Annotated in this window: 53 protein-coding genes and 1 tRNA gene; 37 read left to right on the plus strand and 17 right to left on the minus strand. The window is 62.2% G+C overall.

The genetic code is table 11. The annotated features are described in order from the left end of the window. Positions 1-288: integrase core domain-containing protein (locus PAN31117_RS12665; protein WP_150738517.1), on the plus strand; the 288-nt coding region annotated here is incomplete at its 5' end. A 53-nt stretch (positions 289-341) separates the two neighbouring features. On the opposite strand, the gene PAN31117_RS12670 is transcribed toward PAN31117_RS12665, so the two are convergent. The 3 genes from PAN31117_RS12670 to PAN31117_RS12680 all read right to left on the minus strand — a co-directional run bounded on the left by PAN31117_RS12670 (position 342) and on the right by PAN31117_RS12680 (position 2,662). Then, a complete protein-coding gene (locus PAN31117_RS12670) occupies positions 342-710 on the minus strand; it encodes a hypothetical protein (protein WP_150738518.1) in 369 nt (122 codons plus the stop codon). A gap of 224 nt (positions 711-934) precedes the next feature. Next, on the minus strand, positions 935-1,870 hold the full coding sequence (gene hslO, locus PAN31117_RS12675; RefSeq protein ID WP_150738519.1) for an Hsp33 family molecular chaperone HslO: 936 nt from the start codon (positions 1,868-1,870) through the stop codon (positions 935-937). A 267-nt stretch (positions 1,871-2,137) separates the two neighbouring features. Next, positions 2,138-2,662: a gamma carbonic anhydrase family protein gene (locus PAN31117_RS12680; protein ID WP_150738520.1), complete on the minus strand. Its 525-nt coding sequence runs from the start codon at positions 2,660-2,662 to the stop codon at positions 2,138-2,140. 49 nt (positions 2,663-2,711) lie between these two features. Between PAN31117_RS12680 and PAN31117_RS12685 the strand changes: the two genes are divergently transcribed. The 10 genes from PAN31117_RS12685 to PAN31117_RS12730 all read left to right on the plus strand — a co-directional run bounded on the left by PAN31117_RS12685 (position 2,712) and on the right by PAN31117_RS12730 (position 11,886). Then, positions 2,712-3,644: a ferritin-like domain-containing protein gene (locus PAN31117_RS12685; RefSeq protein WP_150738521.1), complete on the plus strand. Its 933-nt coding sequence runs from the start codon at positions 2,712-2,714 to the stop codon at positions 3,642-3,644. Between the two features lie 116 nt (positions 3,645-3,760). Then, positions 3,761-4,660, plus strand: coding sequence for an alpha/beta fold hydrolase (locus tag PAN31117_RS12690; protein ID WP_370855754.1), 900 nt, complete (start codon positions 3,761-3,763; stop codon positions 4,658-4,660). Between the two features lie 197 nt (positions 4,661-4,857). Then, positions 4,858-5,691: a 3',5'-nucleoside bisphosphate phosphatase gene (locus tag PAN31117_RS12695; protein WP_150738523.1), complete on the plus strand. Its 834-nt coding sequence runs from the start codon at positions 4,858-4,860 to the stop codon at positions 5,689-5,691. A gap of 12 nt (positions 5,692-5,703) precedes the next feature. Beyond that, positions 5,704-6,330, plus strand: coding sequence for an L-threonylcarbamoyladenylate synthase (locus tag PAN31117_RS12700; protein ID WP_150660574.1), 627 nt, complete (start codon positions 5,704-5,706; stop codon positions 6,328-6,330). A gap of 96 nt (positions 6,331-6,426) precedes the next feature. After that, entirely contained in the window at positions 6,427-7,092 is a 666-nt protein-coding gene (locus PAN31117_RS12705; RefSeq protein WP_150738524.1) for a site-2 protease family protein, read from the plus strand. Positions 7,093-7,118: 26 nt separating this feature from the next. Continuing rightward, positions 7,119-8,321 (plus strand): tryptophan--tRNA ligase, encoded by a 1,203-nt coding sequence (locus tag PAN31117_RS12710; RefSeq protein WP_150738525.1) that lies wholly within the window; start codon positions 7,119-7,121, stop codon positions 8,319-8,321. Beyond that, positions 8,318-8,932, plus strand: coding sequence for a class I SAM-dependent methyltransferase (locus PAN31117_RS12715; RefSeq protein ID WP_150738526.1), 615 nt, complete (start codon positions 8,318-8,320; stop codon positions 8,930-8,932). Before PAN31117_RS12710 ends, PAN31117_RS12715 begins: the two co-directional genes overlap by 4 nt. 42 nt (positions 8,933-8,974) lie before the next feature. Then, positions 8,975-9,892, plus strand: coding sequence for a 4-hydroxy-tetrahydrodipicolinate synthase (gene dapA, locus PAN31117_RS12720; RefSeq protein ID WP_150576746.1), 918 nt, complete (start codon positions 8,975-8,977; stop codon positions 9,890-9,892). Between the two features lie 51 nt (positions 9,893-9,943). Then, a complete protein-coding gene (bamC, locus tag PAN31117_RS12725) occupies positions 9,944-11,086 on the plus strand; it encodes an NlpB/DapX family lipoprotein (RefSeq protein WP_150738527.1) in 1,143 nt (380 codons plus the stop codon). Positions 11,087-11,094: 8 nt separating this feature from the next. Continuing rightward, positions 11,095-11,886, plus strand: a complete 792-nt coding sequence (locus PAN31117_RS12730; protein WP_150738528.1) for an MBL fold metallo-hydrolase — start codon at positions 11,095-11,097, stop codon at positions 11,884-11,886. 125 nt (positions 11,887-12,011) lie between these two features. On the opposite strand, the gene PAN31117_RS27135 is transcribed toward PAN31117_RS12730, so the two are convergent. Together PAN31117_RS27135 and PAN31117_RS12740 are read right to left on the minus strand one after the other, a co-directional pair. Beyond that, a complete protein-coding gene (locus PAN31117_RS27135; protein ID WP_174971251.1) occupies positions 12,012-12,269 on the minus strand; it encodes a hypothetical protein in 258 nt (85 codons plus the stop codon). 179 nt (positions 12,270-12,448) lie between these two features. After that, positions 12,449-13,669, minus strand: a complete 1,221-nt coding sequence (locus PAN31117_RS12740) for a ribosomal protein uL16 3-hydroxylase (RefSeq protein WP_246189058.1) — start codon at positions 13,667-13,669, stop codon at positions 12,449-12,451. A 65-nt stretch (positions 13,670-13,734) separates the two neighbouring features. Between PAN31117_RS12740 and PAN31117_RS12745 the strand changes: the two genes are divergently transcribed. Continuing rightward, complete coding sequence (locus tag PAN31117_RS12745) at positions 13,735-14,262, plus strand: FKBP-type peptidyl-prolyl cis-trans isomerase (RefSeq protein WP_150738530.1); 528 nt, start codon at positions 13,735-13,737, stop codon at positions 14,260-14,262. 194 nt (positions 14,263-14,456) lie between these two features. Here the strand turns inward: PAN31117_RS12745 and PAN31117_RS12750 are convergent, their stop codons facing one another. Together PAN31117_RS12750 and mutS are read right to left on the minus strand one after the other, a co-directional pair. Further along, entirely contained in the window at positions 14,457-15,899 is a 1,443-nt protein-coding gene (locus PAN31117_RS12750) for a hypothetical protein (RefSeq protein WP_150738531.1), read from the minus strand. A 49-nt stretch (positions 15,900-15,948) separates the two neighbouring features. Further along, complete coding sequence (gene mutS, locus PAN31117_RS12755) at positions 15,949-18,663, minus strand: DNA mismatch repair protein MutS (protein ID WP_246189059.1); 2,715 nt, start codon at positions 18,661-18,663, stop codon at positions 15,949-15,951. 333 nt (positions 18,664-18,996) lie between these two features. Between mutS and PAN31117_RS12760 the strand changes: the two genes are divergently transcribed. From PAN31117_RS12760 to PAN31117_RS12870, 23 genes are all read left to right on the plus strand, one after another. Further along, entirely contained in the window at positions 18,997-20,970 is a 1,974-nt protein-coding gene (locus PAN31117_RS12760) for a sensor domain-containing diguanylate cyclase (protein WP_150738532.1), read from the plus strand. Positions 20,971-21,220: 250 nt separating this feature from the next. Next, positions 21,221-21,619, plus strand: a complete 399-nt coding sequence (locus PAN31117_RS12765; protein WP_150738533.1) for a response regulator transcription factor — start codon at positions 21,221-21,223, stop codon at positions 21,617-21,619. Between the two features lie 470 nt (positions 21,620-22,089). After that, the gene (locus PAN31117_RS12770; RefSeq protein ID WP_150738534.1) at positions 22,090-23,103 is read left to right on the plus strand and encodes an NAD(P)H-quinone oxidoreductase; all 1,014 of its coding nucleotides are present in this window, start codon (positions 22,090-22,092) and stop codon (positions 23,101-23,103) included. Between the two features lie 191 nt (positions 23,104-23,294). Then, on the plus strand, positions 23,295-24,062 hold the full coding sequence (tpiA, locus tag PAN31117_RS12775) for a triose-phosphate isomerase (RefSeq protein WP_150738690.1): 768 nt from the start codon (positions 23,295-23,297) through the stop codon (positions 24,060-24,062). Between the two features lie 100 nt (positions 24,063-24,162). Beyond that, positions 24,163-24,531 (plus strand): preprotein translocase subunit SecG, encoded by a 369-nt coding sequence (gene secG, locus PAN31117_RS12780; RefSeq protein WP_150738535.1) that lies wholly within the window; start codon positions 24,163-24,165, stop codon positions 24,529-24,531. A 142-nt stretch (positions 24,532-24,673) separates the two neighbouring features. After that, positions 24,674-24,758, plus strand: a tRNA-Leu gene (locus PAN31117_RS12785). Positions 24,759-24,888: 130 nt separating this feature from the next. Then, positions 24,889-25,248, plus strand: a complete 360-nt coding sequence (locus PAN31117_RS12790; RefSeq protein WP_039368621.1) for an NADH-quinone oxidoreductase subunit A — start codon at positions 24,889-24,891, stop codon at positions 25,246-25,248. Positions 25,249-25,296: 48 nt separating this feature from the next. Then, positions 25,297-25,776 carry a NuoB/complex I 20 kDa subunit family protein gene (locus tag PAN31117_RS12795; protein ID WP_010807413.1) on the plus strand — a complete coding sequence of 160 codons (480 nt, stop codon included), beginning with the start codon at positions 25,297-25,299 and terminating at the stop codon, positions 25,774-25,776. Between the two features lie 12 nt (positions 25,777-25,788). Continuing rightward, positions 25,789-26,388 carry an NADH-quinone oxidoreductase subunit C gene (locus PAN31117_RS12800; protein ID WP_150576757.1) on the plus strand — a complete coding sequence of 200 codons (600 nt, stop codon included), beginning with the start codon at positions 25,789-25,791 and terminating at the stop codon, positions 26,386-26,388. 9 nt (positions 26,389-26,397) lie between these two features. Further along, the gene (locus PAN31117_RS12805) at positions 26,398-27,651 is read left to right on the plus strand and encodes an NADH-quinone oxidoreductase subunit D (RefSeq protein WP_039399245.1); all 1,254 of its coding nucleotides are present in this window, start codon (positions 26,398-26,400) and stop codon (positions 27,649-27,651) included. 169 nt (positions 27,652-27,820) lie between these two features. After that, positions 27,821-28,321 (plus strand): NADH-quinone oxidoreductase subunit NuoE, encoded by a 501-nt coding sequence (nuoE, locus tag PAN31117_RS12810; protein ID WP_046291523.1) that lies wholly within the window; start codon positions 27,821-27,823, stop codon positions 28,319-28,321. Next, the gene (gene nuoF, locus PAN31117_RS12815) at positions 28,318-29,610 is read left to right on the plus strand and encodes an NADH-quinone oxidoreductase subunit NuoF (protein WP_150738536.1); all 1,293 of its coding nucleotides are present in this window, start codon (positions 28,318-28,320) and stop codon (positions 29,608-29,610) included. The genes nuoE and nuoF overlap by 4 nt, the downstream gene beginning before the upstream one ends. Positions 29,611-29,639: 29 nt before the next feature. Then, positions 29,640-31,952 (plus strand): NADH-quinone oxidoreductase subunit NuoG, encoded by a 2,313-nt coding sequence (gene nuoG, locus PAN31117_RS12820; RefSeq protein WP_150738537.1) that lies wholly within the window; start codon positions 29,640-29,642, stop codon positions 31,950-31,952. Beyond that, complete coding sequence (nuoH, locus tag PAN31117_RS12825; RefSeq protein WP_039399237.1) at positions 31,953-33,017, plus strand: NADH-quinone oxidoreductase subunit NuoH; 1,065 nt, start codon at positions 31,953-31,955, stop codon at positions 33,015-33,017. It abuts the gene before it with no gap. A gap of 23 nt (positions 33,018-33,040) precedes the next feature. Beyond that, entirely contained in the window at positions 33,041-33,532 is a 492-nt protein-coding gene (nuoI, locus tag PAN31117_RS12830) for an NADH-quinone oxidoreductase subunit NuoI (protein WP_046291526.1), read from the plus strand. Positions 33,533-33,612: 80 nt separating this feature from the next. After that, positions 33,613-34,248: an NADH-quinone oxidoreductase subunit J gene (locus tag PAN31117_RS12835; RefSeq protein ID WP_039399233.1), complete on the plus strand. Its 636-nt coding sequence runs from the start codon at positions 33,613-33,615 to the stop codon at positions 34,246-34,248. A 9-nt stretch (positions 34,249-34,257) separates the two neighbouring features. Beyond that, the gene (gene nuoK, locus PAN31117_RS12840; protein WP_023596640.1) at positions 34,258-34,569 is read left to right on the plus strand and encodes an NADH-quinone oxidoreductase subunit NuoK; all 312 of its coding nucleotides are present in this window, start codon (positions 34,258-34,260) and stop codon (positions 34,567-34,569) included. A gap of 13 nt (positions 34,570-34,582) precedes the next feature. Continuing rightward, the gene (gene nuoL / locus PAN31117_RS12845; protein WP_150738538.1) at positions 34,583-36,634 is read left to right on the plus strand and encodes an NADH-quinone oxidoreductase subunit L; all 2,052 of its coding nucleotides are present in this window, start codon (positions 34,583-34,585) and stop codon (positions 36,632-36,634) included. Positions 36,635-36,652: 18 nt separating this feature from the next. Next, entirely contained in the window at positions 36,653-38,134 is a 1,482-nt protein-coding gene (locus PAN31117_RS12850; RefSeq protein WP_150738539.1) for an NADH-quinone oxidoreductase subunit M, read from the plus strand. Between the two features lie 20 nt (positions 38,135-38,154). Further along, positions 38,155-39,624: an NADH-quinone oxidoreductase subunit NuoN gene (gene nuoN / locus PAN31117_RS12855; RefSeq protein ID WP_150576763.1), complete on the plus strand. Its 1,470-nt coding sequence runs from the start codon at positions 38,155-38,157 to the stop codon at positions 39,622-39,624. 115 nt (positions 39,625-39,739) lie between these two features. Beyond that, positions 39,740-40,051 (plus strand): DUF2818 family protein, encoded by a 312-nt coding sequence (locus PAN31117_RS12860; RefSeq protein WP_150738691.1) that lies wholly within the window; start codon positions 39,740-39,742, stop codon positions 40,049-40,051. Between the two features lie 79 nt (positions 40,052-40,130). Continuing rightward, on the plus strand, positions 40,131-40,721 hold the full coding sequence (locus PAN31117_RS12865; RefSeq protein ID WP_150576764.1) for an NUDIX domain-containing protein: 591 nt from the start codon (positions 40,131-40,133) through the stop codon (positions 40,719-40,721). 80 nt (positions 40,722-40,801) lie between these two features. Further along, entirely contained in the window at positions 40,802-41,287 is a 486-nt protein-coding gene (locus PAN31117_RS12870; protein WP_150738540.1) for a DUF1178 family protein, read from the plus strand. Between the two features lie 44 nt (positions 41,288-41,331). On the opposite strand, the gene PAN31117_RS12875 is transcribed toward PAN31117_RS12870, so the two are convergent. Then, positions 41,332-45,015 carry an Mcf1 protease effector domain-containing protein gene (locus PAN31117_RS12875; RefSeq protein ID WP_150738541.1) on the minus strand — a complete coding sequence of 1,228 codons (3,684 nt, stop codon included), beginning with the start codon at positions 45,013-45,015 and terminating at the stop codon, positions 41,332-41,334. A gap of 1,306 nt (positions 45,016-46,321) precedes the next feature. Between PAN31117_RS12875 and PAN31117_RS12880 the strand changes: the two genes are divergently transcribed. After that, the gene (locus PAN31117_RS12880; protein WP_150738542.1) at positions 46,322-46,777 is read left to right on the plus strand and encodes a MaoC family dehydratase; all 456 of its coding nucleotides are present in this window, start codon (positions 46,322-46,324) and stop codon (positions 46,775-46,777) included. A 41-nt stretch (positions 46,778-46,818) separates the two neighbouring features. On the opposite strand, the gene PAN31117_RS12885 is transcribed toward PAN31117_RS12880, so the two are convergent. The 7 genes from PAN31117_RS12885 to PAN31117_RS12915 all read right to left on the minus strand — a co-directional run bounded on the left by PAN31117_RS12885 (position 46,819) and on the right by PAN31117_RS12915 (position 54,070). Further along, positions 46,819-47,154 (minus strand): YegP family protein, encoded by a 336-nt coding sequence (locus PAN31117_RS12885; protein WP_039399211.1) that lies wholly within the window; start codon positions 47,152-47,154, stop codon positions 46,819-46,821. Between the two features lie 206 nt (positions 47,155-47,360). After that, entirely contained in the window at positions 47,361-48,053 is a 693-nt protein-coding gene (locus tag PAN31117_RS12890; protein WP_150738543.1) for a glutathione binding-like protein, read from the minus strand. Positions 48,054-48,284: 231 nt separating this feature from the next. Then, positions 48,285-49,514 carry an acyl-CoA dehydrogenase family protein gene (locus PAN31117_RS12895; protein ID WP_150738544.1) on the minus strand — a complete coding sequence of 410 codons (1,230 nt, stop codon included), beginning with the start codon at positions 49,512-49,514 and terminating at the stop codon, positions 48,285-48,287. A 51-nt stretch (positions 49,515-49,565) separates the two neighbouring features. Then, a complete protein-coding gene (locus tag PAN31117_RS12900) occupies positions 49,566-50,684 on the minus strand; it encodes a phosphotransferase (RefSeq protein ID WP_150738545.1) in 1,119 nt (372 codons plus the stop codon). A 137-nt stretch (positions 50,685-50,821) separates the two neighbouring features. After that, positions 50,822-51,538 (minus strand): histidine phosphatase family protein, encoded by a 717-nt coding sequence (locus PAN31117_RS12905; RefSeq protein WP_370855757.1) that lies wholly within the window; start codon positions 51,536-51,538, stop codon positions 50,822-50,824. Positions 51,539-51,709: 171 nt separating this feature from the next. Further along, on the minus strand, positions 51,710-52,489 hold the full coding sequence (locus PAN31117_RS12910) for an oxepin-CoA hydrolase, alternative type (RefSeq protein ID WP_150738547.1): 780 nt from the start codon (positions 52,487-52,489) through the stop codon (positions 51,710-51,712). 15 nt (positions 52,490-52,504) lie between these two features. Continuing rightward, positions 52,505-54,070 carry a 3-hydroxyacyl-CoA dehydrogenase gene (locus PAN31117_RS12915; protein WP_150738548.1) on the minus strand — a complete coding sequence of 522 codons (1,566 nt, stop codon included), beginning with the start codon at positions 54,068-54,070 and terminating at the stop codon, positions 52,505-52,507. 438 nt (positions 54,071-54,508) lie between these two features. On the opposite strand from PAN31117_RS12915, the gene PAN31117_RS12920 reads away from it, so the two are divergent. Then, on the plus strand, positions 54,509-55,156 hold the full coding sequence (locus PAN31117_RS12920; RefSeq protein WP_150738549.1) for a glutathione S-transferase family protein: 648 nt from the start codon (positions 54,509-54,511) through the stop codon (positions 55,154-55,156). A gap of 86 nt (positions 55,157-55,242) precedes the next feature. Here the strand turns inward: PAN31117_RS12920 and PAN31117_RS12925 are convergent, their stop codons facing one another. Further along, on the minus strand, positions 55,243-56,430 hold the full coding sequence (locus PAN31117_RS12925; protein WP_150738550.1) for a pyridoxal phosphate-dependent aminotransferase: 1,188 nt from the start codon (positions 56,428-56,430) through the stop codon (positions 55,243-55,245). Between the two features lie 84 nt (positions 56,431-56,514). Continuing rightward, on the minus strand, positions 56,515-57,027 hold the full coding sequence (locus PAN31117_RS12930) for a putative toxin-antitoxin system toxin component, PIN family (RefSeq protein WP_150738551.1): 513 nt from the start codon (positions 57,025-57,027) through the stop codon (positions 56,515-56,517). Between the last annotated feature and the right edge of the window lie 57 nt (positions 57,028-57,084).

The following is a 57,084-nucleotide window of genomic DNA, read 5'->3' on the forward strand; positions in this document are numbered from 1 at the left end:
CTGATACATCATTCTGATCGGGGTATCCAATACTGCTCGACCTACTATCAGGAGATCCACCGACGTCATGGCTTGCGTTGCTCGATGACTGACGGCTACGACTGTTATCAGAACGCGCTGGCCGAACGGGTCAACGGCATCCTTAAAGACGAGTTCCTCTTACATCGTCCCGTTGATCTTGAGCACGCCATCAAGATGGTTGAGCAGTCAGTTCGCATCTACAACCATGAGCGACCGCATGCTGCCCTGAAATACAAAACGCCCGATGCGGTGCATCGAGCGTTTTAACCTGAAATAACTGTCAACCTATTTCAGGACTTGACATCTTTGGAAACCTGCGTTCAGAAGCCGACGCTCACGCCGACCGAGGATCGCGGGCCATACCCGCCGGGACCGTACCACCCTGGCCCGTACCAGCCAGGGCTACTCCAGCCGCCCCAGCCCGGGCCGCCCCAGCCGCCATAGAAGTAGGCGTTGCTGTTGTAGCTGCGGATGGCATCGTTCAGCGCGCGTTGGGCGCGCTCACGCTCGATCGTGGATTCCTGCTCGTCGTAGATATGCTTGTTCAGCCGCGTCAGGTCCTGCTTTTGCGCATCCGTTATGGCTGGCGCCCCTTCCTGCGATTCCGGCAGCCGCGCCGAAGGGGCGTCGGGCGGCGGCAGTTGCAGTTGAGCACAGCCGGTGGCAAGCGTCAGCGCGAGCAGCGCCATTGCCCAAGCTGGGGCTCGCCATGCGCGAGCGGCGTGTGCGGCGAAATCGGCGGAGGCTTCGGAGGTGGCTCGGGGCATGATGGTGCGATAACCCGGTGTGGTTCCGTCCTATCTGCGGGCGGAGGGCCATGGCATCTGATGCGGGGCGGCCCCGCATCTTGCCGAATGTGAACTCGGATTCCCCGGCGCGCGGGACGTTCCGCGCGCCACAGAAAATCTGCGCTTCAGTGCTGCCCGGCCGGGGCGGAGTGAGACTGCGCGGTGAAGAGTTGGGCCGCGTCGACCTTGTCGAAATGATAGGTCTGACGGCAGAACTCGCAAGCGACTTCGAGGCTAGGCCGTTCATCGAACACACTCATGACTTCGGCTTCGCCCAACGTGCGCAGCATGTTCGAAACACGCTCGCGCGAGCACGTGCAGCGAAACACCGTAGGCAGCGGGTCGAACACACGCACCGTTTCTTCCCAGAACAAGCGATGCAGCATCGTCTCGCGGTCCGTGCTCAGCATTTCGTCGCGCTTGAGCGTGTTGCCCAGCTGGCAGACGCGATTCCACGTGTCTTCGTCTTCCTCGGGTGCACGTTCGGCGCCACTGCCGGCCGTGCCGCCGTGGCCCGGTAGCTTTTGCAGCAGAATGCCGACCGCGTGATCTTCGTCTGCGGCCAGCCAAAGGCGCGTGTCGAGCTGTTCCGAATGGTGCATGTAATGCTCAAGCACCGACGCCATGTCGGGCAGTGGGCCGTGTTCGTCCGACAGCGGCACCACGCCCTGATACGGCTGCTGGCCGGGCTGCTTCACGCGCGGATCGAGCGTGATGGCGAAGCTGGCGCGGCCGTTCACGTTGAGCATCGACTTGAGCGTCGCGTCTTCGGGGATCTCGCCGCTGTACTTCGCCGTGGCGCGCATCGTGAGGTCGGCATTGCATTCCACGACCACCATGCTGACCGGGCCGTCACCGTGCAGTTGCAGTATCAGCGCGCCGTCGAATTTGACGTTCGCGGTCAGCAGCGCAGCCGCGGCCATCATTTCGCCGAGCAGGTTGCGTACGGGGGCGGGGTAGTCGTGACGCGCCAGCACAGCGCGCCAGGTGGCGTCGAGGCTGACGTATTCGCCGCGCACGGGGGCGGCGTCGAACATGAATTTCTGAAGTTGGTCGGACACGGTCGAATTCCTGAAAAATGCGGCAACGACGGTCGGTGCTGTGGGTCGGCGGGCGCGATATGCCTTGCGGGCATCGGGAGCCATCTAGTGCATTAATCGCACAAGTGCTCATGCATTCGCTCGTTCCGGAGGACCCATCAGCGCGCAATCGCCGACAATTGGCGCGTCAATGTTGCGATATCTGGGGGCGCGCGCCGCATTTTCAACACGTCGGCAGCGAACGCTCGCGCTTCCGACTGGCTGCGCGCGCCACTGCCGGACGTGCCTTCAGCCGATGCGCACCAGCTGTTCCTTGAAAACCTGCCGACGCGTTGCATAGACGTCGGCATTGCGCTTGAGATTGGCGACTTCTTCATCGGTCAGTTCGCGCACGACTTTGGCGGGCACGCCGAGAATCAGTGAACGGTCCGGAAATGTCTTGCGCTCGGTGACCAGCGCGCCAGCGCCCACGAGGCTGTCGCGGCCGATGACGGCGCCGTTGAGCAACACGGCCTGAATGCCGATCAGCGAATTCTCGCCGACGGTGCAGCCGTGCAGCATGGCTTGATGGCCGACACTGACGCCATCGGCCAGCGTGAGCGGATAGCCCGGATCGGCATGCAGCACAGCGCCTTCCTGCACGTTGGTGCCGACGCCGACCTTGATCGGCTCGTTGTCGCCGCGAATCGCCACGCCCGGCCACACGCTGCTGTTCTCCGCAAGAACCACCTCACCGATGATGGTGGCGGTGTCGGCCACGAAAGCACTCTCGTGGATCTGTGGGGTCTTGTCTCCAAGTTTGTAGATCGGCATGGCGGCTTCGGTTCGCGGTTAAAATCGACGAAACCGCTATTGTAACGTCATGGCCGATTTCACTCCTGCACCCGGTGCCGATGCCGCGCGCCACGCCGTTTCCGGCAAATCCGTCGAAATTTCCTCTGCTTTCGCTGCCGTATCGTCGTCGGCCGATGTGTCTGACTGCGCTCGCGAGCGCGCACTCGAACTGCTGCGCATCTGCGATCCGTTCGAGAAGGCCACCGGCGTCACGGCGCTGCGCGATGCCGTTCGCGATGGGGTGGCGCATTGGCATCCGGCGCGTCAATTCTTGTCTGCCGACGGTGGGCATGAGGCCGGGATTCCGGGGCGTCCGGCAACGCCGCAACTGGTGTCGCCCAGGGAGTTGAAGCAGCGGGCAGTGACATCTGTGGACGGGCGCGCCGCGTTGTTGCACGCGCTTGTGCACATCGAATTCAACGCCATCAATCTCGCACTGGACGCCCTGTGGCGCTTCGACGGCCTGCCGAGTGCCTACTACGACGACTGGCTCCTGGTCGCGGCGGAGGAGGCGTATCACTTCTCGTTGCTCGTCTCGCATCTGCGAACGTTGGGTGATCGGTACGACTACGGGTGCTTCCCGGCGCACGACGGGCTCTGGGACATGGCGCGACGCACGTCCGGCGACTGGCTGGCGCGTCTGGCGCTCGTGCCGCGAACGCTGGAAGCGCGCGGCCTGGACGCCAGTCCGCCCATCAAGGCCAAACTCTCCAGCGCGGGCGACAAGGCCGGTGCGGCGATTCTCGACATCATCCTGCGCGACGAGATCGGGCACGTCGCCATCGGCAATCGCTGGTATCGCTGGGGCTGCGAGCGCGCGGGCTGCGAACCGGTCGAGACGTACGCGCGGCTGGCCGCACAGTACGGCGCGCCACGTTTGCGCGGACCGTTCAATCTCGAAGCGCGCAGGGCTGCCGGATTCGACGATGCCGAACTCGCGGCGCTTCAGGCCGGTGAGTGAGGACGGCGCCCGCGTGAAAGCGCGTTCCGCTTTTTGACGCCGCTTCCGAGGTGGCGAAGTCCGTCGATATACTCGACGTTCCTCATTCGTTCAGATATTCACTTTCTGCCGGTGTCATGACTGATATGACCGATTCCCGATCCGAGTTTCTGACGGTGCGCGGCCTGCGCCACCACGTTCGCCAGTGGGGCACGCCCGGTGCGCCGAAACTGTTTGCGCTGCATGGCTGGATGGACGTGTCGGCGTCGTTCCAGTTTGTTGCGCAGACGCTCGCGCAGCGTTGGCACGTGCTCGCGCCCGACTGGCGCGGCTTCGGCCTCACCGACTGGCCCGTCGCCGACGGACGCGCTGGCAGCTATTGGTTCCCTGACTACATCGCCGATCTCGACGCGCTCGTCGACGTCTACACGGAGCCGGGCGAAGCCATCAATCTGATCGGCCACAGCATGGGTGGCAACGTGGCCTGTCTGTACGCCGGTGTGCGTCCGGCACGGGTGCGGCGTCTCGTGAATCTCGAAGGCTTTGGCCTGCCGCCGTCGCCACCGGCTGCCGCGATCCGTCAACTCAGTCGCTGGCTGGACGATGTGCAGACGCCGCCGACGCTGCGCCCGTATGCGTCGCTCGACGACGTGGCGGCACGCCTGCGCAAGACGAACCCGCGTCTCACGCCCGAACGGGCGGCGTGGCTTGCGCCGCGCTGGGCACGTCAGGCGAGCGACGGTCAGTGGCATTTGCTTGCCGATGCAGCCCACAAGATGGCCAACCCATATCCGTACCGGCTGGATGAAGCCATGGCGGTGTGGAGCAACGTGAGTGCGCCCGTCCTGCACGTCGAGGCGACGGATTCGGACGTGCTGCAACATTTCTCCGGGGCGCAGGGTAAGGAGGTCTTTCGCGAACGTTTCGAGGTTTTTCCGAATTTGACGGAGGCGTTCGTCGACGATGCGGGACATATGCTGCATCACGACCAGCCGGAAGTCGTCGCGCGCCTGATCGAGGATTTCTGCCACAACTAGGGGGGCGGCACAGTGGGACAGGTTCGGGCAGCGCGCGGCAACTCGCGTCGCGTGAACTTGAGCGGTAGAATGAGGGCGTCATTACCACGTCATACGCCGGTGTCAGATGGGCAATCACGGGGCGAGGAGGCTGAAGGGGCAGCAGGGCTGCCGAAGTCTCTGGAATCCGGTGTCTCGCCATCGCCCGGCGGCTCATCATGCTCAACGCGGATCTTCACTGTCATTCCAAGGTGTCGGACGGCACGCTGACGCCGTCCGAAGTGGCGCAGGTCGCTTTCGAGGCCGGTGTCGACCTGTGGGCGCTGACGGACCACGATGAAATCGGCGGCCAGCGCGAAGCGCGGGCGGCGGCTGAAGCGTTGGGCATGCGATACGTGAGCGGCGTCGAAATCTCGATTACGTGGGCGAACCGCACGGTGCATATCGTCGGACTGAACATCGACCCTGACAATCCCGCGCTGATCGACGGCCTCGCGGCGACGCGCGGCGGTCGTGCCGCACGGGCGCAACTAATGAGCGAGCAACTGGCGGCCGCTGGTATTCCCGACGCTTACGAAGGCGCGCTGCGCTTCGTCGGCAACCCCGATCTGATCTCCCGCACGCACTTCGCGCGCTTTTTGGTGGAAATCGGCAAATGTGCGTCGGTCTCCGACGTTTTTGCGAAGTATCTTTCGGAGGGACGTCCGGGCTACGTGCCGCATCGATGGGCGACGCTTGAGGAGTCCGTCAAGTGGATTTGCGGTGCGGGGGGCATTGCCGTCGTTGCACACCCCGGGCGCTATAAGTTCACGCAGCTGGAATTCGGCGCACTGTTCGATCAGTTCCGCGAACTGGGTGGCGAAGCGATTGAAGTGGTGACCGGCAGCCATACGCCGGATCAGTACCGCGAGTATGCCGATGTCGCGCGTCAGTACGGTTTTCTGGCGTCGCGCGGCTCGGATTTCCATGGACCGACCGAGAGCCGCGCGCTGCTCGGCAAGCTGCCACCGTTGCCCGACGATCTCACCCCGGTCTGGAGCCGCTGGCAGTAACTTACCGCCAACATGTCGCAATTCTTCCAGATTCACCCGGAAAATCCTCAGCCACGTCTCATCAAGCAAGCGGCACAGATCATCGACAAAGGCGGCATCGTGGCGTTGCCGACCGATTCTAGCTACGCGATTGCCTGTCACATCGACGACAAGCAGGCCGTCGACCGTCTGCGGCGTATTCGCGGGCTTGACGAGAAGCAGATGCTCTCGCTGCTTGTGCGCGATCTGTCGGAGCTGGCCGAATTCGCCATCGTCGACAATCGTCAGTACCGGCTGATCAAGGCGACGACGCCGGGGCCGTACGTCTTCATTCTGGAAGCGACCAAAGAAGTGCCGCGACGCCTCTCGCACCCGTCGCGAAAGACGATCGGCCTGCGTGTGCCGGAACATGCCATTACGCTGGCGCTGCTCGAAGAACTCGGCCAGCCGCTGCTTGCCACGACGCTGATTCTGCCCGATGAAACCGAGCCGCTGAACGACCCGGAGGAAATCCGGGAGCGGCTCGAGAAGCAACTGGACCTTGTGATCGACGGCGGGGCGTGCCCCAAGGAGCCGTCGACGGTGGTCGATCTGACGGTGACGCCGCCGGAAGTATTACGCCGCGGACGCGGATCGCTGACACCGTTCGGCCTGTCGTGATGGCGTGGATGTGCCGTGCCTGCCCGCTGCGGCCCCAAAATCTTTGTAAGGGTGGGTAATACTGGCGTGCAGGTCCGCTTGTTACAATAGTCGGCTATGAATGCAGACCTGATCCAGACCATCGCTGTCTACGCGCTCCCCGTCCTCTTCGCGATTACGTTGCACGAGGCTGCGCACGGCTATGTCGCCAAGCATTTCGGCGACCCCACGGCATTTCTGATGGGGCGCGTCACACTCAATCCCCTCAAGCACATCGACCCGATCGGCACGATCCTCGTGCCGCTGGCGCTTTATTTCATGACGAACGGGGCTTTCCTGTTCGGTTACGCGAAGCCGGTACCGGTCGCATTCGGCAGCTTGCGCAACCCGCGCGTCGATACGATCTGGGTGGCGCTGGCCGGTCCGCTGTGCAACTTTGCGCAGGCGATTCTCTGGGCCTTGGTCACCGTCGGGCTTCAAATTGCGGAGGTCCGCGAACCGTTCTTCATGATGATGGCGCAGGCCGGTGTCGTGGTGAACCTCGTGATGTGCATGTTCAACCTGTTTCCGGTGCCGCCGCTCGACGGCGGACGTGTGCTGGTATCGCTGCTGCCTGCACGTGCGGCCTATACGCTCTCACGCATCGAGCCTTACGGCTTTTTCATTGTGATGGCGCTGGTTGTCAGCGGTGTGCTCGGCCGTGTCTGGCTGTGGCCGTTGATTCAGTGGGGGCGTGACGTGATCGTGTGGATGCTCACGCCGTTGCTGTCGCTGGCTTCCTGAAGTTTTTGCAGACTTATAACTAGACCATGTACCCCGAACGCGTTTTCTCCGGCATGCGACCGACCGGTCGTTTGCACCTCGGCCACTATCACGGCGTACTCAAGAACTGGATTCAGCTCCAGTCGGAGTATCCGTGCTACTTCTGCGTGGTCGACTGGCATGCGCTCACCACGCACTACGAGACGCCAGACGTCATCGAACAGAACGTATGGGACGTACTGATCGACTGGCTGGCCGCCGGGATCGATCCGAATCAGGCCACGCTCTTCATCCAGAGCAAGGTGCCCGAGCATGCCGAACTGGCGCTGCTCATCGGCATGAGCACGCCGCTGGGCTGGCTCGAACGCGTGCCGACGTACAAGGAGCAGATCGAGAAGCTCAAGGAGAAAGACCTGTCGACGTACGGCTTCCTTGGCTATCCGGTGCTCATGGCGGCGGACATTCTCCTGTATCGCGCGCTGCATGTGCCGGTGGGCGAAGATCAGGTGCCGCACGTGGAAATGACCCGCGAGATCGCACGGCGCTTCAACTATCTGTACGGTCGCGAAGCGGGCTTCGAAGAGAAGGCGCTGGCGGCCTCACGCAAGCTCGGGGGCAAGCGCTCGAAGCTCTATCTCGAATTGCGCAATGCGTATCAGGAGAAGGGTGACGACGAGGCGCTCGAACAGGCGCGCGCCATGCTGTCCGAATCGCAGTCGTTGTCGATGGGCGACCGCGAGCGTCTTTTCGGTTACCTCGAAGGTGCGCGCAAGCTGATTCTGGTGGAGCCGCAAGCGCTGTTGACGCCTGCGTCGCGTATGCCGGGGCTCGACGGTCAGAAGATGTCGAAGTCCTATAACAACACTATCGGCTTGCGCGAAGACGCGGAATCGATCACCAAGAAAGTGCGCACGATGCCGACGGATCCTGCGCGCGTGCGTCGCACCGATCCGGGCGATCCCGACAAATGCCCGGTGTGGCAGTTGCATCAGGTCTACAGCGACGACGACACGCGCGAGTGGGTCCAGAAAGGTTGCCGCAGTGCGGGCATCGGTTGCATCGAATGCAAGCAGCCGGTCATCGAAGGCATCCTGCGTGAACAACAGCCGATGCTCGAGCGCGCGCAAAAGTATATGGACGATCCGTCGCTGCTGCGCGCCATCGTAGCCGATGGCTGCGAGAAGGCCCGCAAGTCGGCGCAGGAAATCATGCGCGACGTGCGTGAAGCCATGGGACTCCAGTATTCATGACGGCTGACGTCGTGACTGGTGCCATCTCAACCGGTGCCGCGCATGGTGTCGGTGCGCCGTCTGCGTGGCTGGTGCGCTGGGCGCATCTCATCGCGTCGGGCGCGCGCGTGCTCGATCTCGCGTGCGGGCATGGACGTCATGCCCGCTGGCTTGCCGGGCGGGGCGTACACGTGACGGCTGTCGATCGCGACGAAGCAGCGCTTGCCACGATGGCAACGCTCGCGAACGTGACGACGCTCAACGCCGATCTGGAGGGGGCGCCTTGGCCGCTGGCGGCAGACGCGACGTTCGACGCCGTCATCGTCACAAACTATCTGCATCGTCCGCTGTTTCCGCAGATCGCCGCGAGCGTGGCGCCAGGCGGCGTGCTGATTTACGAAACCTTTGCTCAAGGAAACGAAAGGTACGGGAAACCGTCCAATCCGCTGTTTCTGCTGGCGCCGGGCGAGCTGCTTGACGTCGCGCATGCTGCGGGCCTGCGTGTCACGGCTTACGAGGATGTCACGTTGCCTGCGCCACGCGCGGCGTGTGTGCAGCGTCTGTGCGCGACACGTGCCACCGTCCCCGGGGAAAACCCCGGCATCGCCGCCCTGTACGAGGCGACAGCGTAATCCGCTACAATCCACCCTTATCGCTGAATTGTTCGATCAACCATGACTACCCAAACTCCGATTCAAGGCAGTATCGTCGCGATTGTCACCCCGATGGCAGAGGACGGCAGCCTTGACCGTGAAGCACTGCGTAACCTGATCAACTGGCACGTCGACGAAGGCACGGACGGTATCGTGATCGTCGGCACGTCGGGCGAGTCCCCGACGGTAAACGTGGAAGAGCACTGCGAGCTCATCGAGATCGCCGTCCAGCAAACCGCGGAAGCCGGCCAGTCGCGTGGGCGCAAGGTGCCCGTGATCGCCGGCACCGGCGGCAATTCGACGGCCGAAGCTATCGAACTGACCCGACATGCAAAGAAGGTCGGTGCGGATGCGTCGCTGCAAGTCGTGCCGTACTACAACAAGCCCACGCAGGAAGGCCAGTACCAGCACTTCCGCGCCATTGCCGAAGCCGTTGAGCTTCCGGTCATCCTCTATAATGTGCCCGGCCGTACCGTGGCAGACGCCAGCAACGATACGTTGCTGCGTCTGGCGCAAGTGCCTGGCATCGTTGGCGTGAAAGACGCCACGGGCAACCTGGATCGCGGCATCGACCTGATCCGGCGCGCTCCGAAGAGCTTCGCCGTGTACAGCGGCGACGACCTGACGGCTGTTGCGCTCATGCTCATGGGCGGTCAGGGTAATATCTCGGTCACCGCCAACGTGGCACCGCGTGCGATGCACGATCTGTGCGTCGCGGCGCTGGCCGGCGACGTGACCAAGGCACGTGAACTGCAATTCAAGCTGTTCGAACTGCATCGTGCCATGTTCGTCGAAGCCAATCCGATCCCCGTGAAGTGGGCGCTGCAAAAGATGGGCATGATCGCGTCGGGCATCCGCCTGCCGCTCACGCCGCTTGCGCAGCCGTATCAGGACACGGTGCTCGAAGCCCTCAAGTCGGCCAACATCGCCGTTGTCTAAGCTGTCGTTCAGGCACCCGGGTTCGATTGCCCACCCATTTTTTTGCGACTCATGAAACGAATCGTCAGTAATTCCGTAGCTCGTCCCGTGCTGGCATGGGCCGCTATTGCCTCGTTGGCCCTCGTCGCCGGATGCAGCTCGCTGTCGAGCGCCTTGTCTTCGGACAAGGTCGACTACAAGAGCTCGAAGACCGGCCCCTCGCTCGACGTCCCGCCGGATCTGACGAACGTTCAGGCCGCTGACCGCAAGTATGTGACGCCGGGCGGCACCGCCACGCTGTCGACCTACGAGACGCAGCAGAAGGTCGTTGCCGCCAATCCGACGGATACGGTGCTGCCGGAGGTGCCGGGCATGAAGGTCGTGCGCGACGGCAACGAGCGTTGGCTCGTGATTCAGAAGCCGGCCGGTGAATTGTGGCCGACGCTGCGCGAGTTCTGGCAGGAAAACGGCTTCGTGTTGACGATTGACTCGTCCGATACCGGTGTGATGGAAACCGACTGGGCAGAGAACCGCGCCAAGCTGAATCAGGACATCATCCGCGATCTGCTGGGCAAGGTGCTCGACGGTCTTTATTCGACCGGCGAACGCGATCGTTTCCGTACGCGTGTCGAACGTGATCCGAACGGCGGCACGGACATCTACATCACGCATCGTCGCATGGTGGAAGTGTTCACGAACTCACAGAAAGACACGACCAAGTGGGAGCCGGCACCGAACGATCCGGGTCTCGAAGCCATCATGCTCACGAAGCTGATGCAGCGCTTCGGTGCGCAGGCCGATCAGGCCAAGGCGCAAGTCGAAAGCGCGAAGGCCGGCGGACCGACCAGCCAAGTCGTGAAGACGGCCGATGCTTCTTACCTCGACATCAATGAGCCGTTCGATCGCGCATGGCGTCGTGTGGGCGTGGCGCTCGACCGCGGTAACTTCACCGTGGACGACCGTGACCGCGCGAAGGGCCTGTACTTCGTGAGCTATGTCGATCCGGCATCGCTGGCGAAGGACAACGGTTTCTTCTACAGCCTGTTCCATGCGAAGGAAGTGCAGGATCAGAAGAAGGCCAAGAAGTACAGCGTGAACGTGCAGGGGCGCGGCGATAGTCAGACTCGCGTGCAGGTGCTCGACGACAAGGGTAACGTCGACAACTCGCAGATCGCTCAGACGATCATCAGCGTGATCGGCAACCAGCTCCGTTAAGGCGGGGCGTGCGGTTCGCCAGTCTAGGCAGCGGCAGCGAAGGCAATGCCCTGCTGGTGGAGGCGTCGGAAGGCGCCTCCACGACACGCATTCTCCTCGATTGCGGTTTCTCGATGCGAGAGGTCGAGCGTCGCCTCACGGCACGCTCGATCGACGTGGCCTCGCTCGACGCCATCGTCATCACGCATGAACACGCCGATCACATCGGCAGTGCACTTTCCCTCACTCGCAAGTATCGAATCCCGCTCATCATGAGCTGGGGAACGGGGCAGGCCGTCAAGGTCGCCACGACGCTCTCTGTCGAGGACAGTCATGCGCTCGTGCGGTGGTGTCGTTCCGATGAGCGGCTGACGGTGGGCGGCCTTGAGCTGCACCCCTATACCGTGCCCCACGACGCGCGCGAACCTCTCCAATTCGTGTTTTCCGATGGTGCTCGCCGCTTGGGTGTGCTGACCGATGCCGGGTGTCCGACGGCGCACGTCATCGCTACACTGGGCGGTTGCGACGCGTTGGTGCTTGAATGCAATCACGATCGCGAGATGCTGGCCAACAGCAAGTATCCGCCGTCGCTCAAGGCGCGCATTGGTGGCACCTATGGCCATCTGGCGAACGACGCTGCTGCGGAGATTCTCGGGGCGATCGACCGGGCAAAACTTCAGCGTGTGGTCTGTGCGCATTTGAGCGAGCAGAACAACACGCCTGAGCTGGCGATGGCGGCGATGACGGCTGTCATCGGCACAGAGGCGACCGAGATCCTGGTGGCTACGCAGGCGGGCGGATTCGACTGGCTGACGTGCTAGCGAAGCGTCTCGCGGTGCGCGCCGTTCATCGGTGTGGCGTGTGGATGCGTACGAGGTGTACAGACGCAAAAAAGCCGGTCAGAAGACCGGCTTTTTTTGCTCAACTGCCTTGCGGCAGCGAGAGCTTACTTGCTGGCAGCAGCGTCAGCAGCCGAAGCAACGGCGTCAGCAGCAGCACCAGCAGCCGAAGCGGCCGTGTCAGCAGCAGCACCAGCAGCCGAAGCAGCCGAATCAGCAGCAGCGCCAGCAGCCGAAGCGGCGTCCGAAGCAGCCGCAGCAGCCGAAGCGGCAGCGTCAGCAGCCGGAGCAGCGGCTTCTTCCTTCTTGCCGCAGGCGGTCAGGGCGATAGCCAACAACGAAGCGACGAGGAGAGACTTCTTCATGATCACGTCCTTTTATGGTAGAAGACAAGCGAATTGAATATTAATTACGGTAATACGCTCTTGCCAGCGCAAAGCCGATTGCGAGACATTGGCAATTGAGGATTACCCTTGGTCATGCAAGCTGCTTGGCGAGAAATTATATTGGGTTTTCCCCAACGCGTCACGTCAATCTCGCGGATTTACCCCGCTTTTTTCCTTACGGCGCGCAACTTTCGCACGCCTTTCGCGTCTGGTCCAAGCAGCAGCCATCCCGAAGCATACCAATCGTACAGAATTTCAACGATTTCTTGGTCTTTTTGCTCGAAATTCGCACATTCTGCTGCATTCAGCTCGCGCTGGTCTGCAAGAGTTCGTAACGTAGAGCGCGCAGCGACAGGCACTTCAAGTGGTTCGCCGTTGACGAAGTACCGGTTGCGTCGATACAACAATTGCGTCTTCGGCGAGAGCGTCAGGCCTCGTGTAGATACTTCGTGCACGAAACGTGACGTCGAAAGGGGCTTCTCAGGGGGATCGAAAAAAACGTGCGACTTCGGCTCGCTCAGCCAGCGTCCCAGGAAGTCTTCGACTTCTTTTTGTCCCCAGCGCACACGTTCGAGCTGCGTGATGAGTGTGTCGATCATCGCTTCGGGTAGTGCGGCCGGATGTTTGACGGCGGGTTGCTTCGGATCCGCGTATCGCCCAGCGAAATGACGCGCAAACGGCAGGTCGGCTGCATTTTCCGCGAGGTAATACAGGAAGTTCTGAAGCATCTCCTGTTCGAGCGGTGCGCGGAATCCGATGGAATACGTCATGCACTCGCCCTCGGCTACGCCATCGTGTGCGTAGCCCGGCGGCAGATACAGCATGTCGCCCGGTTCCAGTATCCATTCCTCTTCGGCTTCGAAGTTTTTCAGGATGCGCAGCGGCACGTCTTCCAGCCATGTCGTGTCGCGTTGCGGTCCGATACGCCAGCGTCGCTTGCCGTGCGCTTGCAGCAGGAACACGTCGTACGAATCGAGGTGTGGGCCAACGCCGCCGCCATCGGTCGCGTAGCTGATCATCACGTCGTCGAGACGCGCGTCGGGAATGAAGCGAAACTGTTGCATGAGGGCGTCGACCGCCGGCGCGTGAAGATTCACGCCCTGCACGAGAAGCGTCCATTGCTTACGCGTGAGTGGCGGCAGATCGTCGATGTCGAACGGGCCGTGATCGAGTTGCCAGCGTTTGCGCGTTTGGGTGATGAGGCGGGATTCGACATCGTCCTGGGCGGCAAGGGCGAACAGCGCCTCACGCGAGAGCGGTGCGGAAAAGCCCGGGATCGCCTGGCGGATGAGCAACGGGCGCTTATGCCAGTAGCGCTTCATGAAAGCGTCGGGAGCGAGGTCGCCGAGCAACGGCAATGGGGAGCGAGATGTCGTCATGCGTAGGAGCCGGGCCGCTGTCATACGGCTGCGCGTATAATGCGGGCTGTTTTTCGGAGAGTTTGATGAAGATCGAAAAGAATACCGTCGTCTCGGTGACTTACAAGTTGTCGGACGCTCAGGGCAACCTGATCGAAGAAAGCGGCGCCGAGCCGATGGTCTATCTGCACGGCGGCTATGATGGCACGTTCCCCAAGATCGAGGAAGCGCTCGATGGCCAGGACGTCGGCTTTGAAACCCAACTGCAACTGGAACCGACGGACGCCTTCGGCGACTACGATTCCGAGCTGATCAAGATCGAAGAGCGAGGCCGTTTCCCGGAACCGCTCGAAGTCGGCATGCAGTTCGAAGGCACGCCGGAAGACGGTGACGAAGAGGCCGACACGTTGATCTACACGGTGACCGACGTTGCCGACGACAAGGTTGTGCTCGACGGCAACCACCCGCTCGCGGGCATGGCACTGCGCTTCGATCTGAAGGTGACGGACGTGCGTCAGGCCACCGAAGAGGAAATCGAGCACCAGCACGCGCATGGCGCGTCGGGTCTCGAGATCGTCGATGAGGACGAAGACGACGCGCCCACGCTGCATTAATCGCGGTACCAGCCAAGCGTCACTCGTGACGCGAAGCCCGCGAGCAGTATGAGCAAAAGCGCCGGACAGGTGCATCGTGAAATGCGATGCGCCTGTCCGGCGTTTGCATTTTGCGCACGTGTACTTGCGTGATGCGTGGTCGGGTAACGCGGGTGGAAACGCGGGCCTGATCCGAATCGGCGACGCAAACCGGCTCAGTTGCCGTGAGCAGTACTGCGAGAAGTGGCTTTCGGGAGCATCGCCGGGCCGATCGGCATGACGCCCTCGTTCGGGTTCAGGCTGATGGCGGTATTGGTCGTCAGTCCCGAGGCCGGGTAGAGCACCGCATAGGGCACGGAGGCGGGTGTTGTGGTGGACGCGGTGGACGCGGTGGACGTTGAGGCAGGTGTAGCCGACGGCGTCACATGGCCTGCGGGCGCAGTCCCGGGCGCCGCAGCCGATGCAATCACACCACTCCCTGTCGTCGCCCGTGCCGCTTCCGCCCCCGAGGAGGCACCTTGTGTGGTTGCCGCACCGCCGCTTCGCTGAGCGCTGGCCGTTGGCACGGACGTGCTATTGGGCGGCAGGAGTGCGCTTTCGAAGCGGAATAGCTGAGACGTTCGGGGGTCGACGTGTACGCGCACCCATCGATTGCTCGTGGGGGACCCGAAGGTGCTTAGCTGCGTGAACGTCTTCACCGGTGCGCCATGAGCGTCGCGTAAGGGTTGCGAGTGATGCATGGTCTTGCCGCTGTCGATCAGCAGAATCGGCCCTTTGAAGCGCGCTGCCAGTCGTTGCAACTGCATGCGGAAGTCCTTATAGCCATCGACGCCGCGACGTCCCGCACGATCCGAGAAGATGCCGCCCAGCCCGCCGCCGCGCGCGGGCTCGAACTCCGGGTCGGCCTGCGCGATGACGACCATGCCGAGCGCGTCCTTCTGTTGCGCGTAGACGAGCGCGTGTTGCAGCCAGACGCGCGTCGCGATCACCCGATCTTCATACTCGCCGTTCCGTCCACCGGCCGAGCGATAGTTATTGTTGTTGCCCGGAAGATTCACGCCGACGAAAACCACGCCGCGATAAAACCATCGCACGTTTTCGTGATACTGCCGAAAGCGCGCCATGTCGCTCTGACGCGTGAGGTCGAACTGCGCGTAGCCGACAGGGCCGGGGCCCAGTAGCGCATCGTCGTCGAAGGCGTGATCGCGCAGGAAGTCGAGCCGCTCCACCGGGTTATAGCTGCCGTCTGTCGCGCGTTCGCAATCGGCCCAGTCGTTCGCGCCGGGCACGTAGATCATCGGTTTGGGCGAACTGGCCAGAAGACTCAGGCGCTGCGTGACGAGGTCGTCGCGGCACGATTCCGAAACGCTTTTGAGATTGCCTGCGTGTACGACGAACGCCGCCGGGGTGTCGCCGATGCTCGCCAGCACACTGCGCGTGACGGGCGCCTCGGTGCTGTTGAACGGGGTATTGCCGAGCACCGCGAACTCGAAAGGCGGCGGCTTGGCCGGCGCCTTGGGTTGTGTCTTCGCCGCGGATCGGGTCGACGCCTTCGCGCCACCCGAAGTCGCCATCGCCGCAATCGAAGATATCGGGCCGATCGCCAGCGCCAACGTCACGAGACACGCGGCCAGCAGGCCGGTGCGGGTGTCATGCATGACGTGTGGGCGACGAAGGCTCGACATATGGGCGCGTGCGGGCGTGACGTCAGTCGTGCGTACGGCCGCGCATCAGGCCTCGCAGTTCATAAAGCAGATCGAGTGCTTCGCGCGGACGCAGATCGTCTGGATCGATTTCCGCCAGACGTGCGAGCGCTGCTTCCGACGCAGGGTCGAGGGCAGGGTTGCTGTGCGCTCCCGCGCCGTTTGCGCGCGGTGCGATGGCGTCGTCGTCCGCATCCTCTTCGACAAGCTCAACAGCCGCGCGCGGCGCAAACAGATCGAGTTGCGGCGCGGCGGGGTCGAGTGCCTGCTGTTCGAGCAGCGCGAGATGCTTGCGTGCCGCGCGAATGACCGGCATCGGCACGCCCGCGAGTTGCGCCACCTGCAAGCCGTAGCTCTGGCTCGCGGGCCCGTCCTGCACGGCGTGCAGGAACACGATCCCTTCGCCGTGTTCTACCGCCGACAGGTGCACGTTCGCGCATTGCGGGAACTCGTCGGGCAATTGCGTCAGTTCGAAATAGTGCGTGGCAAAGAGGGTGTAGCAACGGTTGTGGCCGAGCAGGTGACGGGCGATGGCCCATGCGAGCGCGAGACCGTCGAAGGTCGACGTGCCGCGTCCGATTTCATCCATCAGCACAAGGCTCTGATCCGTGGCCGTGTGCAGAATTGCCGCCGATTCGGTCATCTCGACCATGAACGTCGAGCGACCGCCCGCAAGGTCGTCCGACGCGCCGATACGCGTGAAGATCGCGTCGAGCGGCCCGAGTCGCACGGCTTCGGCAGGCACGTAGCAGCCGACATACGCCAGCAGTGCGATCAGTGCGGTCTGACGCATGAACGTCGACTTACCGCCCATGTTCGGGCCAGTGATCAGCAGCAACCGACGCGGATCGCCCAGCGAGCAATCGTTCGCGATGAAACGCTCGACCTGTTGTTCGACGACGGGGTGGCGGCCCTGACGAATGTCGACCACACGGTCCTGTACCAGTTCGGGCTTCACCCAGCCGAGCGTTTCGGCGCGCTCGGCGAGCGATGCCAGCACGTCGAGTTGTGCGAGCGCCTGCGCAATGCGCTTGAACTCGGTGATGTGCGGCAGCAGCGATTGCAGCAGCGCGTCGTAGAGCATCTTCTCGCGCGCGAGCGAGCGCTCCTGCGCCGACAGCGCCTTGTCCTCGAACGTCTTCAGTTCCGGCGTGATGTAACGCTCGGCGTTCTTGAGCGTCTGGCGGCGGCGGTAGTCGTCGGGCACTTTGTCCGTCTGACCGCGCGTGACTTCGATATAGAAGCCGTGCACCTTATTGAACTCGACACGCAGATTGTTGATGCCGGTGCGCGCGCGTTCGCGCGTTTCAAGATCGACAAGGAACTGGCCGCAGTTCTCGGAAATGTCGCGCAGCTCATCGAGATCGGCGTCGTGGCCGCGTGCGATGACACCGCCGTCGCGCAGCATGGCCGCGGGCTCTTCGGCGACAGCGCTCGTCAGCAGTGCGAGCGCATCGTCCGGAATCGCGAGGTCTTCGTGCAGGATCGCCAGCAGCGGCGAGCGTGCTTCGACCGCGCGCAAGGTGGTGTGCAACTCGGGCAGCCTGCGCAGTGCATCGCGCAGGCTCGACAGATCGCGTGGACGCGCCGTCAGCAACGCCAGACGCGCGGTAATCCGCTCGACGTCGGCGACGTGTCGCAGTTCGCTATTGAGCGCGCGCCACGTACCGGGGCCTTCGAGTAGCGTCGCGATCGCCAACTGACGCGACTGCGGCACTTGCTGATCGCGCATCGGATGGTGCAGCCAGTGACGCATCAGACGGCTGCCCATCGTCGTGCCGCAAGTATCGAGCAGCGAGAGCAGGGTGGGCGATTCGGTGCCGCGCAGCGTCTCCGTGAGCTCCAGATTACGGCGTGTGGCGGCGTCGAGGCCAATATAGGCCGCTTCTCGCTCTACGTTCAGACTTTGCACATGCCGCAGCGACTGACCTTGTGTTGCGGCTGCGTACTGCAACAATGCACCCGCTGCGCCCAGCGCGGGATCGAGACCGTCGCAACCGAATGCCGTCAGGCTGGCAACCCCCAGTTGGTCGCGTAGTCGTTGCGTGCCGGCGGCGGTGTCGAAATGCCAGTCGGGTACGCGCGTCGTGGTGCCGAGGGAGAAGCTACCGAAGGCTTCGACGGCGCTGTCGGGCACCAGCGTTTCCGCCGGGCGGATGCGTTCGAGTTCGCGGGGCAGTTTGTCGGCGGCCACTTCCATCAGGCGCAATTCGCCGCTGGCCAGCGACAGCCAGGCCAGACCCGCCACGCGTTCGCTCGCGCGTCTCGCGGGCGGCATCTGCACTGCGAGCAGATATTGATCGACCTTGTCGCTGAGCAGGGCGGCATCCGTGAGCGTGCCGGGGGTGACGATACGTACGACCTTGCGCTCGACCGGCCCCTTGGAGGTCGCCGGGTCGCCGATCTGTTCGCAGATGGCGACGGATTCGCCGAGCTTGACCAGCTTGCCAAGGTACTGCTCGACGGCGTGATGTGGCACACCGGCCATGCGGATCGGCTGTCCGCCGGACTGCCCGCGGGCGGTGAGCGTGAGGTCGAGCAGGCGCGCGGCCTTGGCGGCGTCGTCGTGGAAGAGTTCGTAGAAATCGCCCATGCGGTAGAACACCAGCATGTTCGGATGCTCGGCCTTGATGCGCGTGTATTGCTGCATCATCGGCGTCATGGCGGGTGTCGCAGTGGCTGCGGCTGGTGCCGCGGGAGTCGCTTGGGTGCTCGTCATGAATGAATTCGGGTCGGGCAAGTCGGGTCACGATGCGCGCCGGCGGGGATTTCCGCCCGGCACATCTCTCGGTGAGTCGGCAGCCAAATCTCGTCGGCTCTGCCGGTTTGCACCATCGTGGCGCGTTGGATGCGCAATTTTACGACGGGTTCGGGTTGCGCCGTTATCCATCCTTTACCGATGTCACGCATCGGTGCCGATGAGGATGTCGCGCGAAAGAGTCAAGGAGGCATCGAATATTTCTCAAGTTTCCCGAAAATGTGCCGTTTCGGGTGGTAATCTCTCGCAAAAATAAGCGAAAGCAAGACAAAAGCTACTCTCGTACGGGCCAGCATGGTGAAGTCGTTGAAGGGACGAGTCGCGGCGGCGACAGCACTCGTCTCGATGATATTGATCGTCGGATTGGCCGTCGGGATCGAGTTTTTCGTCTATGGAGAGTTGCGTAACTCGATGCAGGCGCAGCTCGACACGCACGTTAAGCTCGCAGCCGATCAGCTTGACGACAAGCTGCGCGCCAAATTCATTGAACTGCACCGCATGGCGCGCAATATCGGCGACCCGGCTGCCATGACGCCCGCGCAGTTCGAGACCTTCGTGGGGCGCTCGGTGTCGATGCCGGAGACGTTCAATACGATCTTTGTGGCCGCGCCCGACGGTCATCTGTTCTACGACTCCACCTTCGCTGCAACCCCGATCAATATCGCCGATCGCGACTATTTCCGGCAGTTGCTGGCGGGCGCGCCGCAATCGGCGTCCAGCGTGATCGCGGGCAAGATCACCGCCTCACCGGGTATTGTCCTCGCGGTGCCTGTCACGAACGCGCAGGGCAAGCTGATCGCCGTCGTCGGTGGCGCGGTCAATCTGTTGCGTCAGAACTTCATCGTCGATCTCGCCAGCAACAGTGTCGGTGAGACAGGGCGCTACTGCCTGATCACGAACGAGAATCCGCCGCGCTATGTCATTCAAGCGGACGTCACCAAGATTCTTACGCCCGTCGGCCCGGTGCAGACGATGTGCGGCGTGCGCGACTCCGGTTCGAACGACATCGTCCACATGCATCCGCTGGTGGCGCGCGCCCCGATGACGACAACCGGTTGGAACGTTGTGGCAGTGCTGCCCGGTGCGGAGGCGTTCGATCCGATTTCTCACGTTCGGCGTCAGGTGGTGCTACTGGCCATCGCCGCGATCGGCATTGCTGCGCTCGTGATGTGGTGGGTGGCGCGGCGCTTGCTGCGTCCGCTCGACACGCTGCGCGATTTGGTCGAGCGCAGCGCAGGCGACATGCGCGCGGTGCAATCGCTGCCCGTGCAGCGTGCCGACGAAATCGGGGCGCTCGCGAACACGTTCCGCACCATGATGGAGCAACTGAGCGAACGTACGGAAGCGCTTGAGATGTCGCGTGAAGCGGCGCGCGCGAACGTGCGACGGATGCAGGAAGTGGCGGACCGCGTGCCGTATCTCGTAGCGTTTCTGGACGGCGGCGAGCGGTTTGCCTTCGTGAACCGCGCATGCGAGGTGCGGCTGCGGCGTTCGCGAGAGCGCATTCTTGGCGTGACGGCGCACGAGTTGCTCGGGCCGTCGCTGTATCGCGAGTTCACGCCGCATCTCACCCGCGCCTTCGCTGGCGAGGCGGCCACGTTTATCTGGGACTTCGGTGAAGACACGGCCTATCGATGCTTCGAAGTGAGTTATCAGCCGGAATGGGCGACGCATAACGTGCTGGCCGGCGTACATGTGTTCGTGCGAGACATCACCGTCGAGCGCTCTAACGAACGGCGCTGGCGTCGCGAGTCGCATACGGACCATCTGACGGGGCTGCTCAATCGCAAGGGCTTCGATCAGGCGTTGTCGGGTGCGGTGCGTCGCGCGCGTGAAGGGGCGGGCGCGCAGGCGCTACTCTTCGTCGATCTGGATCGCTTCAAGCTGGTCAACGATACCTGGGGCCATTCGCTGGGCGACGAGTTGCTTCGGCGTCTCGCCAAACGATTGCTCGCGAGCGTGCACGAGGGGGATGTGATTGCCCGCTTCGGGGGCGACGAATTCGCCGTGATCATGCGCGATGTGCAGGACTTGCTCGACGTCGAGCGCGCGGCGATGGCCATTCTCGATGCCGCGTCGCGTCCGATGATGCTCTCGGTTGGCGAAGTGTCAGTGGGCGCTTGCGTCGGCGTGGCGATGGTCGCGCGCAACGAGGACAAGACGCCCGACATGTTGTTCGAAGCGGCCGATCGCGCCCTCTACGAGGCGAAGCACGGCGGACGTGGGCGGTTCGTCCTCAGCAACGGCGACGCGGAACGCGCGCCGTAAGCGGGTGCCGTAAGCGGGCGCTCACTGGGGGTGGCGCGCCGTTGCGTCGACCGTTGTCCTGCATTAGACGCAGGCAATCGAAACTGCGGCAGCGATCATCTTCCCTGAAGTTACGAGCGTGAATGTCTGACGCACAATGAGCGACGCCCGTCGTCGGCGATGCGCTCGGTGGCTGTTCTCGACGCCGCTGCCGGTCGGGTGTGGGGAAGTCTTCAGGAGGTTTCGAAAGTCTTCGTAAAAGGAGGCGGGCATGAAACTGGAAAGCGGACGAGGCCGTGCAGTCACGCGGGCGGCTTCCGAAGCAGGGTGGCGCGACGCCGGCCGGACAAGCAAGGCGGCCGGTGAGGGTGCGCGCCATGATCCACCGCGGGCCTTGCATCGCAGACCACGAACGCGCTCGGAGACCGACGCGCGGGGCAATGATGCGAGACATTGCAGTCTGTCGGTTCGTGAAAACGAAGTGTTTCATATGCTGGTCGACGGCCTGGCCGTCAACGAGGTCGCCCACGCGTTGCACCTGAGCGAGCGGACGGTTGCATCACACGTCGCCCATATTCTGGATAAGCTCGCGCTTGGCGACAGCGCGGAACTGATCGGCTACGCCATCCGGCACGGTCTGATCGATGAAGGGAGCGAGGGCGTCGCCTGAGGCGTATTCGGTGCGAAGCAGGTCCTCACATGGCAAGTCAACCCGGCGCGTCGCGAACGGTCGTCATGATCGTTGCGGCGCGCCCGTCACATGGGGGCCTGCGAAGCGCATCCCTGGCGCTTCATGATCGTTGCGGCGCGCCCGTCACATGGGGGCCTGCGAAGCGCATCCCTGGCGCTTGCGTTGGTGCTCGCGCTGCCTTCGGTTAGTTCGACATCGCTTCCCACGTCCCGATTAATTCGGAATGGCTTGGCCGTCGCGCCGCGCGTGCATTCATAGCCGACGCGATTGTGCAGTCGATGATATGGTGCAGGCTCGACAAAATTTTCACGGAAGGTGTGTGTCATGACAGAAGAGCTGCGCGCGAAGCGTCGGTCCGACTGTCTGCGCGTCACCATCGACACCCCAACCAGAAGGGGCGGCGCTTTGCCTGCGTGGCGAGACCGCTCCAGGAATCGAGGACAGACACGATGAAGGCCATCGAGATCACTCAGTACGGCGCACCGGAAGTGCTCAAGCTCACCGAGCGGGCGCGCCCCGAACTCAAGCCGGGCGAAGTGCTCATCAAGGTGAGCGCCTCGGGCGTGAACCGTCCGGACGTGCTCCAGCGCATCGGGCAGTACCCGGTCCCGCCGGGCGCATCGGACCTGCCGGGGCTGGAAGTCGCGGGCGAAATTGTGGAAGGCGCACAAGGTGTGCTTGAAGGCACCGACAACCGCTGGGGTCTGAAGATCGGCTCGCGAGTGTGTGCGCTGGTGCAGGGCGGCGGTTACGCCGAGTACTGCACCGCGCCGCTGGCGCAGGTGCTGCCGGTGCCTGATGGGTTGTCGGATGTCGAGGCGGCATCGTTGCCTGAGACGTTCTTCACGGTCTGGAGCAATGTGTTCGATCGTGCGCGTCTCGGCGAAACCGAAGCGGGGGACAAGGAAACGCTGCTGGTGCAGGGCGGCACGAGCGGGATCGGCGTGACGGCGATTCAACTGGCCGTCGCACTCGGCCATCGCGTGTTCGCCACCGCAGGCTCCGAAGACAAGGCGCGTGCCTGCGAGACGCTCGGCGCAGAGCGCGGCATCAACTACAAGACCGAAGACTTCGTCGCCGTGACGAAGGAACTCACCAAGGACCGCGGCGTGGACGTCGTGCTCGATATGGTGGGCGGCGATTATTTGCCGCGCGAGGTGCAGGCGCTGGCCTTTGACGGACGTATTGCCATCATCGCGCTGCTCGGCGGTAGCAAGGCGACGCTGGATATGGGGGCGCTGCTGCGTCGCCGACTCACCGTGACGGGCTCGACGCTGCGTCCGCGCTCGGTGGCCTTCAAGGCGGCCATCGCCAAGAACCTGCACGACAAGGTCTGGCCGTTGCTCGCCGCAGGCAAGATTCGTCCCGTGATTTATCAGACGTTTCCGGCCGAACAGGCGGACAAGGCGCATGCGTTGATGGAAACGAGCACGCACGTCGGCAAGATCGTGCTGACTTGGTAAGCACGTTCTGTTCGATTCGCCGGGCCCGATGCTGCGAATCCGCGTGAATGCCCCATTTCATGCGGTTTCGCGCGTTGTAAAACCAGCGAAATTGACCCCTATGCCCCGGACGCACTAGAATGAGAGGTTTTTCGTCTATACGCATTGGGGGATAAGGCGTGACAACTGGTACCGCAGCTTCGGCTCGCACCATCAGCCGTAAGGCTGGCAAGCTCGTCGTGGGCAATTGGAAACTGCACGGCAGTCTGGCCGGCAATGGGGCGCTGCTGGGCGACCTGCTGGCTTCGCCTGTGCTGAGTGCGCCGGGCGTGACCGCGGCCGTTTGTGTGCCGTTCCCTTATCTCGCGCAATGTCAGACCCGTCTCTCGGGGCAGGTGCTGGGCTTCGGTGCGCAGGACGTATCGGCGCAAGTGAACGGCGCGTTCACCGGCGAAGTCGCTGCGCAGATGATCGCCGAGTTCGGCGCGAAGTTCGTGATCGTCGGTCACTCGGAGCGTCGCGCGTATCACGGCGAGACGGATGCGAGCGTGGCGGCCAAGACGCTGCGCGTGCTCGATGCTGGTATGACGCCGATCGTGTGCATCGGAGAAACGCTGGCCGAGCGCGAAGCGGGTGAGACGACGGCCGTCGTCACGCGACAGCTTGAAACGGTACTCGCGGCACTGACGGTCGAGCAGGCTACGCAGATCGTTGTTGCCTACGAACCGGTCTGGGCGATCGGCACGGGCAAGACGGCGACTTCGGCGCAAGCGCAGGAAGTGCATGCGCATCTGCGTTCGCTGCTGCGTGCGAAGGGTGAAGCGGTTGTGGATGTGGCGGTGTTGTATGGCGGCAGTGTGAAGCCGGACAACGCGGCCGAACTGTTCTCGATGGCGGACGTCGACGGGGGGCTGATCGGCGGTGCGGCATTGAAGGCAGCAGATTTTCTGGCGATTTGCGAGGCAGGTCTGTCGCGCTGATGCCAATACCGTTTGTTGTAACGGTATGAAATAGTCATGACGCAGTGCATCAATTTCGCTGCGAATCGGATGAATTGGATTCTTCTATACGGGTGGTGAGATGGGGTTGTTGAAAACGTTGTTGATCGTGGTGCAGGTGCTTTCCGCGCTGGGCATCATCGGTCTGGTGTTGTTGCAGCATGGCAAGGGCGCCGACATGGGCGCGGCATTCGGCAGCGGTTCGTCGGGTAGTCTTTTCGGTGCATCGGGCTCGGCCAACTTCCTGTCGCGCACCACGGCTGCACTGGCTGCAGTGTTCTTCGTGACCACGCTGGGCCTGACTTATATGGGTTCGTACAAGCCGGCATCAAACATCGGTGTCCTTGGTAATTTGCCTGCGGCGACTGCGCCGGCAACGGCTTCCGCATCCGCTGCAGCAAGTGCTCCGGCACCCGCTTCGGCTGCGAATCCGCAAGACGTGCCGAAGTAATTCGCATTGCGTTTGTGACAAGTAATACGTTGTAAAGAAAGTTGAAAAAAAATCGATTTGTGCGTTGAACAAAATGCCGAAGAGCGCTAATATAGCGGTCTTGAAGCGATTCGTAAGTGACAGCGGATTGCAGACTATGAATGCCGACGTGGTGAAATTGGTAGACACGCTATCTTGAGGGGGTAGTGGCGAAAGCTGTGCGAGTTCGAGTCTCGCCGTCGGCACCACAGTTCTACGATGCCAGCCTTGCGTTTATGCTTTGGCTGGCATTTTATTTTGTGCTCACCGTTCATCCGCTTTCCGGTCCCCACACCATCGACGAGAGCGGTTCTTTGAACTAACCGAAAGAGGGTAGAGTTGAACCTCGGAACCTATTATCCCGTCCTGCTGTTTCTTTTGGTAGGTGGCGGTCTTGGGGCGGTCCTGATTGGCGTCGGTAAATTCCTCGGCCCCAACAATCCCGACAGCGAAAAACTCTCTCCGTACGAGTGCGGCTTCGAGGCTTTCGAAGACGCGCGCATGAAGTTCGATGTGCGCTACTATCTCGTCGCCATCCTTTTCATCCTTTTCGATCTCGAAACGGCATTTCTGTTTCCGTGGGGCGTCGCCCTGCGCGATATCGGCTGGGTGGGCTTTATCTCCATGATGGGTTTCCTGCTTGAACTGCTCGTCGGTTTTGTCTTCCTGTGGAAGCGCGGTGCGCTCGACTGGGAATAAGACCGTCAACGTAATTGGCAGCATTGCAGAAGGATTCAGGGTAAGCATATGAGCATCGAAGGGGTTTTGCGCGAAGGGTTCGTCACCACCACGGCTGACAAACTCATCAACTGGACGCGTACGGGTTCGCTTTGGCCGATGACGTTCGGTCTCGCGTGCTGTGCGGTCGAAATGATGCACGCCGGCGCGGCGCGTTACGATCTGGACCGGTTTGGCGTGGTGTTCCGCCCCAGCCCGCGTCAGTCGGACGTGATGATCGTGGCCGGTACGCTGTGCAACAAGATGGCGCCCGCGCTGCGCAAGGTCTACGACCAGATGGCCGAGCCGCGCTGGGTGATCTCGATGGGGTCGTGCGCCAACGGCGGCGGCTACTATCACTATTCCTACTCGGTGGTGCGCGGTTGCGATCGCATCGTGCCGGTCGACGTCTACGTGCCGGGCTGTCCGCCGACGGCCGAGGCGCTGGTCTACGGCATCATCCAGTTGCAGTCGAAGATCAAGCGGACTGCGACGATCGCGCGTAAATAACCGCTACCGCCCATGTCTACACTAGAAAAACTCAAGACCACCCTGCAAAACGTGCTTGGCCCGCGGGCCGAGCAGTTGGTGGAAGCCCTCGACGAGCTCACGCTCACCGTCAAGGCTAGCGACTATCTCGAAGTGGCGCGTACGCTGCGCGATCATCCCGAGCTGAAGTTCGAGCAACTGATGGACGTTGCCGGTCTCGACTATTCGGCTTACGGCGATGGTGCTTACGACGGTCCGCGTTATGCCGCTGTGTCGCATCTGCTCTCGCTCACCCACAACTGGCGTCTGCGTGTGCGCGTGTTCGCACCGGAAGATGATCTGCCGGTCGTGGCATCGTTGATCGATCTGTGGAGCTCGGCCGACTGGTTCGAGCGCGAAGCATTCGATCTGGTCGGCATCGTGTTCGAAGGTCACCCGGACCTGCGCCGTATTCTCACGGACTACGGCTTCATCGGTCACCCGTTCCGCAAGGACTTCCCGACGTCGGGTTATGTCGAGATGCGTTACGACCCGGAGCAGAAGCGTGTGATCTATCAGCCGGTGACGATCGAGCCGCGCGAAATTACGCCGCGCATCATCCGCGAAGAGCATTACGCCGGTCTGAAACATTAAGGTGGCCTTGTGGCAGACATCAAGAACTACACTCTGAACTTCGGTCCGCAGCACCCGGCAGCGCACGGCGTGCTGCGCCTGGTGCTCGAGCTGGACGGCGAAGTCATCCAGCGTGCCGATCCGCACATCGGCCTGTTGCACCGTGCGACCGAAAAACTCGCCGAATCGAAGACGTTCCTGCAATCCGTGCCGTACATGGATCGTCTCGATTATGTGTCGATGATGTGCAATGAGCACGCATACGTCATGGCGATCGAAAAGCTGCTCGGCGTCGACGTGCCGATTCGCGCACAATACATCCGTGTGATGTTCGACGAGATCACGCGCGTGCTGAACCACCTGATGTGGATCGGCTCGCACGCCCTCGACGTGGGCGCGATGGCCGTGTTCCTGTACGCCTTCCGTGAGCGCGAAGATCTGTTCGACGTGTACGAAGCCGTTTCGGGTGCACGTATGCACGCGGCCTACTACCGTCCGGGCGGCGTGTATCGCGACCTGCCGGACACGATGCCGAAATATCGTGCGTCGAAGATTCACAACGAGCGCGCGATCAAGAAGATGAACGAAGCACGCGAAGGCTCGCTGCTCGACTTCATCGAAGATTTCGCCATCCGTTTCCCGAAGTGTGTCGACGAGTACGAAACGCTGCTCACCGACAACCGTATCTGGAAGCAGCGTCTGGTGGGTATCGGCGTGGTGTCGCCTGAGCGCGCGATGCAGCTCGGTTTCTCCGGCGCGATGCTGCGCGGTTCGGGCATTGCCTGGGACTTGCGCAAGAAGCAGCCGTACGAAGTGTACGACCGCCTCGATTTCGAAATTCCGGTGGGTAAGGAAGGCGATTGTTACGACCGTTATCTGGTGCGCGTGGAAGAAATGCGCCAGTCGGCCAGCCTGATCCGCCAGTGTGTGAAGTGGCTGCGTGAGAATCCGGGTCCGGTGATCACCGACAACCACAAGGTGGCTCCGCCGTCGCGCGTCGAAATGAAGTCGAACATGGAAGAGCTGATTCACCACTTCAAGCTCTTCACGGAAGGCTTCCACGTGCCCGCCGGCGAGACGTATGCCGCTGTCGAGCACCCGAAGGGCGAGTTCGGTATCTATCTGGTGTCGGACGGTGCAAACAAGCCGTATCGCCTGAAGATTCGTGCGCCGGGCTTTGCCCACCTTTCGGCGCTCAACGAGATGGCGAAGGGTCACATGATTGCCGATGCTGTGGCGATCATCGGTACCCAGGACATCGTGTTCGGCGAGATCGATCGCTAAGTCGCAGCGGGCGCCTTGTGCGTCCGCGAGTTTTTTTCGGCAGGGTTTCGCAGGTCGATACCGTTGCCGTTCCAGTAGCCGTGCCAGTTGTGCGTGGGCAGTCGAAAAAATCGGCGCGCCCGCGCTGGCACGAGCGGGGATAACGTTTTAGAGAACAGTCGGATCGGAAATGCTTTCTCCCGAAGCCCTGAAGAAAATCGACCGTGCCGTTGCCAAATACCCTGCCGAGCAGAAGCAGTCGGCAGTGATGCACGCCCTTGCCGTAGCGCAGGTCGAAAAAGGCTGGTTGTCGCCCGAAGTGATGCAATTCGTGGCGGACTACCTCGAGATGCCCGCAGTCGCGGTGCAAGAGGTCGCAACCTTCTACACCATGTTCAACACGAGCCCGGTGGGCAAGTTCAAGTTGACCGTGTGCACGAACCTGCCTTGCCAGCTCACGCGTGGCGAAGAAATGGCCAAGTACCTGAAGGAGAAATTGGGCGTCGAGTATGGCGACATCACGCCCGACGGCCTCTTCACGGTCAAGGAAGGCGAGTGCATGGGCGCTTGTGGCGACGCTCCCGTCATGCTGGTGAATAACCATCGCATGTGCGGCTTCATGAACGAAGAAAAGGTCGACGCGCTCATCAACGAGCTGACGGCCAAGGGCGCTGCAGGAGAGAAAGCATGACGTCGCTGCACAACCGTCACATCAAGCCGCTGATTCTTGCCGATCTGAATGGCGAGAACTGGCACCTCGAAGATTACGTCAAGCGCGGTGGTTACCAGCAGCTCGCACGTATTCTGAAAGAGGGCATCACGCCGGAGCAGGTGATTGCCGACGTCAAGGCGTCGGGCCTGCGTGGTCGTGGGGGCGCAGGCTTCCCGACCGGTCTGAAGTGGAGCTTCATGCCGCGTGCGTTCCCGGGTCAGAAGTACCTCGTCTGCAATTCGGACGAAGGCGAGCCGGGTACGTTCAAAGACCGCGACATCATGCGCTACAACCCGCATTCGCTGATCGAAGGGATGGCCATCGGTGCTTACGCCATGGGCATTTCGGTCGGCTATAACTACATCCACGGTGAAATCTACGAAGTGTACGAACGCTTCGAGGAAGCCCTGGACGAAGCGCGCGCAGCCGGTTATCTGGGCAACAACATTCTTGGTACGGACTTCTCGTTCGAGTTGCACGCTCACCACGGTTACGGTGCGTACATCTGCGGCGAAGAGACCGCGTTGCTCGAATCGCTCGAAGGCAAGAAGGGTCAGCCGCGTTTCAAACCGCCTTTCCCGGCGAGCTTTGGTCTGTACGGTAAGCCTACGACCATCAACAACACCGAAACGTTCGCAGCCGTTCCGTTCCTGCTGGCCACGGGCCCGCAGCAGTATCTGGAAATGGGCAAGCCGAACAACGGCGGCACCAAGATCTTCTCGGTGTCGGGCGATGTGGAGCTGCCGGGTAACTACGAAGTGCCGCTTGGCACGCCGTTTGGCGAACTGCTCGAACTGGCCGGTGGCATGCGCGGTGGCAAGAAGCTCAAGGCAGTGATTCCTGGCGGTTCGTCGGCACCTGTCGTGCCGGCCGGGCTGATGATGGACACCACGATGGACTACGACAGCATCGCCAAGGCTGGCTCGATGCTGGGTTCGGGCGCGGTGATCGTCATGGACGAAACGCGCTGCATGGTGAAGTCGCTGCTGCGTCTGTCGTACTTCTACTACGAAGAATCGTGCGGTCAGTGCACGCCGTGCCGTGAAGGTACTGGCTGGCTGTGGCGCGTGGTCAATCGTATCGAGCATGGTGAAGGCCGCAAGGAAGATCTGGACCTGCTCAACTCGGTGGCCGAGAACATCATGGGCCGTACCATTTGCGCGCTGGGCGATGCCGCAGCGATGCCGGTGCGCGGCATGCTCAAACACTTCTGGGACGAGTTCGCCTACCACGTCGAGCACAAGCATTGCTTGGTCGGCGCTCACTAATCCCTTTTGACGCTTGGCATTGAACCGCTATGGTTGAAATCGAAATTGACGGCCAAAAGGTCGAGGTGCCCGAAGGCAGCATGGTGATCCAGGCTGCCAAGAAGAACGGCACCTATATTCCCCACTTCTGTTACCACAAGAAGCTGTCCATCGCTGCGAACTGCCGCATGTGCCTGGTCGAGGTCGAGAAGGCCCCGAAGGCTGTGCCGGCATGCGCTACGCCGGTGGCCAACGGCATGATCGTGCGTACGAACTCCGAGAAGGCTGTGAAGGCACAGCAATCGGTGATGGAGTTCTTGCTGATCAACCACCCGCTCGACTGCCCGATCTGCGATCAGGGCGGTGAGTGCCAACTGCAAGATCTGGCAGTGGGTTACGGTAAGTCGGCTTCGCGCTATCAGGAAGAGAAGCGCGTGGTATTCCACAAGAACGTGGGCCCGCTCATCTCGATGGAAGAGATGTCGCGCTGCATTCACTGCACCCGTTGCGTGCGTTTTGGCCAGGAAGTGGCCGGCGTCATGGAATTCGGCATGCTGGGTCGCGGCGAGCACTCGGAAATCACGTCGTTCGTCGGCAAGACGGTCGACTCCGAACTCTCGGGCAACATGATCGACCTGTGCCCGGTCGGTGCGCTGACCTCGAAGCCGTTCCGCTACAGCGCCCGTACGTGGGAACTGTCGCGGCGCAAGTCGGTGAGCCCTCACGATGGCGTGGGCGCGAACCTCGTGGTGCAAGTGAAGAACAACAAGGTCATGCGCGTTGTGCCGCTCGAAAACGAAGCGGTCAACGAGTGCTGGATCTCGGATAAGGATCGCTTCTCGTACGAAGGCCTGAACAGCGACGAACGTCTTACCAAGCCGATGCTCAAGCAGGGCGGCGAGTGGCACGAAGTCGACTGGCAGACGGCACTTGAGTACGTCGGTCACGGTCTGACGGACATCATCCGCGACTTCGGCGCCGACGCCGTTGCAGCACTGGCCTCGCCGCACGCCACGATCGAAGAACTGCACTTGTTGCAGAAGTTCGTGCGTGCATTGGGTAGCGACAACGTCGACTTCCGTTTGCGTCAGACAGATGTGTCGGGCGGCCCCCTGGGTGCCCCGTGGCTCGGCCTGCCGATCGCCGAACTCGATACGCTGCAAAGCGCACTGGTCGTCGGCTCGTTCCTGCGCAAGGATCATCCGCTGTTCGCCTCGCGTCTGCGCTCGGCTGTGAAGGCCGGTGGTCAACTGAATCTGCTGCACGGCTCGGACGACGATCTGCTGGTGAAGCTCGCCAACAAGATCATCGCTGCACCGAGCGCGTGGGTGAGCGAACTCGCAGGTATCGCTGTCGCCGCCGCAGCTGCCAAGGGCGTTGCTGCCCCGGCAGAACTGGCCGATGTGAACGCCAGCGACGCAGCCAAGGCGATCGCCGCTTCGCTGATCAACGGCGAGCGTCGTGCGATTTTGCTGGGTAACGCCGTTGTGCAACATCCGCAATTCGCTCAACTGCACGCCATCGCGCAAGTGATCGCCGACATCACCGGTGCGAAGCTGGGCTTCCTGACGGAAGGCGCGAACACGGTGGGCGGTTATGCCGTGAAGGCCACGAACGCGAAGGGCGCTGCGGCACTGTTCGCACAACCGCGTCAGGCTTACCTGCTGCTCAATGCCGAGCCGGAGTTCGACTCGGCCGACGCGAAGCAAGCACTCACGGCATTGACCGCCGCGAAGATGGTCGTCTCGCTCTCGCCGTTCAAGCACGGCCTCGAATACGCCGACGTGCTGCTGCCGATCGCCCCGTTCACGGAAACGGCCGGTACGTTCGTCAACGCCGAAGGTCTGCCGCAACACTTCAACGGTGTGGTGCGTGCGCTGGGCGAAACCCGTCCGGGCTGGAAGGTGCTGCGTGTGCTGGGCAACCTGCTCAAGCTGCAGGGTTTCGAGCAGGACACCGCCGAACAGGTGCGTGACGAAGCGCTGGCCGGTTTCTCCGCAGCGTCGCTCGACAACCGCGCTCGCGGGGCACTGGCGGCACCGAAGGCCGCAAGTCAGGGGCTGGAGCGTCTGGCCGATGTGCCGATCTATGCTGCCGACGCTCTCGTGCGCCGCGCACCGTCGCTGCAACTGACCAACGATGCCAAGGCTGCGCTGCGCGCAACGCTGCCGGCTGCGCTGTTCGACAGCCTGGGTCTCGCCAAGGGCGACGCGGTTCGCGTGCGCCAGGGCGACGCCGTGGTCACGCTGCCGGCCGCTCGCTCGGAAACGCTGCCCGCCAATGTGGTGCGCGTACCGGCAGCCACGCCGGCGTCCGCCGCGCTTGGCGCGATGTTCGGTGAAATCTCGGTGGAGAAGGCGTAAATGAGCCTGAACGAAGTCATCAATCAATACGGCACGCAGTTGCTGGGCGTTGCCTGGCCGACGGTGTGGGCGCTGGTCCGCATTCTCGTCGTCGCCGTGATTCTGCTGCTGTGCGTGGCGTATCTGATTCTGTGGGAGCGTAAGCTCATCGGCTGGATGCACGTGCGTCTCGGTCCGAACCGCGTGGGTCCGGCCGGTTTGCTCCAGCCGATCGCCGACGTGTTGAAGCTGTTGCTCAAGGAAGTGATCACGCCGTCGCAAGTCAGCAAGGGCATTTACGCCATTGCTCCGGTGATGGCCGTGTTGCCGGCGTTCGCGATCTGGGCGGTGATCCCGTTCCAGCCGGGCGCGGTGCTGGCGGACGTGAACGCCGGTCTGCTCTACGCGATGGCCATTTCGTCGATCGGTGTCTACGGCGTGATTCTCGCCGGCTGGGCCTCGAACTCGAAGTACGCCTTCCTCGGCGCCATGCGCGCATCGGCTCAGATGATTTCTTACGAAATCGCCATGGGCTTCGCGCTGGTTACGGTGCTGATGACGGCCGGCTCGCTCAATCTGTCGGACATCGTGCGCTCGCAAGAGCACGGCATGTTCGCTGGCATGGGGCTGAACCTGCTGTCGTGGAACTGGATTCCGCTGCTGCCGATGTTCGTCGTCTACTTCATCTCGGGCATTGCGGAAACGAACCGTCACCCGTTCGACGTGGTGGAAGGCGAGTCGGAAATCGTGGCCGGTCACATGATCGAATACTCGGGCATGGGCTTCGCCCTGTTCTTCCTGGCCGAGTACATCAACATGATCATCATCTCGGCGCTGGCCTCGGTGCTGTTCCTGGGTGGCTGGAGTGCGCCGTTCGGCTTCCTGTCGTTCATCCCGGGTGTGTTCTGGCTGGCTTTCAAGGTGTTCCTGCTGCTGTCGGTGTTCATCTGGGTGCGTGCGACGTTCCCGCGCTACCGCTACGACCAGATCATGCGTCTGGGCTGGAAGGTGTTCCTGCCGTTGACGATCCTCTGGGTGATCGTGGTTGGGGGCTGGATCATGTCGCCCTGGAACATCTGGGGCTGAGGCGAACGGAGTAGAGGAATCCCATGGTAAGGGCAATCAAGGACTTTTTCGGCAGTTTCCTGTTGTTGGAACTGCTCAAGGGCATGGCGCTCACAGGGCGCTACACGTTCGCACGCAAGGTGACGGTGCAGTTTCCGGAAGAGAAGACGCCGCTGTCGCCGCGTTTTCGCGGGCTGCACGCACTGCGCCGTTATCCGAACGGCGAAGAACGTTGCATCGCTTGCAAGTTGTGCGAAGCCGTGTGCCCGGCAATGGCAATCACGATCGAATCGGATGTGCGTGACGACAATACCCGTCGTACCACGCGCTACGACATCGATCTGACCAAGTGCATCTTCTGCGGCTTCTGCGAAGAAAGCTGCCCGGTGGACTCGATCGTCGAAACGCACATTCTCGAGTATCACGGCGAGAAGCGTGGCGATCTGTACTTCACCAAGGAGATGCTGCTCGCGGTGGGCGATCGTTACGAAAACGAAATCGCGGCGGCCAAGGCGGCCGATGCGCCGTACCGTTAATGCAGGGCAGGGCGCGGTGCTTGGGTAGCGCGCCCGGTACGGCAATAGACGTTGGCTAATTCTCGGCACACCCGGTGATTATGGAATTCACAACTTTTCTTTTTTACGTGTTTGCGCTGATCCTCGTGATCTCCGGCCTGAAGGTCGTGACCTCGCGCAATCCCGTACAGTCGGCACTGTTCCTGGTGCTGGCCTTCTTCAATGCTGCGGCGATCTGGATGCTGCTCGAAGCCGAGTTTCTGGCAATCATGCTGGTGCTCGTCTACGTCGGCGCGGTGATGGTGCTGTTCCTGTTCGTGGTGATGATGATCGACATCAATCTCGACGAACTGCGTCGCGGCTTCGGTAAGTTCATTCCGCTGGCGAGTGCCGTCGGCGCGATCATGATCGTCGAAGCAGCGCTCGTGCTGATGCGCGGGTATGGTGCCACGCGTGCCCCGGTCAAGGCCGTGTCGGCACCGGACGTGTCGAATACCAAGGCGCTTGGCGTTGCGCTCTACACCGACTACATCTTCGCCTTCGAAGTGGCAGGTCTGATCCTGCTGGTGGCCGTCGTGGCAGCCGTTGCGCTCACGATGCGTACCCGTAAGGACCACAAACAGACCGACCCGAGCAAGCAGGTGCGCGTGAAGAAACGCGACCGCGTGCGTCTGGTGTCGATGCCCGCCGAAGCCCGGCAGCAATCCACCGGCACTGACAAGCCGGCGGCGGAATAAGGAGACAGCATGATGTCGTTGTCGCTAGCGCATTACCTGGTGTTGGGCGCGATTCTGTTCGCGATCAGCATCACCGGTATCTTCCTCAACCGCAGAAATGTGATTGTGCTGCTGATGGCCATCGAGCTGATGTTGCTCGCGGTCAATCTGAACTTCGTCGCGTTCTCGCATTACCTGGGCGACATTGCCGGCCAGGTATTCGTGTTCTTCATTCTTACGGTGGCCGCCGCAGAAGCTGCGATCGGTCTGGCTATTCTGGTCACGCTGTTCCGTAAGCTCGAAACGGTCAACGTCGAAGATCTCGACCGCCTCAAGGGTTAAAGCGAACGCTGTTATGGCATCCACATTGAATCCCAACCTGCTGCTCGCGATTCCGCTGGCGCCGCTCGTCGGCTCCATGATTGCCGGCCTGTTCGGCAAGCAAGTCGGACGCGCGGGCGCCCACACGGTCACGATCCTCGGCGTGCTGGTCGCGTTTGTCCTGTCGGTCATGACCTTTATCGACGTGTTGAACGGGGCGAGCTTCAACGCCACGGTCTACGAATGGGCGCGCATCGGCGAACTCAAGCTCGAGATCGGTTTCCTCGTCGACACGCTCACCGTCACGATGATGTGCGTAGTCACCTCCGTCTCGCTCATGGTGCACATCTACACCATTGGCTACATGGCGGAAGATCCTGGCTACCAGCGCTTCTTCTCGTACATCTCGCTGTTTACGTTCTCGATGTTGATGCTCGTGATGAGCAACAACTTCCTGCAACTGTTCTTCGGCTGGGAAGCGGTGGGTCTGGTCTCGTACCTGCTGATCGGTTTCTGGTACACGCGTCCGACCGCGATCTACGCCAACATGAAGGCGTTCCTGGTCAACCGCGTCGGCGACTTCGGCTTCCTGCTGGGCATCGGCCTGCTGCTGGCCTTCACCGGTACGTTGAACTACGGTGAAGTGTTCGCCAAGGCCAACGACGTGGCGGCCCTGTCGTTCCCGGGCACCGACTGGCGTCTGATTACGGTTGCCTGTATCTGCCTGTTCATCGGCGCGATGGGTAAGTCGGCGCAGTTCCCGCTGCACGTCTGGCTGCCGGACTCGATGGAAGGCCCGACCCCGATCTCGGCACTGATTCACGCGGCCACGATGGTGACGGCGGGTATCTTCATGGTGAGCCGTATGTCGCCGCTGTTCGAACTGTCGGACACCGCGCTGTCGTTCATCACGATCATCGGTGCGATCACGGCGTTGTTCATGGGCTTCCTGGGCATGATCCAGAACGACATCAAGCGTGTCGTGGCCTACTCGACGCTCTCGCAGCTCGGTTACATGACGGTCGCGCTCGGCGTGTCGGCCTACCCGGTCGCCATCTTCCACCTGATGACGCACGCGTTCTTCAAGGCGCTGCTGTTCCTCGGTGCGGGCTCGGTCATCATCGGTATGCACCACGATCAGGACATGCGCAACATGGGCGGCCTGTGGAAATACATGCCGATCACGTGGATTACGTCGCTGCTGGGTTCGTTGGCGCTGATCGGTACGCCGTTCTTCTCGGGCTTCTATTCGAAGGACTCGATCATCGAAGCGGTCGCCGCCTCGCATCTGCCGGGTTCGGGCTTTGCCTACTTCGCAGTGGTCGCGAGCGTGTTCGTCACGGCGTTCTACTCGTTCCGTATGTACTTCCTGGTCTTCCACGGCAAGGAGCGTTTCGGTCAGGCGCATGCGCATGACCATCACGACGCGCACCACGAGGAAGAAGAGGATTCGCACGGCGAGCACCACGGTCTGGCCCCGGGCCAGAAGCCGCACGAGTCGCCGGCTGTCGTCACGATTCCGCTGATCCTGCTGGCGATCCCGTCGGTCATCATCGGTGCCATCGCGATCGCTCCGATGCTCTTCGGCGAGTTCTTCAAGCAAGGCGTGGCGTTCAAGGACGTGATCTTCGTCGGCGAGAATCACCCGGCGATGGAAGAGATCGGCCACGAGTTCCACGGCTGGGTGGCGATGGCGCTGCACTCGTTCGGCACGCTGCCGATCGCACTGTCGGCGCTGGGCATCATTCTGGCGGCGTTCTTCTACCTCAAGCGTCCGGACATTCCGGAAGCGCTGAAGAACCGGTTCTCGGGCGTCTACAACCTGCTCGATAACAAGTACTACATGGACAAGATCAACGAAGTGGTCTTCGCCAAGGGCGCGCTCAAGATTGGCCGCGGTCTTTGGAAGGCAGGCGATCAGGGTCTCATCGACGGCGCCGTCGTGAATGGCAGCGCGCGTCTGGTGGGCTGGTTCGCAGGCGTCATCCGCTTCGTGCAATCCGGTTACATCTACCACTACGCGTTCGCCATGATCATCGGCATGCTCGGGCTCCTGACGCTGTTTGTGACGTTGAACGGCAAGTAATAGGGGGAGCCAATAACAATGCAATCGCTACCGCTTCTGAGTCTGGCCATCTGGCTGCCCATCATCTCGGGGATCGTTGTCCTCGCGGTGGGTAACGACCGCAATCCGGGCATCGCACGCGCGCTGTCGCTCATCGGCTCGCTGCTGAGCTTCCTGGTCACGCTGCCGCTGATCTCGAACTTCGACGCCAAGGCCTCTTCGTTCCAGTTCGTCGAGAAATCGAGCTGGATCGAGCGCTTCCACATCAACTACTTCCTCGGCATCGACGGTATCTCGCTGTGGCTTGTCGTGCTGACCGCCCTCATCACGGTGATCGTGGTGATCGCGGGCTGGGAAGTGATCACCGAACGCGTGGCGCAGTACATGGCCGCGTTCCTGATCCTCTCCGGTCTGATGATCGGCGTGTTCTCGGCACAGGACGGCTTGCTGTTCTACGTGTTCTTCGAAGCCACGCTGATCCCGATGTATCTGATCATCGGTATCTGGGGTGGTCCGAACCGCGTGTACGCCGCGTTCAAGTTCTTCCTGTACACGCTGCTCGGCTCGCTGCTGATGCTGGTCGCGCTGATCTATCTGTACAACGCGACGGGTTCGTTCACGCTGACCGACTGGTACGCCGCGAAGCTGCCGATGAACGTGCAGATATTGCTGTTCGTGGCCTTCTTCATGGCCTTCGCTGTGAAGGTGCCGATGTGGCCGGTGCACACCTGGCTGCCGGACGCCCACGTGGAAGCGCCCACGGGTGGCTCGGTCGTGCTGGCCGCCATCATGCTGAAGCTCGGTGCGTACGGTTTCCTGCGCTTCTCGCTGCCGATCGCACCGGACGCCAGTCACTATCTGTCGGGCTTCATGGTCGCGCTTGCGCTGATCGCCATCGTCTACATCGGCCTCGTGGCTCTGGTGCAGACGGATATGAAGAAACTGGTGGCTTACTCGTCGATCGCTCACATGGGCTTCGCGATCCTCGGCTTCTTCATGTTCAGCGAAATCGGCATGCAGGGCGCGATGGTGCAGATGATCTCGCACGGTTTCGTGTCGGGCGCCATGTTCCTGTGTATCGGTGTGCTGTATGACCGCATGCACTCGCGCAACATCGCCGACTACGGCGGTGTTGTGAACACGATGCCGAAGTTCGCCGCGTTCCTGATGCTGTTCGCCATGGCCAACAGTGGTCTGCCGGCAACGTCGGGCTTCGTGGGCGAGTTCCTGGTGATTCTGGGCGCTGTGAAGCTGAACTTCTGGGTGGGCCTGCTGGCTGCCACCTCGCTGATCACCGGTGCGGCCTACTCGCTGTGGATGTACAAGCGCGTGATTTTCGGCGCCATCGCCAACGATCATGTGCGCGAGCTGGTCGACATCAACAAGCGCGAGTTCTTCATGCTCGCAGTGCTGGCGGCTCTTACGTTGTTCATGGGTATCTATCCGAAGCCTTTTACGGACCTGATGCATACCTCCGTGGTTAACCTCCTCGCCCACGTGGCGCAGACTAAGCTGCCGTAATCGGGGAGGACATCTAGATCATGCAAAACATTAATCTGCTGCCTGCGTTGCCGGAGGCCATCCTGCTGCTCATGATCCTCGTGATCATGATGTGCGACGCGTTCCTCGGCCAGACGCGCAAGCTCAACTACGTGCTGGCGTGTATCACGTCGGCTGTCGTGTCGGTGCTGTGGGCTTGCAACGCCGCCGACCCGGCGTCGCATTACCTGTTCGGTAACGTGTTCGTCGCCGACCCGATGTCGAATCTGCTCAAGGCCTTCGGCGGTCTGGCAACGTTCGTCACGTTCATCTACGGCCAGAAGTATCTGGAAGCCCGCGGTCTCGCCCGTGGCGACTTCTACGTCCTCAGCTTGTTCTCGCTGCTGGGCCTGTCGGTGATGATCTCGGGCAACAGCTTCCTGACGCTGTATCTGGGTCTGGAACTGATGTCGTTGTCGCTGTATGCGCTCGCCGCCGTGTGGCGCGATTCGACGAATGCGACCGAGTCGGCCATGAAGTACTACGTGCTGGGCGCGCTGGCTTCGGGCTTCCTGCTCTACGGTATGTCGATGATGTACGGCGCGACGGGCTCGCTCGAACTCGCCAAGGTCTTCGAAGTGATCGCTTCGGGCGCCGTGAACAAGATCGTGCTGGTGTTCGGCGTGGTCTTCGTGGTCGCCGGCCTGGCGTTCAAGCTGGGTGCTGCGCCGTTCCACATGTGGGTGCCGGACGTCTATCAGGGCGCACCGACCCCGGTCACGCTGCTCATCGGCGGGGCACCGAAGCTGGGTGCCTTCGCGCTGCTGCTGCGCTTGCTGGTGGAAGGTATGCTGCCGCTGGCGATCGACTGGCAGCAGATGCTGATCATCCTGGCGGTGCTCTCGCTGGTGATCGGTAACCTGACGGCTATCGTGCAGACCAACGTCAAGCGTCTGCTGGCGTACTCGACGATCTCGCACATGGGCTTCGTGCTGCTGGGGATGCTCTCGGGCGTAGTGGGCGGCAAGATCGACGGCATCGCCGACGCGTACGGTTCGTCGCTGTTCTACAGCGTGATCTATCTGCTGACGACGCTGGGTACGTTCGGCATCGTGCTGCTGCTGTCGCGCAAGGGCTTCGAAGCCGAGAATCTCTCGGATCTGAAGGGCCTGAACCAGCGCAGCCCGTGGTTTGCCTTCGTCATGCTGATGTTGATGTTCTCGCTGGCCGGCATTCCGCCGCTGGCAGGCTTCTACGCCAAGCTGGCAGTGCTGCAAGCCGTCGTGAACGCAGGGATGGTTTGGCTGGCAGTGGTGGCGGTGATCGCGTCGCTGATCGGTGCGTTCTACTATCTGCGTGTTGTGAAGCTGATGTACTTTGACAAAGCCGACGACACCAATGCGCTTGAAGGCAGCGGTACGATGCGCTTCGTGCTGTCGATCAACGGTCTGGCCATGCTGTATCTCGGCCTGATGCCGGGGTCGTTGATGGACTGGTGCCTGCGCACGATCAAGCTGACGCTGGCGAGCTGATTCGCCAGTCGGGAAGCAATAGCAGTAAAGGGAAACGCGGACAGGGCAGATCGACACGATCTGCCTTGCCGTTTGACAGACACCTCAAGGTGAATACGGGAGACGAACGATGGGGATGTCCGCAGGCGGTACGCTAGTCATTCTGCTGGCCGTGCTGGGCGCGAACCTGCCGTTCGTGAACCAGCGGTTGTTCGGTATTCTCGGACGCAAGTCGGCGGTCAAACCGTTGTGGCTTCGTCTGATCGAGATGGTGGTGGCGTACTTCGTCGTGGGTGCGCTGGGTTATCTGATCGAGTCGGGCATCGGTAATGTGTTCGCGCAGGGCTGGGAGTTCTATGCCGTGACGGCGAGCCTGTTTGTCGTGTTCGCGTTTCCGGGCTTCGTCTACCGGTATTTGTGGCGCCATCGACCGGCGGTTGCCGCGTGAGATGGATGCTTCGCAAGACGCCGCCCCTGAGGCGGCGTTTTGTATTCTGGGTTCGCCAATTTTCAGCCGTGGAGGGCTTATGACCCAACAGCAAGACGACCAGCACCTGATTGAGACCGGCATCGAGAGCGATACCGTCTACGAAGGCGCGTTCCTCACCATCAAGCGCGATCGCGTGCGTTTGCCCGACGGCAAGACGGCGATTCGCGAATACACGACCCATCCGGGTGCGGTGATGGTGATTCCGTTGTTCGAAGACGGTCAGGTGCTCATGGAGCGCCAGTATCGTTATCCCCTGAAGCGTGTGATGACGGAGTTGCCCGCCGGTAAGCTCGACGAGGCCGAGGGCGGTCTGGTATGCGGTCAGCGCGAGTTGCTGGAAGAGACAGGCTATCGGGCCGAGCGCTGGGACTACCTGACCCGCATTCACCCGGTGATTTCGTACTCGACCGAGTTCATCGACATCTGGCTGGCTCGCGATCTGACGAAGGGCGAACAGAAGCTGGATGAAGGCGAGTTTCTGGACGTCTTCAAGATGCCCGCGACGGAATTGCTTCAGTGGGTGCGTGAAGGGCGCGTCACGGACGTGAAATCGATTATCGGCGCGTTTTGGCTGGAAAAGATATTATCGGGAGTCTGGCAGCCCGGTGAACGTACGCCGTTGCGCTGATTCGCCGTCTTACGGTCATTATTCCATCCCGGTCCCGCCGACGTATTCCAACGGCGGGGCGGGGACACATCCGTTGCATCATGAAGGTTTTTGATCTGCGTTGTGCCCATGAGCACACCTTCGAGGGCTGGTTCGGTTCGGAGGACGATTACCTCTCGCAGCAGTCCCGGGGGCTGGTGGCTTGCCCGGTCTGTGGCGATACGGCTGTCGTGCGCATGCCGTCCGCACCGCGTCTGAATCTGTCGGGGACGACTTCACGCGCCGAGACCTCGGCGATGCAGGCGGGCGAGCCGCCGGTGCGTACCGATGCGCTGCCTCCGGAAGTTGCGCAAGCGCAGCGTCAATTGCAGACGTTGTGGATGAAGGCCGTGCGCCACGTCATTGCGAATACGGAAGACGTCGGCAATCAATTCGCCGAGGAAGCTCGCAAGATTCACTATCAGGAAGCCCCGGAGCGCAATATTCGCGGCACCACGTCGCGAGAGGAAGCCGAGGCGCTGGCCGACGAAGGTATCGACATCATGTCGTTGCCGCTGCCTAACGGCGTCAAGGAAACGCTTCAGTAGGGGGCCTCGGTCGCCGTGTCGGTGGCCATCGCTTTGCCCTGATTTCACTCCCACGCCGAGACGGCCATCTCTGCCACCTTCGTGCCCCCCAAGTCGACCTGGGCGAGCATTTCCACGTCCACTCGCTTGAGGACGAACTGCATGTCGCCCACGCCGTCGAACGCCCCGTAGTGACGCGCCAGATCGCCTCGATGCATCAGCGCCCCGAAGGCCTTGAGCGCGTCGTCGGCCGAGCGGAATTCGGCAACGCCGAAATTCGGATCGTAGACGATGGTGCCTGCAGGCTCGACCACAATAGACATGGAATGACTCCGCGTGGTGACGAGATACGTCGCACAGCCGGGACCGTTCGCGATCTCGCGTTCGAGCCTGTCGAGGTCGAGCAGTCCGAGGTGCGTTTCCGCAGCGCTGGCTTCCGGGCTGGAATGCAGTCGTATGAGATTCTCCCGAAGCGAAAGCGCGTGACGGGATTGCGGCCGTTGAACGGCACCTTCTATCGTCCTGATGAACGACGTGATGTCCCCACGATGTTGAGCGACGGCCATCATGCGCACCAGCGGCAAGCAGAATCCGGTGCGCCCATCGGCGTTGCTTGCCGTGTAGGCCATTTGTGGCAGTGGTCGAAATTCTCCGGACGCGGCGCGAATGTCTCCGGCAATGAGCTGAGCGTTGAGCGCAGCACGCGCTGTGGCCTCGACACGCATGGCTTCTTCGACGCGGCGCGAGAGGATGCCGAGCAGTCGGGGATCGCTGGTCGCCGGATCGATGAAATCCAGCTTGAGCAGCTCCGACGGCCGCGCTTCCGGTGGCAGGTTCAACGGACTTTGCTTCGCTTCGCTCCGGCCCGCCAGGAAGGCTTCGCGATGCGCGGCCGACGCTGCATGACGCTGCGCTGAGAGCTTCGAGCGGTATTCGACGTCGATGAAATTCAGGCTCACATCGTCATGGAACACCGTTGCACCGACTGAGCTGTCGGGCGTGGAGGGCGCGCTAATGTCTCGGAGAATCCAGTCGTAATCCGCGGTTTGCGAGATCGAGGGTCCGGGCGAGCTCGGCTTGCCATGATCGATCACGTTCCAGGACCCGCGGTCGGGAAAATAGTCGACATTGAAATAGTAATCCCCGGAACGCACCACCATACCTTCTTCGCTGCGATAAAGGTTGGGCATCAGTTGATGCAACCGTCGCGCCGAGTCGGACGCCAGAAAGGGCCGCAACTGCGCGCGCACCGCAGCGGCGGCATCCGTGTACCAGCTGATTGGCAGCCCGACCGCCCCGGAAAGCATGGCATTCCATCCCGCACGTCGAGCCGGTGCGTCTCCGAAGGCAACGGCGGTGGTGCCCATTGCGAAGGTAATCGCGGAGAGCGTGCCGGAAGTCGCACTGATGCCAGGCACCGCGGCTCCGACGATGGAGGCAAGGCCAAATACAAAGTTGGTGGCGGCAAGCGTGTCGAGCAGCGGCGCAACGACGCTACCGGTCAATCTCGGCGTTCGGCTATGCGTTTCTTCCTTCACGCGCTCCCGGAACACATCACGGTATGCGCTGAAGGGGTCGTCTAGAATGGGCGATGTCGAGAATGACAACGCGGGGACGATGCCCCTGCGCGGGGCTGACGTACCGATGAGGCCAGTACCCATCGCGTTTTCGCGATCGGCTTCGGAGAACGCGCTCATCAGGCGTTCGCGGGTACTCGTGTCGCCGAGCTGTTCAGTGAGCCAACTGTGCAGCGCCGAACGACGATCAAACGAGATCAGATGATCCGACAGCACGCGAGGCGCATAAATGAGCAGCCAGCCGGTTCCGACATCCTCGAAGATTTGAATGTCCGATTTCGCGCCGCCGATGTGTAGCCATGACATGCGAATGCCGGGATCCGGAATCGACGGTTTGTGCATCGGTTCGAGATCCAGCGAATATAGGCTGGCGCATCCGGCGACGCGCCGCGCGATGTCCGCCGCTGCGAGCGGCAGGCGACGTTCCCTCTGTTGTACGAAGGCCTCGATGATGAACGCGCCTTTAAGCGACACGAACATATCCTGCGAGTGGTCTAGCCAGAACGCATCGAACTTGTCGGTTTGCTGATCGACGAAGGATTCCGTGTCGATGGCGTTAAGCAAAGCCTCAGGTGTCAGGTTCGGAATATTCAGTTCGCGCGCGTCGACAGGGTTTGCATCGTTCGAGAAGATGGCCCGGGTGCCGGGTGAGAGCGCTTCGGTTGTTGCGCCGCTGACCCGGTTCGCCAGGTATTGCGCTAACGACGATGTCTCGATCGGCGTCTTCGGGCCGCTCCAGTCCATCGTCGGATAGTCGAGGGTGGTACTTAGATTTTTCCGGTAGACATGAAGGTAAGTCTGCGACGCCGAGACGACTTGACCGCTTAAGGTCTTGATCAGCGCGGTCATGTATCCCTCGGTCGCGCTTGATAGATCGGGCAAGGCCATGGCGACACGGACCCGCAGTCGGCCGACCTTGTGAACCGCTTCGATAGCGCTGCGGTCGATTTGCAGACGCCGTTCGCGGGGGAGCGTATCGGGGGGAAATCCGGAGGGAAAGCCAGTGTCGCCGGGCGCGGCTTCTCGCATTCCCGTATCGAAGTCGGTGGCGTTGGCACCGGCCAGCCATGTTGTCCAGACAGCACTTCGCCGTCCGTCGAGCAGAGCGCTGCCACCGCGATCGAGGTCGTGACGAATGACATTGAAGCTCGCTCGCAATGCGAGGCGAATCACATCGTCTTGCGTGGCGGGGAGCATGACCCGGCACGGGGCGTCGCCAGAGCAACTGGGCTGCATACCCAGGGGAAGTCGACCGACCAGTTCCCGGTAGATGACGGAGCCATCACCCCTGGCCAGATCCCGTTCGAGACTCTGTTCCGATTCGTATTCCCTTAGCGGATAGCCACTTCCCAGTACGGCGACAAGTATCCTTCCCGGGCGATGCGTCATTCGAGCGGGATACTCCGAAATGGCAAACGCGCCTGCTGGCCGGACGTGCCCCCTGCCGGGGACGTCGATGAGGATCTCATGTGCTTTGACGTTGCCGATGTACGCGTCGGGGTGTAATCGACGGTGCGCGGCATCGGGCGCGTACGCGACGATCTGGGCCAGAACGAGACCATCGCCGGAGATTCGTCCGGCGTTGTACGCGATGGCGGCCTGCTGATCGAGTGCGGTTAGCGCACGCTCGTACAGCGCCTCGACGTGATTGGCGTCGGCAAGAGGGTCTCCCAGCCGATTCAGATTGCCAAGCCAGCGCCGCCTGCAATCGTCGATTAGTTTCTCGAATGCCGGGACGGTCATCTCCCTGATCTCGTCCTCAGGGACATAGTGATTCTCCCGCGTGCGGTTATGCGCATAAATGCCATAGGCGAGCGGGGTCTCCTTGATGTGGTTCTGCCGTGTCACAAATTGTCGTGCGGCGTCGCTCAACGTCAGCGATTCGATCAGGCCGCTGCGCGCGATGGAGCCGGGTGGCAACTGAAGTTTGGTCGGGCGTCCGAAGTATTTGAATCGATTCAGGTAGAGCAGATCGGGATCTTGCGTGATGCCGACGCTGGCGAGGGCCGAGATCAGTTCGTGTTCGACGAATTGCCGCAAATCCAACATAGGGGAAATTGCGTTGATCACGGCTTCGCGGGTCCGGGCGCGATTTTCCTGAGCATCGGCGAGGGAAACAATTCGTCGCATCGCGGCCGAATTGTCCAGCGGGGACTGTTTCAGCGGTGGCATCTCGCTCAAATGACGTGACGCATGGCGTACGCGATGCACTGGAGGTGCACCTTCCGGCGTGGGACGTGGGGTGTTCGGGGACGGGGGCGATATCGCTGCGCTTGCCGCTGCCGGAAAGCGCAGCGGATCATCAATCGGGATGGTGTTCGTCAGTCGGTCGCTGCCCTCGGAGAGGGTACGCAGACAGGCATCGACGACATCGCCGATGACTTCCCGAAATGAGAGTCTCCCGCTGTCGTCGGGCAGGACGCGGCGAGGTGCGGGCCACTGGCTTGCGAGGCAGATGTCGCTCATGGTGCGCGAGGCACTCGCGTAGGCGTAAAGCAAGCCGGTCAACGTGCCGATGGCGCCGCGTCGGTCGAAGCGGAGCAGCGGCATTGCGCTACTTACCTCGTGCGCCAGTTCGCGCGCACGCCGTTCGTAATCGGCCTCGCCGAGGTTCGGATCGAAGCCGCTGCCAGCCATTCGCAACCATTGGAACGTGTCCGAGACGCTCTGAGCCCAGCTTTTGCCGCAGACCGCTATATGACGATTGTCGGACTCGCCATCGCGCGCGGCGGCCCGGGCCATCGACCGCCGGATGTCCCGCAGATTCGAGGGCGACGTCACACGCAGGCAGATCGATTCCAGAGATTCGGCGGGATGCCGTCGCGCCAACGCGCTTTCCCATGAGATCAGGATGCCGTCCGCCAGATCGGGCGAGGCATCGAGCGCGTCGGCGAGTACCTCGATGCCGCTGTCCAGAAACTGCGCGATCTCAGCGAGCGGGACATTGCCGAGAAACCATCGAAGGCTCGTGCTCAGTGCCGGATGGTCCTCGCAGATTTGCGTCACCCTGTCGGCCCAGTACGGCGCTTCGGAAGGCAGCGATGCGATGAGTAGCGTTTGCAGTGTGGGTGGCCGATCGGGGGGTAACGCCGTCGCGGTGCAGGCAGGATGTGCGTGTTCCGTCATGGCGGAGGGGAAGGCCGGCGGTAACGGAAACTGAGTCGAGCGGATCATTTTTCGACGGCTCCTGCCTGTGGTAGGGAGATGCGGGAGCGCAGGGGTGGGCTGCGAGCGCTGAAGGCACTGGCGTTTATGGTGAATGCGCCAATAGCGCAGGCACTTTCAGATATCGCTTGTCGATTGCCGGGAGGCTTTGGGGGGGAGAGGCGCGGTTCGTGCGGTCATGCATAATGTGCTTCACGCGCGGCGATTTTCGGTGCCTATCGCATCACTGGACACTGGCGCAGCATTGGAGCATCACTGGAATGGCCGGAATTGCTCGAATCCACTCGGACTATTCGTACAGCGGGAGGTTGGTATGGCAACGCTTGAATACTACTTTGAGGACTTCGCAGTCGGTGACACCTTCGACCTCGGCGAACACACATTCACTGCCGACGAGATCGTCCGATTCGCGCGTCAGTTCGACCCTCAGCCGTTTCACGTCGACGAAGCCGCAGGACGCGAATCGCACTTCGGTGGTTTGGTTGCCAGCGGTTGGCATACGTGCAGCATCATGATGCGGATGAATGTCGACAAGTTGCTGTCGCGCTCGTCGAGCATGGGCTCGCCGGGGGTGGAGCAGATCGAATGGCTCAAGCCGGTGCGTCCCGGCGACACAGTAACGGTCACGAGCAGCACGCTCGAAGTGCGTGCGTCGAAGAGCCGTCCGGATCGCGGCATCGTGCGTCAGTTGTGGACCGCAACGAATCAGCATGGCGAAGAAGTGTGCCGTTTTCGGGGGACCGGGTTGTATCTCAAACGCGCGGTCTGAGCGACGACACGTCGCGCGTCACGCCGTGACGCGCGCGAGGGTCAATGCGACAAATCGCTCACCGACGCCGCGGGTGCATCTCGCTTGACCTGGGTAATCCCGTCCTCCATCTGCTCGGCCGTCGAGAACATCTGGCTCTGGCCAATGATCTCGCCGTTGCGCGCTTTGAGGACGAAGTAAGGGCGCCCGGAAGTCGACGTCTTGCGCTCAAACCGGTGATCTTCAGCGGAATTCTTGCGAACGGATTCGATACCGTTCTGCGCAGACGCGCGCGCCTTGTATGTCTCGGAGGAAAGGATGGTATGCCCGCTGTCGCCCAGCAGATGAAAGTGGAATTCACCATTGGGGCTGCGCTTGAGTTCGAACTTGCCTGACATTTGTGGATCTCCCGGATCTTCCAATGGCCAGCGGCGAGGGACTGCGAACTGCAAGTGACGCTGGCTGAGCGCCGCGTCGAAGAATGCGCCTAGATTAGCACCGCCAGCGCTTTGGCGAAACCGCACTTTGTTTCGAAGTGTAAACCACTTTGAGTGACAGTCCGCCGAACGGCCCGGGACGCTGCCGTCCGACGGTTATACCCCGCTCAGCGGCGCGCGTATTGCGTTGCGCCGAAAAGCATTTCGCGGGCTTTATCGTCCTGAAGCGGCTTGCGGGCGTCGGCGAGCACCTTGATGCCGCGTTGCACCGCCGGGCGTGCTTCAATGGCTTCGAACCACTTATGGATGTTCGGGAAGTCCGACAGCTCCACGCCCTGATTCTTCCATGAGCGCAGCCACGGCCAGATGGCAATGTCCGCCACGGTGTACATGTCGCCGGCGACGTACGGATGATCGCCCAGACGCTTGTCGAGCACGCCGTACAGACGTCGCGCTTCGTTGGTGTAGCGCTTGATCGCATAATCGATCTTCTCGGGCGCATAGATCCGGAAGTGGTGCGCCTGACCGAGCATCGGCCCCACGCCGCCCATCTGGAACATCAGCCATTCGAGCGTTTCGTATTTGCCGCGTACGTCCTCCGGCAGGAAACGGCCGGTCTTGCCAGCGAGGTACAGCAGGATTGCGCCGGATTCGAACAGGGAGATCGGCTTGCCGTCCGGGCCGTCCTCGTCGACGATGGCCGGGATCTTGTTGTTCGGCGAGATGGCGAGAAATTCGTCCTTGAACTGATCGCCCGCACCGATATCGACGGCGTGTGCGTGATAAGCCAGCCCGCATTCTTCGAGCATGATGTGGACTTTGTGGCCGTTGGGCGTGGCCCAGGAGTAGACCTGAATCAATTGCGGCTCCTCAGGGAGGCGTCGAGCGACGCCGGCGGATCACGTCGTGCGTGGGTCGCTCAGGCGGCTCCGGAGGCACGGTGATGGCGCAAATGGCAAACGGGCCGGGAGGGCGGCACCGTCCCCCCGGGGAAAACTGCCGGGAAATTACACCACAGAACGTTTTTCCCTGCCGGACGCCCGGTCGGCGGCGTCCGGCAAGCCTCGCCCAGCGCAACCGGGCGGTCACCCTCACTCGGCCGCGATATCCGGATACTTCGCCAGTTCCAGCTTTGCGATGGCGTTGCGATGGACTTCGTCGGGGCCGTCCGCAAAACGCAGGGTGCGGGCGCTGGCGTACGCATACGCGAGCGGAAAATCGCCGGAAAGCCCTGCTGCCCCATGGGCCTGAATCGCCCAGTCGATGACCTGACACGCCATGTTCGGTGCGACGACCTTGATCATCGCGATTTCCGCACGCGCAGCCTTGTTGCCGACCGTATCCATCATGTAGGCCGCCTTGAGCGTGAGCAGACGGGCCTGTTCGATCAGGCATCGCGCCTCGCCGATGCGCTCGCGCGTGACGCCCTGCGCCGCAATCGGTTTGCCGAACGCCACGCGCGAAAGCGTGCGCTGGCACATCAGCGACAGGGCACGCTCCGCAAGCCCGATGAGCCGCATGCAGTGGTGGATGCGGCCCGGCCCAAGGCGTCCCTGAGCGATCTCGAAGCCGCGTCCCTCGCCGAGTAGCAGGCTGCTTGCGGGCACGCGTACGTCGTCGAGCACGATCTCCATGTGGCCGTGCGGTGCGTCGTCGTAGCCGAAGACCGTGAGCGGACGCACGCGCGAGACGCCTTTCGCGTCGGCCGGAATCAGGATCATCGACTGCTGGGCGTGTTTCGGCGCGTCGGGGTCGGTCTTGCCCATCACGATGTAGAGCGCGCAGCGTGGATCGCCAGCTCCCGTCGACCACCACTTGCGGCCGTTGACGACATATTCGTCCCCCTCACGACGGATGCGGCATTGCACGTTGGTGGCGTCGCTCGATGCGACGTCCGGCTCCGTCATCAGAAACGCCGAACGGATGTCGCCGCGCAATAGCGGTTCCAGCCATTGCGCCTTCTGGGCGTCGGTGGCGTAGCGCTCGAGCGTCTCCATGTTGCCGGTGTCGGGCGCATTGCAGTTGAAGACCTCCGGGGCCCAGGGCACCTGTCCCATGATCTCGCACAACGGCGCGTATTCGACGTTGGTCAGGCCTGCACCGCGCCCGGAGTCGGGCAGAAACAGGTTCCACAGTCCGGCTTGCTGCGCGAGCGGCTTGAGACGCTCGATCACTTGCGACGGTTGCCATACGTCACTGTGACGACGGGCGATCTCGATCTCCTCCAGATAGCGCTGCTCGTTCGGAAAGATGTGCTCGTCGAAGAACGCTGAAAGACGCGAGCGCAACGCGTCGACTTTCGGGCTGTAGCTGAAGTTCATGAGGTCTCCGTGCGGTGACTGTCTGCTGAATCGGGGTGCGTCGGCGCGTGGTCAGGCACCGGACGAGCGCGTAGCGTTGGTTGCACGCTGCGCATACGTCCAGGCGAGTTCGGCCATCGGACGAGCCCGTTTGCCAGCGTCCAGCGCCTGTTGGCTCGCGGCCGTGCCGTCGCGCACGCGCTTCATGATCCCTTGCAGGATCGCAGCGATGCGGAACATGTTGTACGCCAGATAAAAGTGCCATTGCGCAGGCGGAACGATGCCCGTGCGCTCGCTGTATCGACGGATATAGACGTCTTCATCGGGAATGCCGAGGGCTGTCCAGTCGAGCCCGGCGATGCCGCGGAACACTCCGGGGCTCACGTGCCACGCCATGCAGTGATAGCTGAAGTCCGCAATCGGGTCGCCCAGCGTCGACAGTTCCCAATCGAGGACGGCGAGCACGCGCGGCTCGCTCGGATGGAAGATCAGGTTGTCGAGACGGAAGTCGCCGTGGACGATGGTGGTGCGTTCGGGGGCGTCCGGCGTGCTGACCGGCAGATGGGCGGGCAGCCAGTCGATGAGCCTGTCCATCGCGTCGATGGGTTCCGTCTCCGACGCACGGTACTGTTTGCTCCAGCGCGCGATCTGACGCGCGATGTAGTCCCCCGGCTTGCCATAGGATTCGAGACCGACGGCGCGGTAATCGACACGATGTAGCGCTGCGATGACGCGATTCATTTCGTCGTAGATCTCGCCGCGCTGCGTCGCCGTCATGCCCGGCAACGACGGATCCCACAGCACACGTCCGTCCACGAAATCCATGACGTAGAACGCCAGTCCGATCACGTTTTCGTCTTCGCACAGGCCGCGCATGCGGGCGACAGGGACATCGGTCCCGGCGAGCGCATCCATCACGCGGTATTCGCGTTCGATGGCGTGCGCTGAGGGCAGAAGCTTCGCCGCAGGGGCTGGCTTGGTGCGCAGCACGTAAGCGGCCGAGGGCGTGGTGAGACGGTAGGTGGGATTGGACTGCCCGCCGTTGAATTGCGTGAGCGTCAGCGGCCCGGAGAAGCCGTCGACGTTGGCGGTCAGCCAGCGCGCCAGCGCGGCAGTGTCGAACGGCGTGCGACTGCCCAGCGCCCGTTCGCCTGCGAATGCGGAAAAGTCCTGTACAAGCTCCTCGGCCATGCTGTCTCCTGCATTTCCGGTGCTGCGTTGATCGAGACTGATTCGTGGGTCTGGCTTTTTGCTGTTGTACGGCGACGTTCGATAAAGCGTGGCGGGCCGGGGAGGTCCCGGCCCTGCATGATGGTGACGCGCGTCGTTCAGCCGCGCTGCCGCGTACGGACGAACGACGCGAAAATCTTCTCCATGACCGTGAGCCGGTTATCGCGATGCAGTGGCTGCGGTGGGGCGAAATTCATAAGGCGCACCACCCAGTCCTGCGGTTTTTCGCCGACGTCGAGCGCATTGATGCACGCAGGCGTCTGGGCGAGCTGGCCGAGGAAGAGGCGGCCCAGCGGATGCAGGGCATGCGACAGAATCGCGCGATTCACGCCACCGTGCAACACCAGCAGCACGGTGTCCCACGACTTATCGGCGCGCAGCTCCGCGAGCGGCGGCACGACGCGATCCAGCAGTTCGCGTACCGATTCACCGTTCATGAAGCGTGTGTCTTCCGGCACCAGACCGTCGAATGCGCTGAGAAACGCTTGTGCCAGTTCGGCGGGGGGCAGGTCGGAGATTTTGCCCGCACGGATTTCCTGCCAGCACGGCCAGGTTTCGATTTCGACGTCCTGCCCGGTTTCTGCGAGCACACGCTCGGCGGTCTCGCGTGTGCGCGGCAGGCCGCTCACGATGACCCGGTCGAAGCGGATGTTCTCGGCGGCGAAGGCGCGTCCGGCGGCGCTGGCCTGCGTGCGTCCCAGTTCGTTGAGCGGGACGGTGTCGGCATCGATTGGGTGACCGCTGTCGTCGAAATACGTGACGTCGCCGTGACGCATCAGATAGATGCGGCGGCGTGCCGACGGCGTGAAGGTCAGCGGACCGGTCTGGGCACCGAGTTGGCCGAGTGAACTCATGCGAGGGTTCTCCTGAACGAATGCGGGCAGCGGACTGGCAGGCTAGAGAGCCTTGGTGGCCAGGTGCTGCTGCAGGGCATAGAGAGAGGGCGCACGCCGGTGGTTCGGGTACGCCCTCTGCGAGTGTGCGTTTCAGGGGTATTTTGCCGGACGTTTTTCAAGGAAGGCACTGATTCCTTCCAGGCCGTCGGCATGGTGCAGCGAAGCGACGAAATTATCGCGCTCGGCACCGAGTTGCGAGGTCAGCGTTTCGCTGGCACCGCTGTCGATGAGCGATTTGATGCGGCCGACGGCGTTCGGCGACAGTTGCGCCAGATCGGTCGCCCAGTTCAGTGCTTCGGCGCGGGCTTGTCCGGGCGCGACGACCCGGTTAACGAGTCCCGCGGTGGCGAGTCGCGCGGCCGACACCGGCTTGCCTTCGAGCAGGATCTCGGTGGCGAGCGGACGCGGCAGGGCCTGCGAGAGGAACCACGAACCGCCGCCGTCGGGCGTGAGGCCGACTTTCACATACGCCATTACGAACTTGGCGTTGTCGGCGGCAACGAGCAGATCGCATGCGAGCGCGAGCGAGAAGCCCGCCCCGGCGGCCGCACCTTCGACGGCGGCGATGATCGGCTTCGGGCACGCACGCAGCGCCTCGATCCATTCGGCTAGCGCGTCGATGCTGGCGGCCTGCACCGATGGATCTTTCTGACGATTTTCCAGCAGACGGTTGAGATTCCCGCCCGCGCAGAAGAAATTGTCGGCCCCGGTGATCACGACGGCGCGCACGGTCGTGTCGCGCTCGGCCGTGGCCAGTGCTTCGACGCCAGCGGCGTACATGTCCGGATGCAGGGCGTTACGCGCTCCGGGATTGGACAGCGTCAGCACCAGCGTCTGGTCGACGCGTTCGGCGAGCAGTTCAGCAGCCATGAGTCAGTCTCCGGATTACGCTTCTTCGGTGAGCAGCGACACGCCGAGTTGTGCGCGACGCGTGAGCCACGGCGACGGACGATAACGCGGGTCGCCGTAGAACGATTGCAGATTACGCAGGACCGTGAGCAACTGACGCGCGCCGACGGCGTCGCCCAGTGCGAGCGGCCCCCTGGCGTAACCGAGACCCAGTGTGACGGCGCGGTCGATGTCGCCCGGCGTCGCGATACGTTGCTGCGCGATATCGGCACCGATGTTCACGATGGTGGCGATCACGCGTTGTGCGACGAACCCGGCCGAATCGCGGATCACCGTCACCGGCGTGCCGCCGTGGGCGAATAACGCGTGGGCGGCGTTGCGTGCGTCGGCGGTCGTCACGGGCGTGGTCATCAGCGTGTGACGCTTCGCACCGGCGAGCGGCAGGAGCGTGTCGATGGCGACGGTGCGCGTCGCGTCCAGACCTTGCTCGACAGCGCACGTCGTGGCGTCGAAGCCGAGCGGCGTGACGACGATCAGGGCCGTCTCGGACGGCGTCTCACCGCTTTCGATGGTCACCCCTGTCGTACCCAGCAGCTCGACGACGGCCGCAAAGCCTCGTGTATCCGCTCGGCTCACCCAGACGCTCGCGGGCAATGCGTCCGGCGCAGGGGCTTCGGACGGCACCTGCTGCTTGCCGTCGACATAGCGATAGAAGCCTTCGCCAACCTTGCGGCCGAGCAGTCCGCCCGCGAAGCGCACGGCGGTGATCGGCGACGGACGGAAGCGGGCTTCTTCGTAGAACTGGTGATAGATCGACTCCATCACGGGGTGCGAGACATCGAGTGCCGTGAGGTCGAGGAGTTCGAACGTGCCGAGGCGGAAGCCTGCCTGCTCGCGCAGGATGCGGTCGATGTCCGCGAAGCTCGCCACGCCTTCGCTCGCCACGCGCAGGCCTTCGGTGTTCATGCCGCGTCCGGCGTGGTTGACGATGAAGCCCGGCATGTCCTTGCACCGCACGGCCGTGTGGCCCATGTGTTGGCCGAGGGCGAGCAGCGCGTCGCCGACTTCCGGTGCGGTGCGCAGGCCGTCGATGACTTCGACCACCTTCATGAGCGGCACCGGGTTGAAGAAGTGATAGCCCGCCACGCGCTCGGGACGCTCGCACGCGGCCGCAATCGCCGTAATCGACAGCGACGACGTGTTGGACGCCAGAATCGCGTCGGCGGCAACGATGCCTTCGAGCGCGCGGAACAGGTCGCGCTTGATCTCGATTTTCTCGATGATCGCCTCGACGACGAGCTGGCAGTCCGCCAGATCCTCCAGTGCGTTGCACGCATGCAGACGTCCCATCGTCGCATCGACGCTCGCCGCGTCGATCTTGCCCTTGGAGGCGAGCTTGTCCAGTGTGTCGCGCAGGGCCCCCAGGGCGGCTTGTACGGCGGCGGCGTTGGTGTCGTATAGCTTGACCTTCAGACCGGCTTGAGCGGCGATCTGAGCGATGCCACGCCCCATGGCGCCGGCACCGACGATGCCCAGAACGTCGATGGCCTTGCTGGCAGCGGCCGCAACGTTAGACGAGGAAGACGAGGGGGATGCAGTCATTCGGAGTGTCTCGAAGTTGGTGTCGATGTCGTCGATCGGTATCTTGTGGGCGCTCAGGGCCTGCGCAAGGCTCAATCCGGTTAAGCCGATGCTATCGAGGCCGCTAACCAGGCACTGAGTGCGCGCGACTTGTCATTCTATCGTCCGACCGGTCGGTCGGGAAATGAATTTCCTGCCGAATTGCCAAGCGATGCAAACCGATGCCCAAAACGCGTTGCGGTTATTGTCGCTGATCTCGCCGCCGTTGCCAGCGCTTGTTCCGCTGGGCGGTCGACGACATGGATACCTGTCTGGAATGCTGGCGGGGCGTGCGCACTGGCCGAGCGCCGGAATTCGGGACGCCTGCGGTTGAATTCAATTCACGCATGGTAGGGGCGTGCCGGTACACTTCCGGTAACCGGTGGATACGTCCACCGGCTCACTCACATGGGAGACATCATGTTGAAGCTGTACGGCTTTCCGGTAAGCAACTATTACAACAAGGTCAAGGTTGTGCTTTACGAGAAGGGCGTGCCCTTCGAAGAGTCCGAATCCATTCCGTGTCAGGACGAGCCGCTGCTGCAATGCTCGCCGCTCGGCAAGGTGCCGTATCTACAAACGGAACAAGGTTTCCTGTCGGAGTCGCAGGTGATCTGCGATTACCTTGAGGTGACGCATCCGACGCCGGCGCTCTTCTCCAGTGATCCGTGGCGACAGGCCAAGGAACGTGAGTTGCTCACGATGCTGGAACTGCATCTGGAGCTGGTGGTGCGTGAAGTGTACGGACAGGCGTTCTTTGGCGGCACGGCGTCGGAAGGCACGCGCAGTCGCACGGAGAAACTGCTGCGCCGGAACATCGTCGCCTTCAAGCGACTTGCGAAATTCGCACCGTTTGTTGCGGGCGACACGTTCACGATGGCCGATATCGCGGCAGGCATCCATCTGCCGATTCTCGGGATGGCGACGCAAGCCGTCTATGGCGAAGACTTCCTGCAAGCCGCCGATATCGACTGGAAGGCATACACGAAGCGACTCGCTGAACGTGAATCGTTCCAGCGCGTGCGTGCCGAACAAAAGGCTTATCAGCAGGCGAAGAAAGCCGGGTAAGTTGGTTGGACCGTAAAACGAAACGGCCGCCATCCGAGGGATGGCGGCCGTTTTCATTGGGGGCGTCCCGGCAGTCGGAGATGCGCTTAGATCTTTGCCAGACGCGTGAGCGCTTCCCGCAACGTCGCGTCCTGCTTCGCGAAGCAGAAGCGCACCACACCCGACTCGTGCGGCTCATGATAGAACGCCGAGACCGGAATCGCGGCAACACCGATTTCGCCCGTCAGCCACAGCGCGAAATCGGCTTCGCTCATATCGCTGATCGCGCTGTAGTCCACGCACTGGAAGTAGGTGCCTTCGCACGGCAGTAGCTTGAAGCGTGTGCCGGCCAGACCTTCGCGGAACAGATCGCGTTTCTTCTGATAAAAGCCAGCCAGTTCGAGATACGGCGACGGATCGCGCATGTAGTCGGCCAGACCGACCTGCATCGGCGTGTTTACGGTGAACACGTTGAACTGATGCACCTTGCGGAATTCTGCGGACAAGGCGGCCGGTGCTGCCACGAAACCGACCTTCCAGCCCGTAACGTGATACGTCTTGCCGAAGCTCGACACGATGAAGCTGCGGCGTGCGAGTTCCGGGTGGCGCGCCACGCTCTCGTGACGCTTGCCGTCGTACACCATGTGTTCGTAGACCTCGTCCGAGATCAACAGAATGTCAGTGCCCGCCACGATCTCGGACAACTTCACGAGGTCCTGCTCATGCCACACCGTACCGCTCGGGTTGTGCGGCGTGTTGAACAGGATCAGACGCGTGCGCGGTGTGATGGCTGCGGCCAGCTTGTCGAACGGAATGCGGAACTCGGGGGCTTCGAGTGTGATGAACACCGGCTTGCCGCCAGCCAGCTCGATCGACGGCACATAGCTGTCGTACGTCGGTTCGAACACGATCACTTCGTCGCCCGGGTGCACGGTGGCGAGAATCGCAGTGAGCAACGCCTGCGTCGCCCCGGCCGTCACCGTGATTTCGGTGTTCCAGTCGTAGCGCTGACCATAAAGCTTGCCGATCTTCTCGGCGATAGCCTGACGCAGCGCGGGCACGCCAGCCATCGGCGGGTATTGGTTATGGTCTTCGCGCATGGCGCGTGCCACGGCGTCGACGATCTTCGGATCGCACGAGAAGTCGGGGAAGCCCTGACCCAGATTCACCGCCTGCTTCTCGGCAGCGAGGGCCGACATGACGGTGAAAATGGTGGTGCCGACGTTCGGCAGACGCGACGCAAGCGGCGGGGCAACCAGCGCAGGCGTGGTGGATCCAGTGTGAGGCGCGTTCATTGGGTGGGTGGACGAAGCAGTGATCAGGCCGACATTCTACCGCCGTCGCGCCCGGCCTGCGGGCGGGGTCGCTTAACCGCCAACTTAACCGCCAACCACGAGCAATGACGTAAAAGCGCTCGCCGTCACGATGCGAAAGCCGAACTGGCGGGCCACTCGGCTACGCAGCTTCAGTACGGCTTTGTCCTTGCTGACGAGCCAGTGTGCGTGTCCGTCGCGTGCCGCTTCGAGGAATTTCTGATCGTCCCGGTCGCGGCAGAGCGGCAGTTGTGCGGGCGGTGCGCCATCTTCCGGGACAACGATCCGGTGCGTGTGCGCATCGACCCACGCGAGGGCGGCGTCGTTGTCGATCTCACGCGAGGCAAATTGGGGGTAGGTCAGCACGACGGCCAGTTCGTCGCGACACCGCTGGGCCATGAGGGCCACGAGGCGGTGTTCGATGAGCGCATCGCGCACGGGGCGGGCAATCGGGTCGTCGAACACGAGCAGATCGATCCAGACATTGGTGTCGAGCACCACGCGCGGTGGCGTGGCGAGCGTGTCGAGATGCTCGGCGAAGGCCCGCTCGGCGGGCGTGGCAACAGCGTTTTGAAGCATTGGATAGAATGACGGTTTTACGTTAATTTCCTGCGCAGGCAGGAACGCCTCACCCGA

The sequence above is a fragment of the Pandoraea anapnoica genome, from assembly GCF_902459765.1.
Classification (GTDB): Bacteria; Pseudomonadota; Gammaproteobacteria; order Burkholderiales; family Burkholderiaceae; genus Pandoraea; species Pandoraea anapnoica.

What these genes read in the sequence shown, in the direction of transcription:
- PAN31117_RS12670 (WP_150738518.1), bottom strand. Translation starts at nt 710, where the DNA reads ATGGCGCTGCTCGCGCTGACGCTTGCCACCGGCTGTGCTCAACTGCAA.
- PAN31117_RS12680 (WP_150738520.1), bottom strand. Translation starts at nt 2,662, where the DNA reads ATGCCGATCTACAAACTTGGAGACAAGACCCCACAGATCCACGAGAGT.
- PAN31117_RS12685 (WP_150738521.1), top strand. Translation starts at nt 2,712, where the DNA reads ATGGCCGATTTCACTCCTGCACCCGGTGCCGATGCCGCGCGCCACGCC.
- PAN31117_RS12690 (WP_370855754.1), top strand. Translation starts at nt 3,761, where the DNA reads ATGACTGATATGACCGATTCCCGATCCGAGTTTCTGACGGTGCGCGGC.
- PAN31117_RS12695 (WP_150738523.1), top strand. Translation starts at nt 4,858, where the DNA reads ATGCTCAACGCGGATCTTCACTGTCATTCCAAGGTGTCGGACGGCACG.
- PAN31117_RS12700 (WP_150660574.1), top strand. Translation starts at nt 5,704, where the DNA reads ATGTCGCAATTCTTCCAGATTCACCCGGAAAATCCTCAGCCACGTCTC.
- PAN31117_RS12705 (WP_150738524.1), top strand. Translation starts at nt 6,427, where the DNA reads ATGAATGCAGACCTGATCCAGACCATCGCTGTCTACGCGCTCCCCGTC.
- PAN31117_RS12710 (WP_150738525.1), top strand. Translation starts at nt 7,119, where the DNA reads ATGTACCCCGAACGCGTTTTCTCCGGCATGCGACCGACCGGTCGTTTG.
- PAN31117_RS12715 (WP_150738526.1), top strand. Translation starts at nt 8,318, where the DNA reads ATGACGGCTGACGTCGTGACTGGTGCCATCTCAACCGGTGCCGCGCAT.
- dapA (WP_150576746.1), top strand. Translation starts at nt 8,975, where the DNA reads ATGACTACCCAAACTCCGATTCAAGGCAGTATCGTCGCGATTGTCACC.
- bamC (WP_150738527.1), top strand. Translation starts at nt 9,944, where the DNA reads ATGAAACGAATCGTCAGTAATTCCGTAGCTCGTCCCGTGCTGGCATGG.
- PAN31117_RS27135 (WP_174971251.1), bottom strand. Translation starts at nt 12,269, where the DNA reads ATGAAGAAGTCTCTCCTCGTCGCTTCGTTGTTGGCTATCGCCCTGACC.
- PAN31117_RS12740 (WP_246189058.1), bottom strand. Translation starts at nt 13,669, where the DNA reads ATGACGACATCTCGCTCCCCATTGCCGTTGCTCGGCGACCTCGCTCCC.
- PAN31117_RS12745 (WP_150738530.1), top strand. Translation starts at nt 13,735, where the DNA reads ATGAAGATCGAAAAGAATACCGTCGTCTCGGTGACTTACAAGTTGTCG.
- PAN31117_RS12750 (WP_150738531.1), bottom strand. Translation starts at nt 15,899, where the DNA reads ATGCATGACACCCGCACCGGCCTGCTGGCCGCGTGTCTCGTGACGTTG.
- mutS (WP_246189059.1), bottom strand. Translation starts at nt 18,663, where the DNA reads ATGACGAGCACCCAAGCGACTCCCGCGGCACCAGCCGCAGCCACTGCG.
- PAN31117_RS12760 (WP_150738532.1), top strand. Translation starts at nt 18,997, where the DNA reads ATGGTGAAGTCGTTGAAGGGACGAGTCGCGGCGGCGACAGCACTCGTC.
- PAN31117_RS12765 (WP_150738533.1), top strand. Translation starts at nt 21,221, where the DNA reads ATGAAACTGGAAAGCGGACGAGGCCGTGCAGTCACGCGGGCGGCTTCC.
- PAN31117_RS12770 (WP_150738534.1), top strand. Translation starts at nt 22,090, where the DNA reads ATGAAGGCCATCGAGATCACTCAGTACGGCGCACCGGAAGTGCTCAAG.
- secG (WP_150738535.1), top strand. Translation starts at nt 24,163, where the DNA reads ATGGGGTTGTTGAAAACGTTGTTGATCGTGGTGCAGGTGCTTTCCGCG.
- PAN31117_RS12795 (WP_010807413.1), top strand. Translation starts at nt 25,297, where the DNA reads ATGAGCATCGAAGGGGTTTTGCGCGAAGGGTTCGTCACCACCACGGCT.
- PAN31117_RS12800 (WP_150576757.1), top strand. Translation starts at nt 25,789, where the DNA reads ATGTCTACACTAGAAAAACTCAAGACCACCCTGCAAAACGTGCTTGGC.
- nuoE (WP_046291523.1), top strand. Translation starts at nt 27,821, where the DNA reads ATGCTTTCTCCCGAAGCCCTGAAGAAAATCGACCGTGCCGTTGCCAAA.
- nuoF (WP_150738536.1), top strand. Translation starts at nt 28,318, where the DNA reads ATGACGTCGCTGCACAACCGTCACATCAAGCCGCTGATTCTTGCCGAT.
- nuoG (WP_150738537.1), top strand. Translation starts at nt 29,640, where the DNA reads ATGGTTGAAATCGAAATTGACGGCCAAAAGGTCGAGGTGCCCGAAGGC.
- nuoH (WP_039399237.1), top strand. Translation starts at nt 31,953, where the DNA reads ATGAGCCTGAACGAAGTCATCAATCAATACGGCACGCAGTTGCTGGGC.
- nuoI (WP_046291526.1), top strand. Translation starts at nt 33,041, where the DNA reads ATGGTAAGGGCAATCAAGGACTTTTTCGGCAGTTTCCTGTTGTTGGAA.
- PAN31117_RS12835 (WP_039399233.1), top strand. Translation starts at nt 33,613, where the DNA reads ATGGAATTCACAACTTTTCTTTTTTACGTGTTTGCGCTGATCCTCGTG.
- nuoK (WP_023596640.1), top strand. Translation starts at nt 34,258, where the DNA reads ATGATGTCGTTGTCGCTAGCGCATTACCTGGTGTTGGGCGCGATTCTG.
- nuoL (WP_150738538.1), top strand. Translation starts at nt 34,583, where the DNA reads ATGGCATCCACATTGAATCCCAACCTGCTGCTCGCGATTCCGCTGGCG.
- PAN31117_RS12850 (WP_150738539.1), top strand. Translation starts at nt 36,653, where the DNA reads ATGCAATCGCTACCGCTTCTGAGTCTGGCCATCTGGCTGCCCATCATC.
- nuoN (WP_150576763.1), top strand. Translation starts at nt 38,155, where the DNA reads ATGCAAAACATTAATCTGCTGCCTGCGTTGCCGGAGGCCATCCTGCTG.
- PAN31117_RS12860 (WP_150738691.1), top strand. Translation starts at nt 39,740, where the DNA reads ATGTCCGCAGGCGGTACGCTAGTCATTCTGCTGGCCGTGCTGGGCGCG.
- PAN31117_RS12865 (WP_150576764.1), top strand. Translation starts at nt 40,131, where the DNA reads ATGACCCAACAGCAAGACGACCAGCACCTGATTGAGACCGGCATCGAG.
- PAN31117_RS12870 (WP_150738540.1), top strand. Translation starts at nt 40,802, where the DNA reads ATGAAGGTTTTTGATCTGCGTTGTGCCCATGAGCACACCTTCGAGGGC.
- PAN31117_RS12875 (WP_150738541.1), bottom strand. Translation starts at nt 45,015, where the DNA reads ATGCCACCGCTGAAACAGTCCCCGCTGGACAATTCGGCCGCGATGCGA.
- PAN31117_RS12880 (WP_150738542.1), top strand. Translation starts at nt 46,322, where the DNA reads ATGGCAACGCTTGAATACTACTTTGAGGACTTCGCAGTCGGTGACACC.
- PAN31117_RS12885 (WP_039399211.1), bottom strand. Translation starts at nt 47,154, where the DNA reads ATGTCAGGCAAGTTCGAACTCAAGCGCAGCCCCAATGGTGAATTCCAC.
- PAN31117_RS12895 (WP_150738544.1), bottom strand. Translation starts at nt 49,514, where the DNA reads ATGAACTTCAGCTACAGCCCGAAAGTCGACGCGTTGCGCTCGCGTCTT.
- PAN31117_RS12900 (WP_150738545.1), bottom strand. Translation starts at nt 50,684, where the DNA reads ATGGCCGAGGAGCTTGTACAGGACTTTTCCGCATTCGCAGGCGAACGG.
- PAN31117_RS12910 (WP_150738547.1), bottom strand. Translation starts at nt 52,489, where the DNA reads ATGGCTGCTGAACTGCTCGCCGAACGCGTCGACCAGACGCTGGTGCTG.
- PAN31117_RS12915 (WP_150738548.1), bottom strand. Translation starts at nt 54,070, where the DNA reads ATGACTGCATCCCCCTCGTCTTCCTCGTCTAACGTTGCGGCCGCTGCC.
- PAN31117_RS12920 (WP_150738549.1), top strand. Translation starts at nt 54,509, where the DNA reads ATGTTGAAGCTGTACGGCTTTCCGGTAAGCAACTATTACAACAAGGTC.
- PAN31117_RS12925 (WP_150738550.1), bottom strand. Translation starts at nt 56,430, where the DNA reads ATGAACGCGCCTCACACTGGATCCACCACGCCTGCGCTGGTTGCCCCG.
- PAN31117_RS12930 (WP_150738551.1), bottom strand. Translation starts at nt 57,027, where the DNA reads ATGCTTCAAAACGCTGTTGCCACGCCCGCCGAGCGGGCCTTCGCCGAG.